The organism is Sorangium sp. So ce1335 (assembly GCF_051521615.1).
Taxonomy (GTDB): domain Bacteria; phylum Myxococcota_A; class Polyangia; order Polyangiales; family Polyangiaceae; genus Sorangium.
The window spans coordinates 12,017,495-12,075,165 of sequence record NZ_CP150363.1 but is presented as its reverse complement, the minus strand read 5'-3'; the positions used below and the strand labels follow the sequence as shown (position 1 = coordinate 12,075,165).

The following is a 57,671-nucleotide window of genomic DNA, read 5'->3' as shown; positions in this document are numbered from 1 at the left end:
CGGCCCGCGACGCTCGATCGAGAGGAAGTTGGAGCACAAGGCTCGATACAGGCTCCCCATGCCGCTTTCGTGCTGGCCAGGCGCGGGCTGGGAGGGGTGATATATACGCGAAAAGGCGCCGCGCGAGCGCTCCCGGGAGGCGCGGGGCCCGCGGTCGCCTGCCGGAGGTGAAGCATGTCGACGCGCGGGAGAGGGATGGTGCTCCTCATTGTCGGGCTCGTCTGCGCGAGCTGTGCCAGGAGCGAGGAAGAGATCCGGGAGGATTTCGAGGTGATCGTCGCCGAGTCGAACGCGTGCAACGACGCCTCCGAGTGCGTCTATGCGTCGCCGGGCTGCCCGCTCGGATGTTTCGTGCCCGTGAACAGCGCCAAGAGAGCGTATGTGGAAGACGAGGCGCGCGAGCTCATCGACGACTACGAGCGCGGGGGCCGGTACTGCGCGTACGAATGCGTCGCGCCAGGCCCGCTCGAGTGCACCGATGGCCGCTGTCAGGAGGGCGCCTCGCCCTGACGTGAGGATCGCCAATCGCCCCGTCGCCACCGGGGCCCCTCCGCCGAGGCCCGGGTGGGCGGACCCGACGTCCAGCGCCGCGACGCCTCAGCCTCGTGGGTCGCGCACGATGCATGCACCAGCGCGATCACGATCGGCGATCCGCGGGACCAAGAACGTGATCCCGCTGATCACGATGCAGTGATCCGAGCGATCGCGACGCGGCGATCTCGGTGATCACGATGGCGTGAAATCCGCACGCCGCTCATCAGCGGCGCCCTGGGGTCCCAAGGTGCCCGCGCAACGCCTCGGTGACGAGCTCGATCGCCGCCCTCACCGGCTCGGCGAGGGGCGCCTCTCTGCGGTATACGATCGAGAGCCGGCTCTTGCCGAGGCTCTCGCCCATGAGCCGCAGGAGAAGGCTCGAGCGAGGCGAGGAGGCAAGGCGAGATGGTGAGCCCCATACCCGCGACGCAGGCGGCCAGAAGGTCGCTCACCTCGCGGTATCGCATGAGCACGCGGGCGCCTTCGCTGTGCTCTTCGATCCACCGGGCCAGAGGGGCGTTGCTGATGCCGGCCTCGAAGCCCAGCAGGTCGTGTGTAGTCGTGCCCCCGGAGGTCGCACGAGCCGGCCGGCGCCGGGCGCCGCGCCAGGTAGGCTTCCGAGGCATACAGCGACCAATCGAGATCGCCGAGCTTCCTGGCGATGAGATCGTCGCCGTCGACCGTGCCCGAACGCAGCGCGACTGGCCAACATTTCCGACAGACAGAGACCATACATCAAACTGCGAACTCTTTGGCATTTCTGATGTGAATGGATAGATATCGTATCGCGATCGGATGGCGACAAGCGCTTGCGGCCCGCGCGGTGGATGAACGGCGGTGGCCATCGCCAAGGGACGGGGTGGCAGCAATTGCGGCGCTCGTTGCGAGGGATTAAGCTTACCGTGGAAGCGCTGGTAAGAGCGAGGCGGGGCGCTCCCGGCAGCCGGCAGCAACATTTCTGCACGGCCCACCGATGGGTTCATCGCGTACCGCGCCCGCGGCGACGAGGACGCCTGGATGCCGTAGTGGCAGTGTCGATAGGAGTGAATCATGAAAGGATTGATTCTGGCTACTCTGTCATTCTCCTGTGCGTTCGCCTCGGCCGCGTGTGATGCCGAGATCCCTGAGGGCGGCGACGGCCGACTCGCCCGCGGCGCAGCCGCCGAGGGCGTGGCTGGGGACACCCGCGTGGCGGTCGTCGAGGCCGCCGGTGGCGCCAGGATGCACTTCTCCGAGCCTACCCCCGGAGAGCTCGTCCTGGAAAGCAGCCCTGAAGGCGACGGTGGCGACCTCCTCGACCCCGTCCAGCTCGACGCTCTCGACGCGACTGCGGTCCATGAGGCCTTCACCGGCGCGACGGCGCCCACGGCGCTCCTGCCTCCGCAGCACCGATTCGCCGCGTTCATGGGTGATGCGGGTGCGGGTGAAGCAGCCGGAACCGACGAGCTCGCAGAACTGGCTCCGACCCTGCTCGCCGCTCCAATGCCCGCCAGGGATTTCAATCGCCGCTACTGCTCCATCATGGTACTCTGCAAGCTGAACGTGAGCAACTTTCACCACAGGAGGTGGGCCAAAGGATTCGAGGGGTACATCCACGTTGTTCGAGGGAGCGTCCAGCTGCGCGTTTCCCGCAAATACGTCTTTCGCGACTGGCAGCTCATCCGGGACCATCCCGTGCTCGAAGGGGAAACCTACCACTTCGGCCCCAAGGACTGGAACATCAAGCGCCCGATCAAGATCGAGGTGAAGAACGCAGACGAGGGGGATCTTTTTCACATCGGTTACCGTTTCATCTAAATAGCCGATCCCGAATCGGCAACGGGCGAGCAGAGCACCGGCCGCAGGCTCGCGGGTGACCCCGGGTACGGGGAGAGGGCCTCCAGGCAATCATCCACCTCCTCGACGAGTTGGTCGATGCTCGCGCCTACTGCCATCCCGGCAACCTGTCCACACAAGGCATTTCCGCAGGCTGGCACGAAGTAGATCGCAACCGACGGTCCCGCACCAGCATCGCCATCCTTCCAGCGACAACCAAGGAAACGGATATGCGATTGAACACCGGCACCGCCTACCTGGGTTGGAGGCACGAGGCTGCACAGATCGTGAAGCTTCAACAGGAGGTTCTTCTCGATCTGCCACGATATCCCAGCATGCGGGTCCAGCGCGAGGCGCGGGGCGGTGCCAGCCTGGATCCAGCCGAGGCTTACACCGGCGCTCAGCTCCGACGCCTCTGCTTGCGTCGAAACGACACCGAGCACGAGAGCGAACATCGCCGCCGATGCGACCCGTCGGCATTCCGTTCTCATCGGTCCCTTACCCCCTTTGCCTCCTGAGCCGCGGGGCGAGCGCCCTCCGGGCGATGCGCCAGCGGCTGGCCGCGGTGAACGGGCTCGTACCGCGCCGCCGGGCGTACGCTGAGAGGCTCTCCGGGGCGCCGACCGCCTGAGGCAAGGCCTGAGCGCCGAGGGAGGGCAGAAGACCTGCCCCGCGAACCTCGACGACCGTCCCGGCGTCGGTGTGCTGTTGACGGTGGGCCGCCGGACGGAGAAGCTCGCACCATGCGTAGCGCGCTGATCGTCGGCGACCTCCAGGTCGGAATCCTCGGCAACTACCCGTTCGCGAAGGTCGTGGTGCCGCCCGTGACCGAGCTGCTGCCGCGAGCGCGCGCTGCCGGGGTGCTTGTCGTGTTCGTGCGTACCGCGTTTCGAGCGAACGGCGCGGACCTGGCGGGTGAGGTCTTCGCGGCCTTCCACCGGGCCGGTGACCTGTTCCACGAGGGGTCGCCGGGTACGGAGGTCGCGCTGGAGGTCACCGCGGACGACATCGTCGTGCTCAAGCGGCGCACGAGCGCGTTCGCAGGAACGGATCTCGATCTGGTGCTCCGCGCCCGCGGCGTGGACTCGCTCGCGCTCACCGGTGTCGCGACGAGCGCCATGGTCGCGGCCACGCTGTACGACGCGTCGGACCGGGGCTACGGGCTGACCGTGCTCCGCGACGGGTGCGCCGACCAGGACCCGGCGGTGCACGAGCTCCTCGTCAGCACCGTCTTTCCCAGCAGGGGAGCGGAGATCCTCACGTGCGCGGAGTGGGCAGCTCGCGGTGCGCGTACGGCTCCCCGTTGAGCGCGCCCTCATCGGCGTGAATGCGCGGCCCGGTGATCAGGCCGAGCCGGTCGGGTTGAACATCGCCCGGCCCCTGGTGTTGCGGTTGTTCATCCAGAACAGGTCGTCGTGCCGCACGACCTCGAACTTCTCGGCGCGCACCTTCGCGGAGTGCTCGATGGGCTCTGCCATCGCGCTCACGGTGCCCGACTTCACCCCTCCGGCCGAGCCCGGCGCGTCGCCGCGCACGGCGGGGATGTAGCTCGCCATCGTGAAGCTCGGGTTGCTGGTGAACCGCACGCTGGACGTCGTCTTCTCGCTCTCCTCGAAATTGCCCACCACCGGGTAGGGCACCGGCACCGTCGCCGCGCCCATGGGCGTGAGGTTCACCGACGGGGCCAAGGACACCACCTTCGGCCTGACCTGCTTGCGCGTGCCCTCCCTGGGTGGCCCGCTGTTGTACCTCAGCGAGTCGCCGCCGGGCACCGGCGTCTGGTTCAACTGCTCGTCGGTGAGGCCGTTGAGGTCCTTGTTCCGGTCCACCGGGAGCCCCAGCGCCCCGAGGTTGTCGCGGAGCAGCCGGTAGAAGAGCGGGTGGTGATTCGCTTCCGTTCCGAGGCCGGGCCACTTCCGGTGGCCGATCTCGTGGACCAGGATGTTCACCGGCGATTTGCCGGCCGGGTTGTTGGACCAAGCCGCTTCGCGGCAGCTCCAGCCACCATGAGACCTTGGGAGCCATGGACCTGGCGGCGGCGCTCGGGCCCCCGAGCGAGCGCGATGCGGACGAGGTGCAGGAGTTCGGCGTGAGGCTCAAGAAGATGCTGCGGGCTCTGCTTCGTTGAGCATTCCGGATACCGAGCCGCGATTTCCTTCCGCGGCTCGGGTCCTTGTCGTCGTTGCAGTTGTCGCGGCAGTGATTGCTGCCGCAGCGCGGCTTTTGCCGGTATTCCCTGCGAAAATAAACGCCCGGCGCAGCGCAGGACTGCCCGCCTGCCGCCTCATTCCCTGCCCACCCTGCCGGTCGCGACGCCCCTGCCCGGGCGCCGCGTTCACCAGGAGGGCAGCGATGGGACAGCTCCGCGATCGAATGGCCGAAGACCTGAAGCTGCGGCGATACAAGCCGTCGACATGCGACAATTACCTCCGCTGCGCACGGGCCTTCGTAGCCTACCACCGCAAGCCGCCGCAGCAGCTGGGTCTCGACGAGGTGCGCGCGTTTTTGCTCTACCTCGCCGAGCAGCGGAAGATCGCGGAGGCGACGCAGCACCAGTACGTGGCGGCGATCAAGTTTCTCTACGCCACCACGCTCGGGCGTCCGGAGGTCGCTGTCGCGATCCCGTGGCCGAAGGTACCCCAGAAGCTGCCGCCGGTCCTCAGCGGCACCGAGGTCGAGGCGCTGCTCAACGCGATCGGCTCGGTCAAGCAGCGCACGATCGTGCTGACGGCGTACGGCGCCGGTCTGCGCATCGATGAGGTCTGCTCGCTGCGGGTCGAGGACATCGACAGCAAGCGCCACCTCATCCACGTCCGCAATGGCAAGCACGGGCGTGATCGGTACGTGATGCTCAGCGCCCCCGTGCTGACCGCGCTGCGCATCTACTGGCGGGCGGAAAGACCCGCTGGACCGGAGCTGTTCCCGGGTCGCCAGCAGGGCTCGGTCATCTCGCACGAGGCGGTGCGCAGCGCGCTGCGCGAGGCGGCGAGGCGCTGCAAGCTGCACAAGCGCGTCACCCCGCACGTGCTGCGGCACAGCTTCGCTACCCACCTGCTCGAGCTCGGCACCGATATCCGCGTCATCCAGGCGCTGCTTGGCCACCGCTCCATCCGCACCACCGTCCGCTACGTCCGCGTCAGCCAGGCTCACATCGGTCGCACCCGCAGCCCGGCCGAAGTGCTCGGCACTCAGGAGGCCAAGAAGAAGCTCGGCTGAGCTCGCGTGCACCCGCATCGCCCGGCGCCGCGGCCCGCGGCCGCGGGTAGGCCTCGGCTCGAGGTCGCGGATATCGTCCGCGCCCACGGCGAGGCCTACCTGCGCGCGCACGCCGTCTCCGCCGCCCAGCGCAAGGTCCTGCGCGACATCGCTGCGTGCAGGACCGCGGTGCTCGGCGGCCATGTCGACGTGTGCACGAGCTGCGGCCACGAGCAGCCCTCGTACAACTCCTGCCGCAACCGCCACTGTCCCAAGTGCCAGAGCCTCAGCCAGGCCCGGTGGATCGCCGAGCGGCAGCAACGCATCCTGCCGACGCATTACTTCCACGTCGTCTTCACGCTCCCGGCCGAGCTGCGCCCGCTGGCGCTCGTCAACCAGCAGACGGTCTTCGATCTGCTCTTCCAGTGCGGCTCGCAGACCCTGCTCGCGCTCGGCCGCGATCCCAAGCGGCTCGGCGCCGACCTCGGTGTCACCGCCGTGCTGCACACCTGGAGCCGCGATCTCAGCTTCCATCCGCACCTGCACTGCATCGTCACCGGCGGCGGGCTTTCGCTCGACGGCTCGCGCTGGATCGAGGGGCGGCGCGGCTACCTCTTCCCTGTGCAGGTCCTCGGCAAGCTCTTCCGCGGCAAGTTGCTCGCCGCGCTTCGGCAGGCCTATGACCAAGGAGAGCTCGACCTGACCGGCGGGGCCGCCGCGCTGGCCAACCCCGCGGCCTTCGCTGCGCTGCTCGACGCGCTCTACCGCAAGCCCTGGGTGGTCTACGCCAAGCCGCCCTTTGCTGGGCCCGAGCAGGTCTTTGCCTACCTCGGTCGCTATACCCACCGTGTCGGGCTGTCCAATCACCGACTGCGGTCGATGGATGAGCGCGGCGTGTGCTTCCGGACCCGCGGAGACAAGACCGTGACGCTCTCCGCCGAGGAGTTTCTGCGTCGCTTCCTGCTGCACGTGCTGCCTCATCGCTTCGTGAAGATCCGACACTTCGGCTTGATGGCAGCGTGTCACGCCACCACCACGCTCGAGGTGGCACGCACGACGATCCTGGCGGCGCGAGACGCAGCGCAGCGCGCTGTCGGGGGAGAGGAGCGCCGGGAAGGCAGCTCTCACGAGCACGAGCCCTCTCCGCGCCACGTCGTCAAGGTCGACTGGTGCACGCTGCTCGCCGCGCTCACGGGGATCGACCTGTCCCTCTGTCCTCGCTGCGGTCAGGCTGCGATGGCTCGCCGTCCGCTGCCGTCGTGCGTCGTCGCCTCTTCCGCTGCTCCTCCGGACACGTCATGAGCATCGATGGCCTGGGCAGGAGCAACGACACCACCTCCGTTGCGCGGCGGTCAGGCATCGATCCGCCTTCTGCGCCGTCCATGGCGGCGGCGTGCGTGCTCCTGGGCCTCCGTCGGCGCCGCGCTCTGCCTCGGCACGTCTGCGCCCGACGTCGTGGCAGCGGGATGCCCCCCGCGTGCGAGCCCCGCCGAGCCCGCCCTCTGCTGCCTTCTCGGGCAGGATCCCCATAGGCCTCGCGACCGCTCCGCCCGGCCGCGAACCGGCCCGGTCCAACCCGACGTTTGCGGGACTGCGCCGGGACCTCGCCGCCGCCGCTGCTCAGGCGCAGTCCCGCAAACGCCTATTCGTTGGGGTTGATGAAGATCGTCCTCCCCCCGTTCTGCGCGAAGCCGTTGAAATAGCTGAAGATCTTGTTGCGATCCGCAACCCGCACATTGTACGCGGCGGCGACCATGTCCGACATCTTCTGCACGTTGCCCTCGGAGAGCTTCGCCGGGTTGTCGGTGACCACGATCGTGCCGCCCCCGCTGGCGCTGCTGAGGAAGTTGGCGCCGCCGGGCGCGTCCTTGATCTGGTCGATCCAGCCCTGCACCGCCGTCGGGTTGAGGCTATCGGGATCCGCGACGAGGTTGTACTGTCCCATCGCCGCCATGGTATCGGCCACGGCGACTCGGCATCAAGCAGGTGCGATGGACTTCCAGAACCTCACGCCCTTCTCCGCGCTGACGTGGTTCACCGAGGAGCTCGATCGGTCCGAGTCGCAGGTCTTCGCGCTCGCCGTCGGCTATCGGCTCGTCGCCTCCGCGGAGGGCGGCGACACCCACCGCGCCGAGCCGCTCGAGGGCGCCGACGCGATGGCGCTCGAGGAGGAGGATCGTTACGCGGGCGCGCCGCTCGCGTCGAGCGTGCGCGCCGAGAGCGATCTCGTGCCGCGAAAGGCGCGCTGCGACGTGATCGTGAACGCCGCCGCGCACGCGCCCGGCGGCGAGCCGGCGGCGCGCTTCACGGCGCGGGTGCGGCTCGAGGGCCCGCGCGGCGAGGCGCTGCTCGACAAGACGATCGGCGTGACGGGGCCGCGGTGGTTCGAGCGCACCGCCGACGGGTGGAGGCTCGGCGATCCCGAGCCGGCGCGCGCGGTGCCGGTGCGCTGGGAGCATGCGTACGGCGGCGCGTCGCGCGTGCCTTCGGCCGGGCTGAACGAGGTCTGCGTCCTGAACCCCCTCGGCTGCGGGTGGATGGATGCGCGGTACCTCGCGGCGCTGGAGCAGGCCGGCGAGCCGCTGCCGGAGCGGCTGCCTGCGCCGCAGATCGAGGATCCGCGCCGCCCCGTGGCCGGGCTCGACGTCGTGCGCCAGCCGCCCGCCGCGAACGCGAGGCAGATGGCGGAGGCCGCGCGCGCTTACGGCGGTGCGCCGGTGGGCCTGGGGGCGATCGGGCGCGCCTGGACGCCGCGGCTGCAGCGCGCGGGCACCTACGACGAGGCGTGGCTGCGCGACGGCTGGCCGCACCTGCCGCTCGATTTCGACTTTGCGCACTGGAACGCGGCGCCGGACGATCAGCAGATCGACGAGCTGCCCCCGGGCGCGCGGCTCACGCTGATCAACCTCGTCGCGCCGGGGCACGCGCCCGGCGGCGAGCTCCGCGTCACCCTCCCCGCCCCGCGCGCGGTGGTGCGCCTCCACGCGATCGACGGCACCGTCGAGACGGCGCCGCTCCGCGTCGAGCTCCTGCTCGTCGACGCGGAGGCGATGCGGCTCGCGTTCGTCTACCGCACGACGATCCCCCGCGCGCACCCGGCGGCGATGGCCCTGCTCGAGCTCGTCTAGCGGCCCGCGCGGGGGATCGCCGATCACGTGCGTCGCCCAGGCGAGCGGGTTGGCCCGTGCGGATTGATTGGGTATATCCACGGACAGCGCAAGGAGGAGATCCATGATTCTTCCCAAGAAACGCGACCCACGGTTCATCACCATCCGCCGCGGAGGGCTCCTGGAGGATGGCACCCATCACGCGCTGGCGATCTGGGCCGCAGATTGCGCGCAGCACGTCCTGGGGCTCTTCGACGAATACAGGCCAGACGATGACCGGCCGCGCCGAGCGCTCGCGCTGGTGCGGGCGTGGACCCGAGGCGAGGCCACGATGAGGGAGTGTCACAATGCGGCGTTCGCTGCCAACGCCGCCGGCCGCGAGGCGCCCCCCGCCGCCCGGTTCGCCGCCCTTTCGGCGGGTCAGGCGGTGGCCGTGGCGCACGTAGCCGCCCATGAGCTGGGGGCCGCGGCGTACGCCATCAGGGCTGCCAGGGAAGCCGCACCATCGGGCCAGGGGGACGCGGCTGCGCGAGCCGAACGCCGATGGCAGTGGGAACAGCTGCCCGATTCGATACGGGACCTCGTCCTCGACGACCAGAAGCTGCGAAACGCGCTCTGCTGGAACGTGTTCGTCGACTGAGCCGACGGCGCTGCCACGGGGGGACGTGACGCTCGAGGTCCGCTCCGTCGGTGGGCCTCTCGCGCTTCGAGCCCGCGCGGCTCCGACAGGGCCGAGCGCGCCACGCAGCGAGGAGGTCGCCATGGAGCTCGACAGGAGACCCGGGACGTGCGCATACTGTAGAATCCACAAACATGCGCAAAATGTCCAGCATCCATGCGGGAGCGGTATCCATGGGCGTATTGCTCTTCGCTCGGATCGCCTCGGCGTGGACGCACAACGAGCACACGCGCATGACCGCGATGGCGCTCCGGGACGAGACCAGGCTGGCCTCGCAAGCCTTCCCCGAGAGCCTGCACGTGCCGCCCCTCGATACGTCGGCGCGGCGAGCGCTCGCCTCGCTCTGGGACGCTGCGCGCAAGGCCGATCCTCTTCGTTCGAAGCGACTCTGCGCGACCATCGACGAGGACGAGCTCAGTTATGGATACGCGCCTACCTGCATCAGCTTCGCTTCGCTGCCGGCGTTCGCCGCCGATCACACCTGCTCTGCGAGCGATCTGGGACAGATGGTCGCGGCGAAGGACAACTGGCCGCAGCGCGTGCTGCGCGTGGCTCAGAAGTTCGACACGAAGGTCCGCGACATCGAAATATCACACGTCGACGACGCCAAGAGGAAGGCCGAGATCGCCAACGCACGCCGCGATCAGGATCTTTACCTGCTGACCGTCGACGATGAATACGTCTCGCGCGCGAAGGACAATCGCTCCCACTTTCAGCTGGCGCGGAGGGCGAACGTCACGAACCTTCGCACCTATCTGGCGCAGGCGCTGGAGGCCGGGAGCCAGATCAACAGCGCCGCGCTCTATGTCGTTTACCACCAGCGTGCGCTCCGCTTCGCCGCCGCGGCAGCCGGCGCCCAGCTGGCGGGCGACCTCGCGTGGTCCGCCGTGCTCAACGAAGCCTACGCGCTCCACTTTCTCCAGGACGCGTTCGCGTCGGGGCACATCGTCGGCGCGTCCGCGCCGAACGAGCCCGATGGACTTCGCCTCGGGACGCACGATTACTACTCCGGGCACGGTTTTCCGATGACGACCTGGACGGGCCGCTCCTACCCCGGGTTCGGAGACGGTTTCGCGACCGAGGACGACTACGTGCACACAGCGACCGCTATTCGCGAGAGCCTGCGGCAGATCGCCAGGGCGGCCGGGGCCCAGGGCCGCTGCTCGGGCGCTGCAGAGAACAGGGCAGGGCTGTGCGCCGACGAGGTCGCGGCGCTGAACGCCGTCGACCTCCACGAGATCAACAGCTGCGCTTCGGAGAACACCGTGCCCGCTGGCGTGGCTCGCCTCGCGGAGCTGCCCCTCGTCCACGAGGTCCTGATCCATACGCCGGTCCCCGCGCCGCGGGAGCCGCCTCCGCCCATGTTCGTCGGAGAGAACGGCGTCTTCGCGCTGGCGAGCGCCGCCGTCACGATCGGCGCACCGATGCATCGCGTCGAGCCTGGGGTCACATCGGCCCGCTTCCTCGCCGAGACCAGCATGACCCTCGGCATGGGCTTCGCGACGGACGGTGTAACGAGCGGCCATCGAGATAGCGCGCTGTTCGGTGGTCTCGTCGGGGCCGCCCAGCTGCGCGGCAGTGGCTCGCGCCTCGGGGTGGGAGTGAAAGTCCGGCTACCTTATGTGCTCTTTCCTGCGGATGTACCGCTCTGGCCGCTGTACGCGCTCGTGAGCCCCTGCGGCTCGTTCAGCGCGTGCTTGGCCAGTTTCGTCGAGCGGGGAACTCGTGCGTCCAGCCTGCTCCCCATCGGGTTCCTCCGCCCAATCGAGGTGCAGTTCAGCGAGCGCACGACGTTCAAATTCGACGTCGGCCGGGAGGCATCGGCGCTGGTGCTCTTCGAGCCGGACACAGGGGACTACGCCGGCTGGGAGGTAGCGGTCCCTTACGCCACGTTTCGGACTCACTGGTTCGATCGCGACATAGCCGGCGACGATCTGCTCGGGATCTCGCTCCGATTCGGGGACGATCGCGCGTATGGTTGGTTCGTAGGCCCGAGCATCACGTACACGCGCATCGGCCGCTGGTATGGACGCTAGGCTCACCAAGGCACTTCGACTCCAGCCGACGCAGCAGGCGTCGGGGTGGAGCCGAGGCCGAAGAGATCGGCGACGGCTTCGCGGTGGTTCTTCTCGGGCCTACCCTTCGATCGGTTCTGCCAATGAGCTCATACAGTCGGACTGCAATCCGCGAGATGAGCTCGTCGAGAACCGGCGTTTGGAAGCCGATGTGCGTGCAGGGCAGGGCCTCGCCGTCTACCCCGCCGCGAGCCGATCCGCGGGCACCCACGCGGCGCGATGGCCGGTCGGGACGCGCTGCGGGATCCGCGGCCGGGCGATGGGGGCGCGGTCGACGTTCGCCGCGTCGAGCACGTACCGCCGGCCGAGCAGGCGCCCGTCCATGCTCGGGAGCTCCGTGAGCACGTCGGGAAGCGCTGCGCCAAGGCCGCTCATCGGCACGCCACCCCGGCGACCGCCGCGCTTCGTACCTCCAGCGTCAACACCGCGTCACCCAGGTGGATCCGTGGTCCCGCGACCATGGATGATTTCGTCGCGGCAGGAAATGCCACGCCTCGGTACACGGTCAACCCGTTCGTAACCGCATCATCACGCGGCGGGAAGGCGAACGGGCTGAACAAGCCCCGATCAAATAATCTGAAGGGCTGGTCCCCGTCGCGCCATCAAGTCCATGAGCTGCCCGGATCCGGGAGGCGAGCCGTCCTGTGTGCTCTGGGCCGATGTGCAAAATGGCTCTACCATGCTGCAACATTCTATCCCCACTGCCGGGCCCCGCGCCCCGCCTGCACCGCCCCCCCCCGGAGCTCGGCGCGGTCGGCGCGCTCCCCGCGGAGGTGGTCGCCGGCTACTACCCCGACTGGACGCCGTCGCCCACGGTCTGCGGGCGACGCGTGTCGCACGAATCGAGAGCTGAGAGCTGCATGTCGCGCCGGCTTGTCCGGTCACCATGAGAGGACGTTATGAGACGATTCCAACTTGCCAACGAGCTTCTGAAACGTCGTGTTCGGTCGTGTCTTGCGATGCTGATTTGCTCCTCCCTGTGCGTCGCGTGCGCGGACGCTTCCGACGAAGGCGAGATCGTGGGAGGCGAGCAGACGGCCGCGCTCGAAGACGGCGACGTGCCTGACCCGAGCCAGGTCTCGATCAAGGCAACTGCCTCCGGCTGCGGAACCATGGATACGCAGGTTGGGGGTATCAACACGGAATACGCACTCACGTTCGATGACGCTCGCGGGGGCCGCGACGACTTCGGCACGTACGACGTCGCTTGTGACGTCGAGATCACCTATACGTTTCCAGCGGGCTACACGTTCGACGCGCCGTCCTTGGATGTGTTTGGTGACGTGTACACCGAAGACGCAGCCGTCGTCACGGTTCAAGCAAGCCAGTCACTGGCCGGCACGGCCAGCGCCTTCAAGACGTTCGAGGACATCGACACGGACGTCGACGGGGTGTTCGAGCTGCTCTCCATCCCTGCCGGGGGACAAGCGGGCAGCGCCCCGTGTGGCGCCACCTCGGCCACGGTCAACGTGCAGCTCCGCGCCACGATCGGTGGCACGGGGAGAGCATCCGTCGAGTTCAACTATATTGATGGGCTGATCCCCTGGCGCCGCTGTCAGTGAACCGACCCAGGGCCTGCCGTCGCGTCAACCGCTCGCGCTGTCTTGCCCCTCGCGAGGCGGCTCTACGACAGCCGGGACCTCGGCGGCCCCGCTCGACTTCCTGACCTCCGCAATCGGCCGCTTGCCCGCGCCCGGCCTCCCTGACCGCGGCTGTGGTGCTAGAACAACGATCGCGTTGAGCGAGCGAGAAATGAACCGCCAAGACGCCAAGGACGCCAAGGACGCCAAGAAGAGGACAATGCCTTGGCGTCCTTGGCGTCTTGGCGGTTCGAAGTTCTCCTCGTTTCAGGCCGATTCAACCCGTTTGTTGCTCTAGGGAGCGCCCGCGTGCGTCAGCGTCTCCCAGCCGATGTGGTTGCCGACCCGGGTGGAAGCGCTGCTCATCGCCCTGACGCGCGTGATGAGCTCCTCGGTCTTCGGCATGCTGATCCCGCGCCGGTTGCGGAATTCGTTGTACCCGATCTCCCAGCCCATGACCGCCGAGCCGCCGCCGGCGGTCTTGGCGAAGCTGCTGCAAGGCCAGTTCCGCGCCGGCATCCAGCCCGTGGGCGTCACCTCCACGCCGACCCGATTGCCCGTGTTGTCGAGGTATTGTAGCACGTAATCGGCGTTCAGCTCGAGCGCCTCCCGCAGGCGGTTCTCGTCGTGAACCGGGTCGTCGCTGTAGGCGCTGCGAGGATCGCCCTGGATGCGAAGGGTCTCTGCCATGTTCGCCAGCGAGCTCACGCCCATCTGCATGTGCCCGAGATCGCGGCAGGTCTCCTGCTCCAGGCCGGCGATGTAGCGCGTCGGGTTGCTCCAGATCCCCGCGAGAGCGCCCTTCGCGTCGTCGGTGTAGCGCGGCCGGCCCTGGTAGGTCGGATAGAGCGGCTGGCGGCCGTCGCTCGGCATGTAGATCATGGCCTTCGTCGAGTGCTCTACCTGGCTCACGACGTACTCGTACTTCTCGCGATCGTTCGTGAAGATCGCGATGCCGAGCGCCGTCTCGTTCATCACGGAGGTCCGGTTCGCGCCGCCCGTCCAGCCGTCTTTCACCAGGTCCCAGTAGACGGTCGTGAAGTGGTTCTCCTGCAGCGTCGTGTCCTCGGCCGTCCAGCCGCTGTACGTGTAGCGCAGGATCTCCGCGGCCCGCAGGAAGTTGGTGCCCGCCCAGCCAGCGGCGAAGTGGCCGTTGGCGTAGACCTGGCCGTTGTCCGGGAAGCGGGGCTGATCGAACAGGATGGCGGTCATCGTGCGCGCCCAGGCGTTGAGGATGCGCCTGGCGTTCTCGGCGTACTGTGCGTCGCCGCTGTAGTACCAGAGCAGCGCCTGCGTATAGGCGGCGTTCGCGTCGTTGACGATCTCGGTGCAGCCCGCTTGCTCGAAGCCCATATCGAGGGCTTTCTGCTTCGAGCCGGGCGTGGAGCACTTGACGACCGGCACCGGGCTGGCGACGTAGCTCAGCTTCGCGTGCCTGGAGCCCCTGGCGAGCTGGTACTCCTTGGTCCAGGGCTGCGCGCCGCTGCCGATCTTCGCCTTGACGAAATCGAGCTGTCCCTTGCTGACAAGGATGCCCGGATGGACGAAGGTGCTGGCGGGGGCCGCGCTGGCGGAGATCTGGAGCTCCGTCACGCTGGCGTAGTCGTTCACGGTATTCCCGTTGACCGTGAGGCGGACGTACCGCGCGTCGACGGGCTGGAGCTCGACAGGCTGGAGCGACGTGTTGGGCAGGCTCTTCCCCGCGAAGAGCGGCGAGAAATTTTGGCCGTCCGTGGACGTCGAGAGCGCGTAATCGTAGATGCGCCCATCGACCCCGCCGTTGTACCAGCCCAGGGAGATGCCGCAGATGCGCTGCTTCGCGCCCAGGTCCGCCGTCACATAGGCACCCTTGCCGCGGCCCGACCAGCGGGTGGCCAGGCTGCCATCGGCGACGTTCGTCGCCGGGTTCTCGGCCTGCGCGACGCTGGCGACGAGGCTCGTCGGCGTGAGGCGAACCGTGCAGCCCGACGCCGCGAGCGGCGATTGCTGCTGGTCGCCGACGTGATCGCCGTCTGTCGCAGCGCCCTCGTCGACGCCCGTGTCGGCGCCCACGACGCAGCCCGCGAGAACAGCCGACAGGGCGACACACAGTGTGGGAACGGCAGCGCGTAATCTCAAGGTGTTCTCCTTCCGGTAGATCATTTCACCCGCGCCAGGGAGGGAGCGTGTGCGATGATGCCACAAAGCAAGATCAAAGCTCTCAAGGAGATGAGATACGGTATTTCCCGGCGTTGTCAACGCCTGTTCCGGGGAGCCGCTTCAGGTCGAGAGCTCGTTGCTTTGCTCGTGTTTCAATTTGCCTCCCTCCTGGAAAAAGGATGTGTGTCAGTGTCATGTCCGCCCACCGAACGGGCGCCAGGGGCAAGGCATGCGGGGAGAGAGAAACCGCGAGGGGCGCAGGGGGCGCAAGGGAGTTTGGTCAGCGTCGCCCCGCTCGCCGCGCTCAACCGAGCGACTGCAAAATCGAGCTGAATCCGTGCTGGCCGACGCGGCTGCCCTGCGGGGACAGCCAGGCTTCGTAGGTGTCGCCGCTCGGCGAACGGAGCTGGACGAACTCGAGGCGCACGAGGGGGTTGAAGGGGTTGCTGGGGGGGGAGCCGATGTCCTGGCTGGGATACGTCGCGTCCTGGTTGAGGGCGCGGGTGCCCTGAGCGAGGGCGGCGTGCTGCTTGAAGTTGCCGCGTTGGCCGAAGTCGCTGTACTCGCGAGAGACGAGGACGCGGCCGCTGCTGGTGAGGCCGACCTGGACGTTGGGAACGTAGGTGGAGACGCCGATCACGGCGGCAGACGCGGCGTTGAGGGCTCCGCCGGCGATGCGGCGGGCCGCGCCGGCGGGCGCCTGGTACTCGACTCCGCTCCAGTTGCCGATGATGCGCTCGTCGGGCTGGAGATCGTAATACGAGGCGTAGTTGTCGCTGAAATGTTGCTCGAGCTGCTCGGGGGTCATGTTGGCGGTCTCGGCCATGACCTTCTTGCGGACGTACATCGAGTACGCAATGCCGGCCGCTATCAACACGAGCGGGAGCAAGTAATACATCTGCATGACCATCTCCTCCTAGAGAACCCACGCTCCACGCGCGAGCCACCGAGGCGATGGTTACGCGGCTGCGCACGCCAGGTCAAGAGGGGCGCGCTTCGCGTGCTCAACCAGCGATGAGACAACCGTCGATACGTAGCGGAAAGACGTATACGGTGGGATGCGCACGCCCCTCCGCAGCGCGGCCCGATCGCAGGGTGACAGGACAGCGCGAGCCGCCGACGCGGCGGCAGGGCCTGGGTCGGTTCATTGACAGCGGCGCCAGGGGATCAGCCCATCAAGATAGTTGAGCTCGACGGACGCTCTTCCCGTGCCGCCGATCGCGGCACGGAGCTGCACATTGACCGTAGCCGAGGTGGCGCCACACGGGGCGCTGCCCGCCTGTCCCCCGGCAGGGATAGAGAGCAGCTCGAACACGCCTTCGACGTCCGTGTCGATGTCCTCGAACGTCCTGGAGACGCTGGCCGTGCCGGCCAGCGATTGGCTCGCTTGAACCGTGACGACAGCCGCGTCTTCGGGATACACGTCACCAAACACATCCAGGGACGGCGCATCGAACGTGTAGCCCGCTGGAGACGTACAGGTGACCTCGACGTCACAGGCGACGTCGTACGTGGCAAAGTCGTCGCGGCCCCGCGAGCGCCATCGAACGTGAGCGCGTATTCCTTGTTGAGGCCCCCGACCTGCGTATTCATGGTTCCGCAGCCGGAGGCGGTCGCCGTGATCGAGACCTGGCTCGGGTCAGGCATAGCGCTGCAGGCGCGGGAGCCCGTCCATCGGGAGATGGGTGCCACCCATCTTTTGGATGGAGGGCACGTCCACCGGAGACGGGTCCCACCCGCCTGCCCGCTTCTGCCACGTCGCCGCGCTCCGGGACGCGCGTGAAGCCCGCCGCCGGACCGCCGGTCCGAAATTTGGCCCGCCTGCACGGGGCGTGCGAACCGGGGGGCTGGAGACCTCTGCAAGGATGACCAGCCCTCGCTCCCACGCCGAGCTCGTCACGCTGCGCAAGCTCGCGCAGGACCTCGCCGCCCAGCGCAAGGAGCGCCTGTCGAGCGTGCACCTCCTCGCGGCCATCGCCCTGCGCGGAGGCCCCGCCGCGGAGCTCCTGCGCGACAGGCGGCTCGACGACGAGGCGCTGCTCAAGGCGACCCGCTCCGTCGACGACGAGGGCCCCGACCCGATCGGCCGGGCCATGGGCGGCGCGCGCGACGTCGCGAAGCGCGCGACGGCGAAGGAGCCCGCCGCCCTCCACCTGCTGCTCGCGCTGCTGTCCGACCGAAGCTCGGCCGCGCACCGGGCGCTCACGCAGTCGGGCGTCGACCTCGCGCGGCTGCGCACCGCGGCGCTCCAGCTCGCGCTCGGCGTCGTGCAGGCGCGGCGCTCGCTGCCGCCGCGCGCGGGCCTCGACGACGGCGCCCCGGAGAAGCCGGCCGCCAAGGCCCCCCCGGCCCGCCGCGCCCGCGGCGAGGCCGCCGAGCCGGCGCGCACGCCCGCGGAGCTGCGGCCCGGAAGGGGCGTCGCCGTGACCGAGCTCAGGCCCGCCAGGGGCGCCGGCCTCGCCGTGAGCGAGCTCAGGCCCGCCAGGGGCGCCGGCCTCGCCGCGCCGGAGCCCAGGCCCGCCAAGGGCGCCGGCCCGGGCGTCACGGTGCCGCTGTTCCCGCCGCCGCGCCCGCGCCCCGCCGCGGCCCCGGCGGGGAGCGACGCGCGAACCGAGGCGCCCTCCTTCGCCGAGCCGACCGCCGCCCTCGCGGCCGCGCCCCGGCGCGCCCCGGCGGCGGACGACGCGGCCGCGCCGCCCCTCACCGCAGCGGGGTGGCCGTCCTCGGCGCCCTCGTCCGCGGCAGGCTCCGTCGCTGCGCGCTTCACCCTCGACCGCTCGCGCTTCCCGGCCCTCACCTCGCTTGGCCACAACCTCTCGCTCGCGGCGGCGCAGGGCGAGCTCGAGCCGATCGTCGGCCGCGAGCGCGAGATCGAGCAGGCGCTCGACGTGCTGGCCAAGCGCCACGCCAACAACCCGTGCCTCCTCGGCCCGGCGGGCGTGGGCAAGACGTCGGTCGCGCGCGGCATCGCGCAGCGGCTGACCTTCGAGGAGCAGGAGCCCCGCATCGTCGTCGAGCTCGTGCCGTCGGAGCTGCTCGCCGGCACGGGCGCGCGCGGCGCGCTCAGCGAGCGCCTCGCCGCGCTGCGGACCGAGCTCCGCGAGGCGGGCGGGCGCGTGATCCTGTTCATCGACGGGATGTCGGAGCTGTTCGGAAGCGGCGCGCTCGACGAGGCGATGGCCGAGCTCAAGCTCGCGCTCGCCCGCGGCGAGATCACGCTGATCGGCACCGCCACGCCCGAGGAGTACAGGAAGAGCATCGAGGTCGACCCGGCGCTCGCGCGGCGCTTCACGGTCGTCGAGATCGACGAGCCCGAGGAGGACGAGGCGTTCCTGCTGCTCCGGAGCGTCGCCGTCGGGCTCGGCGCGCACCACGGGCTCGCGTTCACCGACGAGGCGCTGGCCTCGGCCGTCGCCTGGTCGGTGCGTTACCTGCCCGGGCGCGCGCTGCCCGACAAGGCGCTCTCGATCCTCGACCTCGCGGGCGCGCGCACGCGGCGCCGGGCGCAACAGACGCAACAAACGCGACAGACGCCATCCGCGCAGAAGAGCGCGGCGGGCGCGCGCGCAGCCCTGCCCGAGGCCGCGCGGCAGGTGGGCCCCCCCGAGGTCGCCGAGGTGGTCGCGGAGCTCGCCGACCTGCCTGTCGAGCGGCTCCTCGAGACCGACCGCGAGCGCATGCTCGCGCTGGAGACGCTGCTCGCCGAGCGGGTCGTCGGCCACGGCGAGGCGCTCGGCCGCATCGCCCGCGTCCTCCGCAGGAACGCGGCAGGCCTCCGCGCGCGCCGCCCCATCGGGTCGTTCCTCTTGCTGGGCCCGACCGGCGTCGGCAAGACGGAGACGGCGAAGGCGATCGCCGAGGCGCTGTTCCACTCGCCGGACGCCATGACGCGGCTCGATTTCTCCGAGTACGCCGAGTCGCACGCGGTGGCGCGGCTCGTCGGCGCGCCGCCCGGCTACGTGGGCCACGAGGCGGGCGGCCAGCTCACCGAGGCGGTGCGGCGGCGGCCCTACCAGGTGGTGCTGCTCGACGAGATCGAGAAGGCGCACCGCGACGTGCTCGAGGCGTTCCTGCAGGTCTTCGACGAGGGCCGCCTGACCGACGGCCGCGGGCGGCGCGTGGACTTCACGAACACCGTCCTCGTGATGACCTCGAACCTCGGCGCGGCCGAGGCGGGCGCGCTCAAGGCCGAGCGGTCCGTCGGCTTCGCGCGCGCCTCGCAGGGCGTCTCGACCGAGCGCCTCGCCGACACGATGCTCTCCGCGGCCCGCGCCGCGCTCCCGCCGGAGCTCTACAACCGCATCGACGAGGTCCTCTGCTTCGCGCCGCTCACGCGGGCGGACGTCGCCGAGATCACGCGCCGGCTGCTGGGCGGGCTCGAGCGCGAGCTCGACGCGCGCGGCGTCGTGCTCGAGGTCGAGCCGGAGGCGATCGACGCGCTGCTCGACGCGGGCGGGTTCGACCCCGAGCTCGGCGCCCGGCCGATGAAGCGCACGATCGCGCGCCTCATCGAGGCGCCGCTCGCCGATCTCATCCTCCGCGGCCAGCTCGAGGAGGGGTCCGCTGCGCTCGTGGGCGTCGAGCAGGGGCAGGTCGTCGTCGACGCCATCGCGCGGGCCGGCGAGCGGCGTTATGCCGCGTGCTCCCGCTGATGAGAGGCGTTATGCCGCACGCTCCATGTGGTGGAGCCCGAGGGCCCTCGGGTCGAAGTACGCCTTGAACCGCGTGATGGCGCCGGTGGGGTGCTCGAGGACGCTCACGCCCTCGTACGAGAACACGACCCCGTTCGCCAGCGTCCCGTGGCTCTTCCACTCGAGCACGGAGACCTTGTCGGACTCGACGACGCACCGGAAATCGGACTGCACCTCGCCGAACGTGTGGCGGTAGCTGCGCCAGAAATTGCGGGCGCCGTCCTGGCCGTGGAGCGGCCTGGTGATCGCCGGGTTGCTGAGCTCGGCGTCCGGCCCGAACAGCCGCGCCATGGGCTCGACGTCGCCGCTCTCCTCGATCCTGCGCAGGGCCTCGATGAATTCGCTCGCCTTGGACATGATGCCTCCTGCAGCGCGACCGCTTGCAAGGGGCGGGCCTTGCCCACCACGCCGCCGCCCTGGCTCGTCCTTGAGCCATCGACGGACTCAAGAACCGCACGGATATCCGGATCGCCCGCAGAGCCGATGCACGCAGCCGTTCCGATGCCGGTGGGTGCCGTCCTGGCGCTCCACATGGGCCGTCGAGGCACGCGCGGGGCTCGGCGCGCCCCGCGGGGTCGAGGCGGATGGTACGACTGAGCCTGCTCGACGAACCCGAGGCCACTCTCGGCTCACCCGGCCGGGATGATCAGACGGTAGCCATCCAGCCAGGAGCAGCCGTGATCCGGTCTGGTGACGAGAGCCAGCTCAAGACACCGTGCACGTCGATGACACCGCTTGCCACGTCGTTGACCAGCTTCGCCGCGTCTTCCTGCTCCGCGACGATCCGGAAGCCGTTCGCGTCCAGAACACGTAACAGGGCGCTCCAAGCCACGCGCTTGTTCCCATCGACGAAGCAGTGATTCTTGGCGAGATATACGAGCAGGTAGGCGACCGATACCAGCAGGTCGGGTTCTCCGTCCTCTGCTACGTACATCGAAGCGGTGACCGCGTTTCCGATGCTTCCTTCAACGCATCCAGCCTTGGGTACCATGGATGGATCTCCGCCGTACTGGTCGATAGCGGCGGCGTGCAACTGAAGCACTTCTTCGACCCCCACGAAGGCCCAGTGAAAGTCCTCGTTCATTGAGCGAGGATCCGCATCGTCTCCACCCAGCTCGCGCGCAGGTGGTCTACCGTACTCTCGATCGGTACGCGGGGTGGCGGGGTCGCCGCATCCAGGATCCAGACCAGTGACGGCTTCTGCCCGTCGAGCACAGCGGCGACCACGTCCTTGTGGCGCAGTGGAAGCGCGCGCTCCACCTGGTCGGATGAGGCTGCACACCGCACAGTGCGGCTGCTCGTCTTGATGGCCACGTAGCTCGACCCAGGGTCGAAGCCGACGCTGGTGATGCGGCCACGCAGCCTGAGCAGCCGAGATCCCTGGACAGGAGTGGACGGCAGCGCGAGCTCGCCAAACTGCACGTCGGCGAGCAGCCGACCGTCAGAATAAGCGCTGTAGCGCTGGACGCGCACCCCGGCCGGCAGCGACCGGAGGTACTTCCGCGCGGATCCGTTCACTGGCTTGCCCTGGCGCTCGGCATCCAGGTCTTGAACCAAACGCAACACAGCCTGTTCACCGAGCACATCGAAGCTAGGTATGCGTAGCTGGGGGCCGGGCCGGGCCGTGCAGACAAAGGTAGGAGCTGCGGAGCCTTTCTCCAGCGAAGCGAGCTCGAGGTCCAGTAGCCTGGCGTCCGAGGCTAGCCTCCCCCCTCGGGTGCCGTAGTCCGCATCGTCCAGCGCGGAGGCAAGGATGCCCGACGCGGTCCGTTGCAGCGCGGACAGCAGGAGCTTGAGCGACTCCCCGAACGACGAGAGGCTGAGGCGGTGCTGCGCCAGCCCAGGCTCGTCCCCTTCAAAGGTGACCTTCAGCTCGACGCCCATGGGGTCTACGCTGGTCGAGCGTGCTTCCGGCGTCAAGCCGGGCGCCCGGTCACCGTCGGCTCACCGTGGCGACGTACCTGCCGTCCGTTGGCTGAGCCTGCACGCCACCACCCGTGCCTCGCTCACCCCTTCGGCGTCGCGCTGCGCGCGACGTGAGGTGCGCCGAAGCCGTCGAGCAGCCCGTCCAGCACCGTATCGGGCACCCAGTTCGCCCAGTCCACCGCGATGACATCATCTTCACGCCGGGGCGACCCATGGATGGCCGCGCTGGACACGACCAGGATCGCCTTGGGCCAGCCCGTGAGATCCTTGTCGTACTCCGCGCGGTACAGCAGCGCCTCGTGGTAGCCCCGCTCCAGGTAGTCGCGCTTGTCGGAGAGCTTCACCTCGATCACCACGGCGCGGATGCGCTTCGCGTCGCGGACGAGCTCGATCGTGAGGTCGGGCCGAAACCGGCCGTCGTTGTCGAAGTAGTGACGCATCCCCCGATCGCGCGGCCCCAGATCGTCGAAGCAGACCTGGTTGTAAAGCACCCGGAGATGAGCGCCTCCCGCCGCGAAGTCGAAGACCTCCGCGCGGCGGGGTTCGATCAAGGCGCGATGCAGCTCCGCGGTCACGCCGCGTGCCCTCAGCGCGTCCTCGATCTGCCGGCCGAGGCGGATCAAGACCGCGAGCTCGAAGCGCGTCGCGGCGTCCATGGGCGCGAGCGCCCCCTCAGCAACGAGGCGCGCGATGGCGACCGCATCGTTCGTGTCCATGCGCTTCATCGCCTCGTGCAGGCAGAGCGCGCGTCGGTAGGCCGGGTGGCGCGCTGCGCGCGCGGCCTGCTCGTGAACCGCCAGGACAGGAGCCCTGGGCACGTCGTGCAGCCGCGTGGAGGTCAGCGCATGTCGAATGGTTTCAGCGTCCTCGGCGAAACCTTTGGCCCAGCTCTTCTTGGTGCCCTTCGCGATCACGCCGCTCTGCTCCAGCCGCGCGAGGAGCGCCGCGAGCCGTTCCGCTGTCGCGACCAGCAGCACGTTCTCGGGCAGGTCGAAGCGGCGCTCAGGCACACGCGACGTCACGCTGTCCGGGGCTCCGGAGGCTCGGGCCCGCAGCGTGCCTGGCACGTCGAGGCGGCCGCGGATGTGGCCCCTGGCCTCGATGCGCTGGATCTGCGTCCGCGACGCCAGTTCGCGCGCGATGAGCGTGAGCTCCCTGGTGAACGCGCGCACCTCGTCAGCCAGGGGCGAGAGCGCGCTCGCGGCGAGGAGCAGGTCGAGCAGGTCCACGCGATGCCCCAGCCTCGAGAGGAAACGCTCGGCTGCCTCGCGCGAGAGCGCCTGGCGCGCCGAGGCCGGGAGAAGGTAACCCGGGAAGTGCTTTCGGAGCTCGTCCTCCCACGAGCTCATGTCTCGGGCAGCATCACGGCTGGAAACAGGTCGCGGTACCGCGCACGCAGGTCTGCGAGAGCCTCATCTCCGGCCCACCCCGCGAGCGCGCCGCGGAACAGACCGAACACCTTGGCCGCGGGATCCGCGTCGAGCCCTTCGAGCTGCGGCAGCATGAAGAGCGCTATCGCCTCGGCGAGCCCATCTCCCTCGGCCAGTCTTCGCCGCTGATAGCGCACCATGTCGAGCGCGATGGCCGGTCCGACGGGCCGGTGCGCGAGCAGGCCCGAGGCGCGGAAGAGGCGCTTCATGCGCGCGAGCGCCTCGGCTCCCAGAGGCGGGGCCGCGTCGTCGGGCGTCGTCGCGTGGAGCTCGATGACGCTCGCGTAGGTCGCGTCGTCGGGCGGCCCGATGTAAGCCACCGCGAAGCGACGCTGGACCGCATAGGACAGGCGGAAGAGGGAGGTCTTGTCCCACGTGTTCATGGTGGCGATCACCCGGAAGGGCGCGGTGACACGGTAGGTGTCCCCTTCACGCGGACCGATGGAGACGGCCGTGCCATCCGGCAGCGTGTAGCTCGTGTCCGTGAATCCGCCTGCGAGCACGGTCATGAGCTCGCCGAAGCATCGATCGACGTCGGCGCGGTTCACCTCATCGAGGAGCAGCCATTTCTGCTCGTTGAGCGCGCGCGGGAAGACCCCCGGCCGGAAGGCGAAGCCACCGCCTTGCTCCATGGCATAACCGCCGATGGTGTCGAAGGTACTCCAGTCCGCGGAGGCCGTGGCCACGAACAGGCCGTTGCAGTAGCCCGCGTCCCGCGCGCCGTCCGCCAGCGCCTCGGCGAGCTCCGTCTTCCCCGTCCCCGGCGGTCCGACGAGGAGCAGGTGCTTGCCCGACGACAGCGCGGCGCAGAGCTGAGCGAGCAGCGCGCCAGAGACCTTCAGCCCGCGCTCGTCCATGGATCGCTGGACGTGCTCGGGCTTCAGATCCAGGCGCGCATCACGCCGGGGCGCAGGACTCCCCGGAGCCGCCGAGGGTGGCTCGGAGCCCCCTTGCTCGCCCGCCTCCGCTCCGCCCGTCTGGGCCTCGTCGGCGCCGTCCATGTCGAGGAGTCCGAGGGGTTCGACCACCACATCCACCGGCAAATCGAGGAGCGTCGCCTGGTCAGGATCGAGGTACGGCTGCCCGTCGATGGCGTCGCGCTGATTCTTCACCCAGAAGGGGAGCTTCAGCAGCGCGAGCGAGGCGAGCCTGCGGAGCGCGACGTCGGGCGAGGGCAGCACCCGCCCTTCGGGGAGCGCGACCTGGAACGCGTCGGTGTTCGAGTCGGACGCGAGCGGCAGACCGGACCGCTGGACGAGCCGCTTGACGGCGGTGATGCGTCGGGCGCGACGCAGCTTCTCCTCCGGATCGTCCGGGATGCGCGTGGACAGGCTGAACCACGCCTCGAACGACACCATGGCAACGGAGCTCTCTCGCAGCCAGGCCGCGATGTTGATCCACACGAGCTGCTGCGGGACGGATCGGGCCGAGAGAAGGAGCGAGACGAGGTCACGGTACTTTCCTCCCGCGCGCTGGGCCGACGCGACGATCTGGGTCTTCCCCCCCCGCCAGGAGCAGTCGAAGAGCACGGGCTGCGGCCAGGGGCCGTCCTGCTTCTCGTCGAGGCCCCATGTGCCGACGGGCCAGGGCACAGCGGGTAGCCGATGTGGCTCCAGCTTGATGACGGTACCGTCGATCGAGAACTCGAACGGCCGGCACGCATCGAGGATGGATCGAGCAACCTTCAGCGCGATGTGGTTCGCGTCCGATCGGACATCGAACTCTTCTACATAGGGGGGAAGGGTCGTCATGGTCCCCGACGTCGGCGGGACCTCAGGTTAGCCGACCCCGGCGAGCCGCGGAGCCAGGAACAGTGACGGCGGCCGCAGCACGACGCCGCCGCGGCCCTCGTGGGGCTCGTCCACAATCCGAGGCGGCTCGCGGTCCGCCGCCCTACGGCGGCCCCGCCTCGATCGCCCGCCGGTAGCGCTCGCGCCGGTGGGGCTCGCGCAGGATCTCGTAGGCCTCGTCGAGCACCTCGATGACGAGCCGCACGTCGTCGAGCAGGTCCACGGTGGCGGCGGTGAGCAGGGTCGACGGCTCGAACGCCTTGCGGAGCGCGAGGTACGCGCGGCGGATCTCGTAGTTCGTCGCGTCGCGCGGGATGCCGAGGATCGAGAAGTAGTCGCCGTCCTCCACGAGCGCGAGCCGCGCCCGGACGCGCTGCCGGATCGCCTCCTCGTCGAGCGGGTCGTCGACCGGCGGCGGCGGCGCCTCGGTGACCGACGGCGGGATGAGGACGTCGAGCACCTCGAGGCAGACGAGCGCGTAGATGACGCTGGCGCTCTCGGGCTCGGCCGAGCCCACGAGCTCGCCGACCGCGCGGCCGCGCGCCGTGCGCACGAGCTCCTCCTCCTCGCGCCGGAGCGCGCACTCGCCGAGCAGGTTGCGCCGCACGCCGTCGTCGAGGCGCGCGCCGGGGCCGCCGAGGCGGCGCATGGCGACCTCGGGGGCGATCACGCGGCGGATCGTCTCCACGAAGACCTCGGCGCCCGTCGCCCCGCCGAAGACGTTCGGCTCGGCCTTGAGGCGGCCCGGCGGCTCGGGCTCCAGATCGCACGTCCCGGCCTCGACGAGCACGACGTGCCCGATGACCCACTCGGCGTGCGCGCGCAGCACCGGCCAGAGGTCGTCCTGGCCGAGGTGGCCGTGCGCGATGAGCGCCGCGCCGGCGTGCCGGCCCGAGGCGGGGAGCTTGCCCGCGAGCCGCACCGCGACGTCGCGCTCGAGGTCGCCGCGCCCGACGAGGAACGCGAGGAGCGTCTCCTCCGGGAGGCTCGATCCCGCCGTGACGATGTCGCCGTCGTGCAGGACGATGCGCCGCGCGCCCTCCTCGGTCGCGATCGCGAGCGCGCCGGAGGCGCGGCTGCCCACCGCGCGGGCGAGCGCGCGCGGCGCGTCGCCCGGGCCGAGCACCGTCGTCGAGGAGGCCTCGTCGGAGGCCGGCGGCTCGTCGTCCGGCTGCGGCGGCGCGGCGCGACCGAACGCGCCCGTGCTGACCGTGGCGGGCCCGGACGGCACGGGCCCCATCGGCGCGGGCGGCGACGGCGCGGGCGCCAGCGGCACGGGCGGCGACGGCGACGGTGCGGGCGACGGCGCAGCGGGCGCGCGCCCGGCCGCGCCGGAGAGGGCCACGGACGGCGGGGCAGGCACGGGCATGCGGCCGAACGCGCTCGACGCGGCGGGCGGCGTCGGCGGGAGGAGCCCGCGCCCGAGCGTGGCCGCGCTGACCGTCGCCGGAGCAGGAGGCACCGGGACGCGCGCCGACGCGGTGGAGCGGACCGGCAGGGGCGCTGGAGGCACCGGCTCCAGCTCGGCCCCGTCGCCCGGCGGCAGCAGCGCGGTCCGCACCTCGACCGAGGGAGGCGACACGAACGCGAAGCCCGGCGGGGGCGGCGGGGGCGGCGGGGGCGGCGCCGGCGGTGAAATGCCGGCCGTTCGCGCGTCTCTCGGGTCGCGCGCGTCCCTCGGGTCGCGCGCGTCTCTCGGGTCGCGCGCGCCGCGCGACCGGGTCGGCGGCGGCTCGGCGTGACGCTGGTGGAACGACGGCTCCACCCGGCCCGACGGGGCGCGCGCCCAGTCGAGCTCCTCGCGCGCGTGGCCCGGCAGCGCGCGGTCCCACGCGGGCTCGTCGCGCGGCGCCGGCGACGGCGCGGGCGACCTGTCCCACGCGGCCTCGACGCGCGGCGGAGGCGAACCGAACGGGTACGGCCGGCCCGCGTCGCGCGGCGTCGGCGGCGCGAGGTCGCGCGCGCCGCCCCGGCGCGCCGGCGCGGCGTGATCGCGCTCGTCCCTGACGGGCAGGTGCGCCTCGCGGCCGCTCGAGTACGCCGCGAGCTCGGGCCCGGTGCGCTTCGTCGCGAACCCCGCGTCGCGCGACGGCTCGGCGTGGTGATCGTCCTCGTGCTCCTCGCCCGGCTCGGCGAGCTCCCCGATCGGGTCGCCGGGCCCGGTGGTCTCCCCGCGCGTCCACGCCTGCTGCGGAGCGGCCGCGGCGCCGTGCGGGCCGTCGCTCGTCCGCGGCTGCGACGCCGAGCCGGCGGCGAGCTGCGCGTGGCCCGCGCTCGCGCCGGTCCGCGGCCCCTCCTCGTCCGGATCGAGCGGCTCGTCGAGCGCGGACAGCAGCTCCGGCGACAGCATCAGGTCGACGTCCTCCTCGGCCGCCGGGATGCTCGACGGGTGCGCCTTGGCCGTGACCCGCTGCTCGGCCGCGACGAGGATCTCCTCGAGCTCCGGGCTGATCCGCGCGGGCAGGAGCCGCGGCCCGATCGTGTCGCCGTCCTCCTCCGGCGGCGGCAGCACCGAGCCGACGTCGAGCGGGTCGAGCTCGCTGGCGAAGTCCGGGTTCGACGGGACGTCGTTGTCGATCGGGGCAGGATAACCCGCCTGCAGGCGCGCGGCGGCGGCGTGCTCCTCGCGGAAGCGCCCCGGCTCCGCGACGGCGCTCACGTGCGCGGCGAGCTCGGCGATGTCCACGGGGCGCTCGAAGACCTGCCCGAAGAGCTGCGGATCGAGGTCCGCCGAGCGCAGCGGATCGCCGACGAGCAGCACCGACGCGGCGACGCCGCCAGGGCGCTGGTAGAGGCGCTCGAGCGCCTCGATCGCGCCGGGCTGGTCGATGTCGACGATGACGACGCGCGGGGCGTCGGTCTCGAGGCGCGCCTCGATGTCGGCGATCGGCGCCGCGATCACCTCGAAGCCCCGGCCCCGCAGCGCCGCGCCGATCGCCGCCCCTTCCGCCGAGGCGTCGGCGAGCAGAACGGCGTCGGCGCGCAGGCGAGCCTGCACGGCTTCGTGGTCGTCGCGAAGCTCGGACACGGCAGTCATCTCGTGGCGGCGTCCCAGCGGAGCACCCAGAACCCCCGCATTGCCTGGACTCTCAACGGTCGCAGGCGGGCTGTCAAACGCGATCGCGGACCCGCGATGTTCCCGCCGCGCGCCGCGTGCGCCCGCCTCCGGCAGGCCTCTCGCGCGCCGCGTGCGCCCGGTCGCGATCCTGCTCGGCGCGCAGCGTGGTAGACCTCGGCACATGCTGCTCGGCGCTTCCCCGAACGAGATCGCCCTCACGGCCTTCCTGCTGATCGTGGTGCTGCTCGCCGCGAAGATCGGCCGCATCGGCGAGGCCATCGGCGGGCTGTTCGAGCGGAACGCGCCCGCGTCGGACGGAGGCGCGCCCGAGGACGGCGCGGACACGAAGGAAGAGCGCCAGGAAGGCTGATCACGCGCCCCCGCGGCGCGCCGCCCCGCGCTTGCGTTCTGTTTTTTTGGAATTCATAGTCTTTTCATGGCTGTGAACGAGCCGGCTCCTCCGCGGGCGCGGCGGCGCGCGGAGATCGCGGCGCGGATCCCGCGCGGGTACCGCCCGGCGCTCCACCTTGCGGCCCCCACGGCGGTCGGCCTCGCGGTGCTGGCGGCGGCGGTGGGCCTCGTCGACGCCGTCGAGGCGGTCGAGCTCCTCGCGGTCCCGGCGACGCTGCTGCTCGCCTTCGCCTTCGAGTGGTGGGCGCACCGGTCCGTGCTGCACCGGCGGGCGCCGCTGCTCGGCGTGCTGTGCGAGCGGCACGAGCGCGAGCACCACCTCGCCTTCACGGCGGACGACATGGCGCTCCGGAGCGCCCGCGAGCTCTGGCTCGTGCTGATGCCGCCCTGCTCGGCGCTGCTCGTCCTCGGCCTGCTGCTGCCGCTCGCCGGGGCGGCGGGCCTCGTGTTCTCGCGGGACGCGGCGCTGCTCGGGCTCGCGACGGCGATGGGGTTCTTCGTCAGCTACGAGTGGCTGCACCTCGCGTATCACCTGCCGGAGGACAGCGCGGTGTACAGGATCCCGGGGCTCGCGCGGCTGCGCGAGCACCACCGCAGGCACCATGACCCGCGGCTCATGAAGCGCTGGAACTTCAACGTGACCGTGCCCCTGTTCGACGTCCTCCGCCGGACGCGCTGGTCGCCGCGGCCGCGAAGCGGCGCCTGACCGCCGCGCGGCGGAGCGCGACCGCCGCGCGGCGGAGCGCGACCGCCGCGGAGCCGCGCGTGACCGCCGCGGAGCAGCGCGCGACCGCCGCGCGATGGAGCCCGGGGCGCCCGCCGCGGCCCTGTGCTAACGGTCGCGCGTGCAGACGCGGACGAGAGACGGGCTCATCCTCCTGCTCGTCGGCGTCCTGCTCGGCGGCGGGCTCGCCTGGCTCCTCGGCCGGCGGCAGGAGACGCCGCCCGCCGCGCCCCGCGCGCTCGACGCCGTGCCCGCGGGCGCGCTGCTCGTCGCGACGCTCGATCTCCCGGCGCTGCGCGGCTCGCCCGCGTTCGCCTCGTTCCTGCGCGAGGAGCGCGAGATCCCGGGGCTCGGCAAGGTGCGCGACGTGTGCGGCTTCGACCCGGTGGCCGCGCTGACCGAGGTCGCGATCGCCGTCCCGGCGGCGGGCGAGGGCGGCGACTTCGGGCTGGCCGCGGCCGGCGCCGTGCAGGACGAGGCGCTGCTCGCGTGCGCCTCGAAGGTCATCGAGGCCCGCGGCGGGCAGCCGGTCGTCTCGACGGTCGGCGGCTTCCGCGCGGTGCGGGACTCGAGCGCCGAGGGCAGCGGCGAGATCGCCGTGCGCCCCGGCGGGCCGATCCTGCTCGGCGGCGGGGCGTACCTGCGCGCGATGATCGACGCGGCCGAGGGGCGCACCCCGGCGGTCGGCGCGAGCGGCGAGCACGACGACATCGCCCGCGCGGTGGGCGAGGGCGCGGCGCGCGTCACCGTGGTGCTCACGCCCGAGCAGCGCGCCGAGCTCGGGCGCGAGCTCGCGCTGAGCGGCGCCGGCAGGTCGCCCGCCGCGGCCATCCGCGCCGGCGGCGTCGGCCTCGCGCTCGGCCCCGAGATCGCGGTCCACGCCGTCGTCCTGTGCGACGCGGAGGCCCCCTGCGCCGAGCTCGGCGCGGCGATGCGCGCCGCCCGCGACGCGCGCGCGGACGACCTCGCCACGCGGCTCATCGGCCTCGGGTCCGTGCTCGAGCGCATCGCGATCGCCGCCGACGGCAATTCGCTCCACGCGCGCGTGAAGCTGTCGGCCGAGGAGGCCGGCGCCCTCGTCGAGCGGCTCGCCTCGCTGCGCGGCCTCCGTCAGCCCGCGGCGCGGCCGGCGCCCGCGCCGCGGCTGCCGCGCGAGAGCGACGGGAGCGGCGGGAGCGACGCGCCTCGCGGCGACGCCGCGGCGCCGCCTCGCGGTGACGCCACAGCGCCGCGCCGTGACGCAGCGCCGGCGCGCCGCGACGCCGGCGCGCCGCCGCCGGATGCGGTCATCACGCCCCGGGAGCGCGCGAAGCCGGACGCAGGCGCGCCGTAGCGCCGCGAGCGCGGGCCGGTCGCGCCCGGCGCTGCTGCGCCCGCGCGCCCCGGCGCAGGCGCGCCGCGCGGCCCCGCCGCGCTGCGGCGAGGCGATTCCGTGTCCCGCCTGACGCGCGCGGCCTCTCCCGCGGGCAAACCAGCGCATCCGCGACGGGAGGGGCCGAACGCGCGCCGCGCGCTGCCCCGAACTCCTGTACGCTGATCGAAGCCTTCCGACGGGACCGGCGCTCGGCCCTTCCCGCCGCGGGGGCGCTGGGTGGGGGCATATCGCATGCAGCTTGTCGGGATCTCCGCCGCCGTGATCGCCGGGACGCTCATGGCGATCGTCCTCTGGACGCTCCACAGGCGGCTCCGCGCCCGCGAGCGCGACCTCGAGCGGACGGCGCAGGAGCTCGCGGTGAGCCGCGCCGCGGAGCAGCGGCTGTGCGAGGAGCTCGTCGAGGCGCGACGGGCCGAGGAAGAGGCGCGCCGGGCGAAGGCGGAGGCCGAGGCGGCGAGCCGGGCGAAGAGCGCGTTCCTCGCCAACATGAGCCACGAGCTCAGGACGCCGCTCAACTCGGTCCTCGGCTTCGCGCAGCTCATGGAGCGCGACCGCTCGCTCGGCGACCGCCACCGCGAGAACCTCGCGGTCATCTGCAAGAGCGGCGAGCACCTGCTCGGCCTCGTCAACGACATCCTCGAGATGGCCAAGATCGAGGCCGGCCGCATGACGCTCACCGAGGTCGACTTCGACCTCCACGAGATGCTCTCGGGCCTGTCGGAGATGTTCGCCGTCGAGGCGCAGAAGCGGGGGCTCACGCTCGCGGTGGAGCGGGAGCCGGACGTGCCGCAGCACGTCCACGGCGACGAGGGGAAGCTGCGGCAGGTGCTGATCAACCTGCTCGGCAACGCGCTCAAGTTCACGCCGCGGGGGTCGGTGACGCTGCGCGCGTGGGCGCGGCGCGCGACAGGAGCGCACGACGGCGCGACGGCGGCGCGGGCGCGGCTGTCGTTCGAGGTGACGGACACCGGCCGGGGCATGGCCGAGGACGAGCTCGCGGAGCTGTTCGAGGCGTTCGCGCAGACCGCGACCGGGCGGCGGTCGCGCGAGGGCACGGGCCTCGGCCTGCACATCAGCCGGCGCATCGTGCGGATGATGGGGGGCGACATCCACGTGGAGAGCCAGCCCGGCCGCGGGACGACGCTCCGCTTCGACGTGCGCCTGTCGCTCTCCGACCCGGCGGGCGCGCGCCCGAGCGCGGCGCCGCGGTCGCTGCGCGTCGTGGGCCTCGCGCCGGGCCAGCCGAGGTACCGCGTGCTCGTCGTCGACGACCGGTGGGACGTGCGCCACTTCCTCGTCAAGCTGCTCGACTCCGTGGGCGTCGAGGTGCGCACCGCGACGAACGGGCTCGGCGCCGTGGCGCAGTGGGAGACGTGGGCGCCCCACCTCGTCCTGCTCGATCTGCGCATGCCGCTGCTCGACGGCTACGAGGCGGCGGGCCGCATCAAATCGAGCCCGCGGGGGCGCGAGACGGTCGTCGTCGCGATGACGGCGAGCGCGTTCGAGCAGAACCGCGCGCTGGCGCTGGAGGCCGGCTGCGACGACTTCGTGAGCAAGCCGCTCCGCGACGCGGACATCTTCGGCCTGCTGACGAAGCACCTCGGGGCGCGCTTCGACAGGGAGGCCCGCCCGGCGGAGCGGCGGTCGGCGCCGGCGGCGCGGGGCGTCGACCTCGCGCGGGCGGCGGCCGAGCTGCCCGCGTCGCTGCGCAAGGACCTCCGGCGGGCGGCGACGCGGCTCGACGCGAAGGCGGTGCAGGCGGCGATCGAGCGGTTCAGGCCGGAGGACGCGGAGCTCGCGGGGGCGGTCGCCGAGCTCGCGCGGGGGTATCGCTTCGACAGCATCTTGGCGCTATCGAGCGCAGACGAGGAGGAGCCGTCATGACGGACACCGACGCAAAGCGAGCGCCGCGCGCGCCGAACGCGGGGGCGCGGCCGGAGCGCCCGCGGGACGAGCCCGCGAACATCCTGATCGTCGACGACATGCCGGCGAACCTGTCGCTGCTCACCTCGATGCTGACCGCGCAGGGCTACGAGGTCCGGGCGGCGATCAGCGGCGCGATGGCGCTGATGTCGGCGGCGGCGGTGCCGCCGGACCTCATCCTGCTCGACGTGAACATGCCCCAGATGGACGGCTACGAGGTGTGCCGCCGGCTGAAGGCGGACCCCCGGACGGCGGACGTGCCGGTCATCTTCCTGAGCGCGATGACGGGCATCGGCGACAAGGTGGCGGCGTTCGAGGCGGGCGGCGTCGATTACGTGACGAAGCCGTTCGAGCTGCGCGAGGTGCTGGCGCGGGTCGGGACGCAGCTGCTCCTGCACCGGCAGCGCCGGGAGCTCGAGCGGCAGCGCGAGGAGCTCGAGGAGCGCTACGCGCAGGTCCGCCAGATGCAAGCGGCGCTGCGCGGGTACCTGTCCGACCGGGCGTGGGAGAGCATCGAGGAGAGCGTGTCGTCGAACCGGCCGAGCCCGCCGGCGCGCGAGGTGCTGACGGTGCTGGTGAGCGACATCGAGGATTTCGTGCGGCTCTCGGAGCACGAGGACCCGGGGCCGCTGCTCGCGGATCTCAGCCTGTACATGGCCACGGTGGCGCAGGTCGTCCACGACCAGAAGGGCGAGGTCGACAAGTACCTGGGCGACGGCATGCTCGCGTTCTTCCGGAGCGCGCCGGACGCGCTCGCGGCGGCGCAGCGGATCCAGCGCGCCATCGCGGACTTCAACGAACAGCAGCGCGCGCACGGGCGGCCCGCCTTCCCGACGCGGCTCGGGCTCGCGACAGGGCCCGTCCTCCTGGCGAGCATCGGGTCGAGCGGCAGGCGGGAGTTCACGATCATGGGCGATCGCGTGAACACGGCGTTTCGGATCCAGGCGCAGGCCAGGGCCGGTGGGCTGCTGATGGATGAGGCGACGTTCACCGCGGCCGGCAGCCCTGAAGGCGCGGCGGCCGCGGTGGTGCGGATCCGGGGCAAGCAGGGAGAGGAGAGGCTCTATGCGATGTCGCCCGGACCGGCCGAGGGCGGCGCGGAGCGCGGCCGGGCCGGAGAGACCTGAGGCAGAGAGGCGCGCTCCCGGCAGCGCGGGAGACGGCTCTTCGGGGCGTTCTCCTGGTGAGGTCGATTGCACCGCACCCCGCCGGCGCCAAGGGGTCTCGAGGCCGTGGATGCGGTGATCCGGTCAAGCCATTCGTTCTTGAACCGCGCCATGCCCTCGTGCATAGTCGCCGCGGAGGATAGAACGAACATGAAGCTTCGATATTGCATTAGCTTGATGGGTCTGCTCGCGACCACTGGAGTGGGCGCGGCCGCGTGCTCGGATGACGACGGCGGCGGCACGACGGCGACGTCGACGAGCGGCAGCGGCGGCGGCGCGACCACCGGCGGCGGCGGCGGCGCGACCACCGGCACCGGCGGCGGCGCGACGAGCGGCACCGGCGGCGGCGCGACCACCGGCACCGGCGGCGCGGGCGGCGGCGACACGGCGTGTGCCGATGGCGCGCTGATCTGCGACGACTTCGAGTCGTACGAGGGCCAGGGCGCACCGGGCGACAAGTGGAAGGTCTACACGGCGAAGGATGGCTCCGCCGTCACCGTCGACACGACGAGGGCTTTCAGCGGCACCAAGTCCGTCAAGGTGACCACGCCCGCGAGCTCGGGAGACGACTACAAGTCCGCCATGATCCAGTTCCAGGATCCGGCTGCCCTGCCGGTCGAGGGCAACGTCGTCCACGGACGCATGATGTTCTTCCTCGAGTCCGCGCCTGACACGGACGTGCACTGGACCATCATCGACGGCGCGGGCACCGTTCCGGGCAAGGATTTCCAGGGGATGCCCTACACGGCCGTCTATCGCTACGGCGGCCAGCACCCGATCGCGAGCGGCAGCCAGCTCATGGCGAACTACGATACGCCCGGGCAGTGGACCACGCCGCCGACCGGGCCGACGACGGACTGCTGGCACCACGCGGAGGGCAAGGTGGTCCCGGTCGGCGAGTGGACGTGCGTCGAGTTCAGCTTCGACGGGCCGAACAACGAGATGCGCTTCTGGCTGAACAACGAGGAGATCACCGAGCTCAAGATGTCCGGGACCGGCCAGGGCTGCGCCAACAACATGGAGAACTTCGAGTGGACCGCGCCGGAGTTCACGAGCATCGGCTTCGGCTGGGAGTCGTACCAGCCGGACCAGCCCCGCAACATGTGGATCGATGACGTGGTGATCAGCACCGCGCCGATCGGCTGCCCGCAGCAGTAGTGAGCCTGCAGCGAGGCGCGGGGGCAGACTCCGCGCCTCGCTCGCCCAGCGGCGAGATCGGACCGCTCACGGCGGCGCTGCGCGCCGGGTCGGGCGGCCTGGGGCTGACAAAAGTCGGGTTCGCCCCGGATTGATCGCTCGCCGGGACCGCTCTACGAGACGGCGGAGGTCCAACGCCTCACGAACCTGGAGGTCTCCGCTGTGATGAAATCGGCCCATCCTTTCTCGCTGCTCGCCTCGTTCGCCCTGGTCGTCGCCGCCTGCGGCGGCTCCCCCGAGCCGGCGCCTGCGGTCCCGGACGTCCCTGCCGAGCCCCAGCCGGCGCCGGAGACGCCCGCCGCCCCCGCGCCGACGGCGCCGGAAGCCGCGGCCAGCCCCGAGGGCGGCAGCGCGGCGCCCGCGGCGCCGGCCGCGGCGCCCGTGACGGTCGAGGTGCCCATCGAGGCGCGGACAAAGTCGAAGCTCAAGGGCTCGGCGACCTTCGCCGAGGTCGAGGGCGGCGTGAAGGTCACCATCAACGTCTCGGGCGCCCCCAAGGGCAAGATCGCCGTGCACGTGCACGAGACGGGCGACTGCAGCGCGCCGGACGCGAAGAGCGCGGGCGCGCACTACAACCCCGACCACCACCCGCACGGCCTGCCCAACGGCGCGGCCCGGCACCTCGGCGATCTCGGCAACATCGAGGTCAAGGCCGACGGCACCGGCACCCACGAGATCGTCGCCCCGGGCGCGAACCTGAAGCAGGGCGATCCGAAATCCTTCCTCGGCCGCGCCATCATCGTCCACGAGAAGGAGGACGACGGCAGCCAGCCCTCCGGCAACGCCGGAGGGCGCATCGGTTGCGGCGTCATCGCGCCGAGCAAGTGACCCCCGCCGCTCCGCGCTCATGACACGTTGAATTCGTCTCGCACGCGCCTCCGTGCCTTCCGGGGAACGAGGGAGTCACCCGCTCCCGAGGCGCGAGCGTCAGCCCCCTCGCAACACCGAGTTGCCCTCTCCGCAGCGCGGGAGTCGCACGCTCCCGCAGCGCGGGAGTCGCACGCTCCCGCAGCGCGGGAGTCGCACGCGCCCACTGCGCGGGAGTGGCACGCGCCCACTGCGCGGGAGTCGCCTCTCCTCCCGGCTATCGCGGAGCAGCGCTGATCGAGATCGCCTGTCGCCGCGCGGAGGGGCCGGGGGCCGGGACGCTCCTGCTCGCGGGGAGCCTCGGCGCGGCCGCAGCGCGCGCAGGGGGGCCGTGCTCCGCGCGAGGGGCCTGCTCTCGAGCCCCTCCGCGTTGGACGTCCGCCAGCGGCCTCGACGACTGCGACGCGGTCGGCGCCGCGAGGGCCGGCGTGGCCTGACCGGCGGAATCGACGCTGCCCGCCGCGGCCTGGGGCGCGTCCGCCGGGGCTGGCCCGGGTGCGCGGGCTCCAGACCATCGCTCCGAGGACTCCGCCCGTCCTTGCTCCGCCTGCTCCGGTGGGTCCGATAGCTCCGCCCGCTGCGCTCCGCTCACGAGCACCACGGCCACGAGCGCCGCCGTCAGCGCCGCCGCCCCGAAGCCCGCCCTCGAAGGCGAGACCAGCCGCCGGAGCCGCGAGGCCAGGGCGCTGCGCGGGCGCCAGTCGACGAGCTCCATCTCCTCGAGGGCCGCCTCGGCGGGTCGCCTGCCCTCGACCAGGGCAGCCTCGCCGGGGGCCACGGAGCCGGCCGCCGCTCCCGCGCCCGACCTGTCCGCAACCACGGCGGCCTCGCGCGGCGCCACGGGGCTGGCCGCCGCCGCGCCTCCGGCCCTGTCCGACGCGGCCGCAGCCTCGCTTCGCGCCACGGGGCTGGCCGCCGCCGCGCCCCCTGCCCTGTCCGACGCGGCCGCAGCCTCGCTTCGCGCCACGGGGCTGGCCGCCGCCGCGCCCCCTGCCCTGTCCGGCACGGCGGCGGGCTCGCGCGGCGCTCCTGCGACGGTCTCCGCCCGCGGAAGCGAGGGCGGCGCGACGGCCGGGAGCGGCTCCTCCCGGTGCAGCGGGATCGCGACGCCCCCGGTCGACGGGCCGGAGCTGGACGCCGGCGGGATCGAGCCATGATCCGACGCGCTCGCGCCGTCCACGCTCACGCGCGCGCTGGCCGGCGCGTCGTACGGCCCCTCGCGAAGCACGCGCTGGATGCGCTCGACCAGCGGCTGGGCAGCCGGCGGCGCGAACGGGCGGAGCGCCAGCACGAGCTCCGCCACGTCGGGCCAGCGCCGGTCGCGGTCCCGCTCGAGGCACCGCAGGATGATCGGATCGATCGCCGGCGTGAGCCCGCGGCGGACCTCCGACGGCGGCGGCGGCACGAACTTGCCCCCGAGCACGAGCGAGACGGTCTCGACCGAGCGCGCGTGCATCGGATACCGGCCCGTGAGCAGGACGTACAGCAGCGAGCCGATCGCCCAGATGTCCGCGCGCGCGTCGACGTCGCGCTGCCCGCGCATCTGCTCGGGCGGCATGTAGTGCGGCGTCCCGAGCATCTGGCCCGTGCTCGTCTGCATCTCCCCGAACCCCAGCGACGCCGCGCCCTGGACCGACACCTTGGAGACGCCGAAATCGAGCACCTTGATGCACGGCGAGCCGTCGCGCGCGCGCGTCAGGAAGAGGTTCGCCGGCTTGACGTCGCGGTGCACGAGGCCGAGCGCGTGGGCCTCCGCGAGCGCGTCGCAGGCCTGGATCACGTAGAGCGTCGCCTCCTCGACGGGCAGCGGGCCCCGCTTCTTGCGGACGACCCGGAGATCGCGGCCGGCGAGGAACTGCATCACCATGAAGGGCAGGCGCTCGAACCGCCCGACCTCGTGCACCTTGACCGCGTGCTCGCTCCGGAGCCGCGCCGCGATGCGCGCCTCCCGGAGGAAACGCGCGCACATCTCCGGATCGGCGGCCGTCGACGGCAGGAGCAGCTTGATGGCCCGCAGCTCGGCGAGCTCCACGTGCGTCGCGGCGACCACCGCGCCCATCGCGCCCTTCGCGAGCAACCGGTCGACGCGGTACTTGCCCGCGATCAGGGTTCCGACCTCCAGCCCTTGGATCTCTTCCAGGCCGCGCATGTTCGAGACCTCCGGCCGAGAGCGCCGCGTTCGCCAGCATACCGTAGGCAACCCGCGCGCGCGGCGCCGCAGGAGGTGCGCTCGTCGAATCCAGCGGCGTCGAAGAGCGACATGGCGTGCGGCATCGCGCCCGCGCGCCGACGCGCCGTGGGCGATCCGCTGCTCCGTCAGGGCCTCTTGATCACCACCGTCCGCCGCACGCCGCCCGACTCGACCGCGAGCTCGACCGTGGCGCTCTTCCGCGTGTTCTCCACCCAATAACGCAACGCGTCGAAGTTGGCGAGCGGCCGGCCGTCGACGGCGACCACCACGTCGCCGACGCGCACGCCCGCGGACGCGGCGGGGCCGCCCTCGTCCAGGGCGACGACGACGGCGTCCCCGCTCGTCTTCAGCTCGCCCTCGAGCAGCGGGAAGATCGGCGCGGCGGTCAGCCCGAGCGCGCTCACCGTCCTGCGGTAGCTCTGCACGGCCGCCTCGAAGCTCTCCTTGCGCATGCGGTAGCGCGCGATCGCCACCACGGCGCCGTCGCGCTCCCGGAAGCGCGCGTCGACGCGCTCGGGGGTGGCGAACGCGCCGACCTGCTTCAGGTAGCGGTTCGCCTCGGCCTCCGCCGTGCCGGCGCGCCGCTCGCCGCCGCCGTGCGCCTGGAGGAAGGCGTACGCCTCCGACCCCGCGAGCGCCGGCACCACGTTGCGCGCGAGCCGGGAGATGGCGTCGGCGCGCGCGGCCGACAGCGCCTGCTCGCGGCTGTCGCCGGTGCCCTCGCCGACGACGAAGATCGCGTCGCCCTCGGCGGAGAACGGGCGCTGCATCCAGGAGGGCACATCCTCGGCCGGCGACGCCGCGCGCCGCTCCGCGCTGGCCGCCCCCGCGCCCGCCGGCGCCGCGGCCGACGCCGCGCCCGCCGCCGGCGCCGCGCTCGCCGCCGCCCCCGCGCCCGCCGGGGCCCGCGGGCGACCCCAGCCCCGGATCGCGAAGACGACGCTCAGGAGCAGCAGCGACGCCGACACGGCGACCGCCGCGAACGCCCAGCGCGCGCCGGGGCCGCCCGCCGCGGCCGGGCCACGGGCCCGCGAGCGCGTCGACGGCGCCCCCCGCGTCGACGACGCCCCCGGCGACGACGACGCCCCGGGCGACGATGACGCCCCCCGCGACGACGAAGCGCCCGGCGACGACGAGGCCGCCGGCGACGACGACGCCCCCCGCGACGACGACGCCCCCGCCTCCGCGGCGGCGCGCCTCGCCGCCGCGGGCTCCCCGGCCGGGGCGCGCGGCGGCTCCGGCGCGGCGGCGAGCCGCTTCAGCACCGGCAGGAGCGACGCGAACGAGAGTGGCGCGTTGCACCGCTTGCACGGCATGTACGGCTCGCGGTCCTCGAGCGCGGCGTGCGCGGCCTCCTTCACGTCGAGCAGCGTCTGCCTCGGGGCGTTGCACCGCCCGCAGACGCCGTCCACGAGCGCCGTGACCGCCGCCGCCCGCAGCGGGGGCCGCGCCGAGGCGAGGTGGTCGAGCAGCGCCACAGGACAGCCCTCGATCTGGATCGACGTCACCTCGTCGCCCAGCGCGCGGAGCGACAGCTCGAGCGCCCTCACCCCCTCGGGCGTCGCCCCCGCCGCGCCCGCGAGATCGAGCACCAGATCCCCCTCGATCCCGTCGAGCGCGCGCTTCCACCGGACCTGCGCGTCGAGCTTGCAGCGCACGCGGATGCGCGTCCCGCGCTCGTCGACCGTCTTCTCGATCGCCTCGTGCGCGCCGGCGTCGAGCCGCGCGATGTCGTCGAGCGCCACCCGCACGTCGTGCGGGAGCTGGATGCCCGCGTGGCCCGCCGCGAACGCGAAGTAGCTCTCGGCGTCGTCGTCGAACACCGCCGCCCCGCCGCAGCGCGGGCAGGGGCTCGCGGGCGGCTCGTGCGTCCTGACCACGTGCGCGTCCCTGTCGCAGTCGAACAGCCGGTCGAACGCGTGGCCGCAGCGCTCGCACCGGTACGGGCCGTAGAAGGACACGACCCGCCCGTCGCCGAAGAACCGGCGGATCATGCTGACCTGGTTCACGATCGGCTCGGTGCAGCGGCCGATGTAGATCTCGGGCGCGTTCAGCGAGACCTCGGCCAGCATCGCCATCCACTCGCGCACGCCGAACGACGTGACCCGCTGCACCCCGCCGAGATCGAAGAGCACGCGGCCGGTGATGCCGCGCGCGACGGCGAGCCCCTGGAGCTCCTCGGTCATCCGCCCCGACATCGAGACGATCAGCAGGTTGCCCAGCCTGCGCCGCGTGATCGTGAGCGCCCGGGGCGCGTGCCCGTGCGCGCCCTCGGGCTCCACCTCGACGAGGGTGTCCGCCGACGAGAGCGACGGGTCCCGCCGGGAGCGCGGCGGCGGCGGGTCGGTGTCGTGCGCCGCCTCGAGCCGCGACGCCGAGAAGAGCGGCGCCGACAGCTTCGTCGCCGCCCCGCCGGGGCGCTCGACGCTGCGCGGCGACGCGGCGGCGGCGTCGAGATCGCCCGCGAAGGAGTCGTCGTTCTGCATCGACGCCTGCTTCTCGACGATGTGCGACAGGAGCTCCGCCTCCGACGCGAGCGCGCCCCGCCAGGCCTCCACCCGCTGGCCGAACAGCTCCGACATGAACGACGACAGCGCGAGCGCCGAGGTCGCGAGCCGCTCCTCGCGCGCGAACGCCTCGAGGTCGATCTGGAGATCCCGGGCCGTCGGGTACCGCCTCTCCCGGTCGCGCTCGAGGCACCGGAGCACGATGCGCTCGAGCTCCGGCGGGTAGTCGTCGCACACCTGGCTCGGCGGCATCACCGGGTCCTCGACGATGGCCCGCATCAGCTCGAACTCGGTGGCGCCGCGCCGGAACAGCCGGCTGCCCGTCGACATCTCGTAGAGCAGGATGCCCACCGAGTAGATGTCGCTCCGGCGATCGAGCTTCTCGCTCGTGCACTGCTCGGGCGACATGTACGGGACCTTGCCCTTGAGCGCGCCGTCGCGCGTCTCGTTGATCCGGTTCGCCGCCTTCGCGATGCCGAAGTCGAGGATCTTCACGGCGCCGTCGTAGGTGACGAACACGTTGTGCGGCGAGACGTCGCGGTGGATGATGTCGAGCGGCTTGCCGTCGAAGCCGACCTTCTCGTGCGCGTAGTGGAGCCCGGCCGCGACCCCGGCCGCGATCGTGATCGCGTGCTCGATCGGCATCCGGCGGTTCGCCGTCCGGAGCGACTTCTTGATCGTCCGGAGGTCCTCGCCGTGGAGGTACTCCATGGCGATCACGGGGACGCCGTCGACCTCCTCGATGTCGTACATCTGGACCAGGTTGGGGTGGTCCAGGGTCGCGGCGATGCGCGCCTCGTCGAGGAACATCCGCACGAACTCGGGGCTGTCGGCGAGGTGCGGGAGGATCTGCTTGACCACGCAGATCTTCCGCACGCCCGAGATGCCCGCGACGGAGGCGACCCAGATCTCGGCCATGCCGCCCATGCCGATCTTCTTGAGCAGGCGGTACCTGCCGACCGTCGTGGGGCGGCGCGACGCGGCGCTCATGGGGCCGGCGGCGTGACGCTCGCTCATGCGCCCGCCTCCGCCGTGCGGGCCGGCAGCGTCACTCGTCCGGGAGCGCGGCAGGCGATCATGGTGCTCATCGAGGGTCGGCGACCTGGGACTTCGCGAAGCTGACGCTGCGGCGCTCACCGCGCGACTCGATCTGGAGCGATACCGTACCACCGGCGCGGGTGCGCGCCCACGCGTCCGCCGCGGCCTTCGCGAACGCCTCCACGGACTGGACGGGGCGATCGCCCACCGCGAGGACGACGTCCCCCGCGGCGACGCCCGGGCCCTCGCCCTGCCGGGGGCGCTCCACCGCGACGACGACGAGGTCGCCGGAGGTGCGGACGCTCGCCGCGAGCTGGGGGAAGAGGCGCGCGACGGTGAGCCCCTGGAACGTGGCCGTCCGGCGGTAGCTCTCCGCGGCCGCCTCGAAGCTCTGCCGGGGAAGCTTGTAGCGCGCGAAGGCGACAGCGCCGCCGGCCTCCTGACGCACGACGGCGTCGACGCGCTCGGGCGTCGCGAACGCTCCGACCTGGGCGAGGTAGCGCGCGGCGATGCGCTCGACGACCTCCGCGCGCTCGGCCGGCCGCGCGTCGGCCGGCGGCTGCACCGCGAGGAGCTCGGCGACGGGGGAGCTCGCGAGCTCGCCGGCGAGGCCCGACGCGAGGCGCTCGATCGCGCTGCTGCGCGCCGCGGCGAGCGCGTCCGCGTCGGTGGCCGCGGGGCCGCCGCGGCCGACGGCGAGGACGCTGTCGCCCTCGAGGACGAACGGCCGCTCCACCCACGGGGGCGGGAGGTCGTCGATCGACGACCAGCCGGAGGACGCCCGGCCGCTCGCCGACGGCGCCGGCGCGCGCGCGCCCACTGCGGGCACGGACGAGGCCGGCGCGGCGGCGCCCGCCGAGGGCGCGGCGCCGGCGGACGCGGCGGCGCTCGCGGCGGCGCCGGCGGGCGGCGCGGAGGGGCTGCGGCCGCTGCGCCAGGCGGCGAAGCCGACGGCGACGAGCGCGACGACCGCGAGCAGCGCGAGGAACGCCGCGCTCGAGCCCGCGCGCGCGCGCGCGTCGACGGGCTGCGGCGACGGCGCGGCCGCCGCGGCGGCCGGCGGCTGCGGCGGGCTCGCCTGCGGGGCGGCGGGCGGCGGGGCCGATTCGGGCGGCGTGGCCGACGCGGGCGGCGGGGCCGAGGGCGGGCGCGCCGCGTGGGCGCCGAGCAGGTAGAGCAGCGAGCGGGACCCGTCGAAGGCGAGCGGCGCGTTGCAGCGCTTGCAGGTGACGCTCGGGTCCTCGCCGCGGCGGAGCCGATCGGCTTGCCGGTCGACCTCGACGAGCGCCGTCCGGACCGCGCCGCACGACGCGCAGCGGCCCTCGACGACGGCGGACTCGACGCGCGCGCCCTGCGGCCAGGTGGGGCTCGCCATCCGCTCGGCCAGCAGCCGCGGACAGCCCTCGATGCGGACGGCCTCGACCGAGCCCTCGAGCTTGCGCAGCGCCGCCTCGAAGCGCGCCGCGCCGTCGGCGGTGACGCCGGCGACGCCGCTCAGGTCGAAGACGACCTGGCCCTCGAGGCCGTCGATGATGCGGCTCCAGCGGAGCGAGGCCGTCATCTTGCTGCCCACCTTGAGCCGCGTGACGCGCCCCTCGACCGTTTTCTCCACGGCCTCGCCGCCCACCGGCTCGTCGCCCTTCTCGAGCTCGATGAGGATCGCGCGCACCTCCGGCGGGATCGCGCCGGCGCCGTGCTGGGCGACGAACCCGAAGTAGGTGGCCGCGTCGTCGTCGAAGGCGCCGGCGCCGCCGCAGCGGGGGCACACGGCCTCGGGCGGCTTGCCCTCGGCGAGCGCGGCCGCGTCGTGGGCGCAGTCGACGAGCCGCTCGAACTGGGCGCCGCACGCCTCGCAGCAGTAGGGCGCGTAGAACGAGACGACCTGCCCGCCGCCGGCGAACCGCCGGATCATGCTGATCTGGTTGATGACCGGCTCGGAGCAGCGCGCGAGGTAGAGGGCGCGTAGACGGGGCTGGGCCGCCTGGATCATCTGGAGCCACTCGCGGACGCCGAACGACGTGATGCGCTCGACGCCGGCGAGGTCGAGCAGGACCTTGCCGTCGAGCTCCCTTGCGAGCGCCGCGCCCTTGAACGCCTCGGTCATGCGCCCGGCGAGCCGGACGACGAGGATGTCGCCGACCTTGCGCCTGTCGAACACGAGGCTGTCGTGGCGGCTGACGGCGCCTGCGGGCGGCACGCTCCGCGTCGGCGCGGTGCGCTGCGACAGGAAGGGCGACGGCCGGTCGCCGGCGGGCGACAGCCGGTCGCCGGAGGGCGACGACGACCGGTCCACCGCGGTGGGCAGGCGCCCCGACGAGACCGGCGCCGCGGCGGGCTCGGCGAACAGCGGGCGCGACGCCCGGTGGCCGTTCGCGGCCGGCGGCACCCGGATGGTGGGCCGCACCTCGTCGCCGTCGTGCGCGGTGCGCGGCGTCGGCGCGGCGCGCTCGCTGCCGCTGCGCCTCGGCAGCGGCGTGAGCGACTCGGAGAGGACGGTGAGGGTCATCGTCTGGTTGTGCAGGTCGCAGTGGCCCGTCGCGTAGGGCGAGATCTCGCCGTACGAGTAGAACCCCGTCACGCGCGTGCCCTTCGGCAGCACGTCCAGCACCGCCTCCACCTCCTCCTCTGTCCGGTCCCCCAGCACGATCCGCCGGCCCACGCAGCTGATCGCGATCGCCAGCGCGCCGTCGCCCGCCGCGCGCCCCGCCTCGCTCGCCGACCTGGCCGCCTGCTCCGCGCCCCCGATCAGCCGCTCGAAGTCCGCCTTCATCAGCTGCACCAGGTGCCCCTCGGGCACGTCCCCCGCGAACGTCAGCGACTGCGCCTCGTGGTCGACGGCCAGCACCGTGCGCACCAGCGACTTCTCGTCGCGCGCCGACGCCCGCAGCGCCAGCGGGAACAGCAGCGCCGACGCAGGCAGCTCCGCCGCCTTGTCCCCGAGGTACTCCTTGTACAGCGACAGCGCCGGGCGCCCGTCCACCTCGTACAGCACGTTGCCCACCGAGCGCGTGATCACCCGCTCCGGACCGAACTTGTCCCAGCCTCCCTTCGACCCGTGCTGGATCACCACGTGCTCGCCGTACAGCCCCACGGCCGCCACCACCCCGCTGCGCACCGTGTCCCCGAGGCACACCCACGTCCGCTGGAACCGCGTCCCGTCCCCCGAGAGGCCCCCGGCCACCACCACCGACTCGGGCAGCACCGCGTTCAGCCCGCGCACCAGCTGGCTGCCGTTCACGCCGAGCCCCTCCGACAGCACCAGCACCCCGCGCAGCCCCGGCCGCTCCAGCTTGCGCGCGAGCGCCTGGCCCGCGGCGAACGAGTCCGACGCGCTCGACACCTCCACCTGCGCCGTCGCCAGCGTCGTGCGCTCGAACCGCGCAACGGCCACCGACAGCGTCCCGTCGCACACCGACGTGCCCGCGATCTCCCCGGCGCTCGAGCAGCCCACCATGTGCGACCTCGGGTACGCGCGCCGCAGCTCCCGGATCGCCCCGGGGTCGTCGAGGAACTCCGGCGCGCCGAACGCGAGCACGAGCGTCCGGTCGCTGTCGAGCGCGGGCAGCGCGCGCACCGACCACCTGCCCGTCTCGCGCGAGAACGAGAACGTCTCGAGCCGCATCCCGAGCGCCGCGCTCGACGCCGGCGACGCGGACGACAGGGAGTCGAACGTGGCGTCGGACGCGATCTCGAGCTCCTCGAACTCCGCCATGCCGCCCGCCGGCTGCGCGACGACGCGCGCGGCCACGGCCGGCGCCCGCGGCGCGGCGCGCGGCTTGCGCTCGCGCGGGCCCTCGCCCCGCGCGAGCAGCGAGAGCGACTCGGAGAGGACGGTGAGGGTCATCGTCTGGTTGTGCAGGTCGCAGTGGCCCGTCGCGTAGGGCGAGATCTCGCCGTACGAGTAGAACCCCGTCACGCGCGTGCCCTTCGGCAGCACGTCCAGCACCGCCTCCACCTCCTCCTCCGTCCGGTCCCCCAGCACGATCCGCCGGCCCACGCAGCTGATCGCGATCGCCAGCGCGCCGTCGCCCGCCGCGCGCCCCGCCTCGCTCGCCGACCTGGCCGCCTGCTCCGCGCCCCCGATCAGCCGCTCGAAGTCCGCCTTCATCAGCTGCACCAGGTGCCCCTCGGGCACGTCCCCCGCGAACGTCAGCGACTGCGCCTCGTGGTCGACGGCCAGCACCGTGCGCACCAGCGACTTCTCGTCGCGCGCCGACGCCCGCAGCGCCAGCGGGAACAGCAGCGCCGACGCAGGCAGCTCCGCCGCCTTGTCCCCGAGGTACTCCTTGTACAGCGACAGCGCCGGGCGCCCGTCCACCTCGTACAGCACGTTGCCCACCGAGCGCGTGATCACCCGCTCCGGACCGAACTTGTCCCAGCCTCCCTTCGACCCGTGCTGGATCACCACGTGCTCGCCGTACAGCCCCACGGCCGCCACCACCCCGCTGCGCACCGTGTCCCCGAGGCACACCCACGTCCGCTGGAACCGCGTCCCGTCCCCCGAGAGGCCCCCGGCCACCACCACCGACTCGGGCAGCACCGCGTTCAGCCCGCGCACCAGCTGGCTGCCGTTCACGCCGAGCCCCTCCGACAGCACCAGCACCCCGCGCAGCCCCGGCCGCTCCAGCTTGCGCGCGAGCGCCTGGCCCGCGGCGAACGAGTCCGACGCGCTCGACACCTCCACCTGCGCCGTCGCCAGCGTCGTGCGCTCGAACCGCGCAACGGCCACCGACAGCGTCCCGTCGCACACCGACGTGCCCGCGATCTCCCCGGCGCTCGAGCAGCCCACCATGTGCGACCTCGGGTACGCTCGCCGCAGCTCCCGGATCGCCCCGGGGTCGTCCAGGAACTCCGGCGCGCCGAACGCGAGCACGAGCGTCCGGTCGCTGTCGAGCACGGGCAGCACCCGCACGGACCACTTCCTGGTCTCCCGGTCGTAGTGGAACGTCTCGAGGATCATGGGGGCTCGTCGCCCCCAGGCTACAGCACGCGGGCGACGACGAGGGTCATGTCGTCGTCGAGGGATCGCTCGCCGCGGAACCGGGACACCGCCGCGACGATCGCGTCCCGCGCCTCCTCGGGCGCGTAGCTGGACACGCTCTGGAAGAGCGCCCGCAGCCGCCGCTCGCTGAACTGCTCGCTCGCCGCGTTCTCACATTCGGTGACGCCGTCGGTGAACCAGAGGAGGGCGTCGCCGCCCTCCAGGGCGACGGTGCTCGACGTGTACTCGGCCGAGCTCGCCGACCCGAGCGGCGCGCCCTGCGAGGTGAGCTGGCGGACGGCGTTGTTCCTGACGAGGTACGGGAACGGGTGGCCGGCGTTCGCGACGGTGAGCGAGCGCGCCTCCGGGTCGAAGACGCACACGGCGCACGTCATCAGGTACTTCTGCTGCCCGGCCTCGAGGATCGAGCAGTTCATGACGCGCAGGAGCTGCGCGGCGCTCAGCTCCTCGCCCCCGAACGTGCGCGCGATGTCGCAGGCGGCCTTCGCCGCCCCCGTGATGATCGCGGAGGAGATGCCGTGCCCCGTCACGTCGCCGATGACGGTGAGCAGCCGGCCGTCCGGCAGGTCGTGGAAGGTCCACCAGTCGCCGCCGCACTCCGCCGCGGGCTGGAAGTGGCCGGCGAGCCGCAGCGAGCGGCGCTCGATGACGTCGGCGCTCGGCACGAGCATCTGCTGGACGGCGCGCGCGACCTCGAGCTGCTTCTTCAGCGAGGCGCGCTCCGCCGTGTCGTAGAGGAGCTGCACGAGCCGGTCGCCCAGCCCGACGAGCTGGACGCGGACCTCGTTGATGGCGTCGTCCGAGCCGCTCGCGCCGGCGGCGCCCTGGGCCGCGCTGCCCAGCGAGAGGAGCTCGGCGAGCTTGGCGGCGAAGCGCCGCTTGGCCGTCGAGATCGTCGAGGTGACCTCGGACGGCATCGACGGCTCGACCTGGGAGCTCGCGGCGTCGTGGAAGAGGGTGAGCGCGTCGCCGATCGCCACGACGACGCTGCGCAGGCGGTCGCGCTCGGCGAGGAGCTGGCGGTGGAGCGCGCCCATCTCGTTGGTGGAGAGGTCGAGCGAGCGGGTGAGGAGGCTCCTGTCGTCGGCGACGTGGCGGTAGTGCTCGCTGATCCGCGCGACGACCTTGTGCCACGTCTCCCGGTCGGGCGGCTCGCTGAGGTCCTCCAGCCCGAGGCGCCGGAGCTGCCGCGCGAGGAGCGGATCGATCTCGGTCACGGCGACCTCCCCGGCCGGAACGCGCCGCGGGGCCGCGCGCCGCCTCGCGGCCCTGCGTCACGGCGCGCCGCCAGGCGCCCGGCCGTCACCACGCGCCCCGCTCCAGCGTCTCCATCGCGGGCGTGGAGCGCTCGAAGTAGTGGATCGACGCGGGCAGCGAGCGGAACTCGCGCGGGTTCACGTCGAGGTCCCAGAACGACGTGACCGTGGTCGAGGCGGCGGGCGAGACGTCGACGACGAGCACCGCGCCGGCCGCGTAGATCTTGAGCATGCCGAGGCCGGCGCCGCCGCGCGAGGTGTCGAGCACGGGGGTGCGGGCCGAGTCCGCGCCGCGGGCGCTCAGGCCGCGCGTGATGCCCTCGAAGACGTGGCGCCGCCGGAGGGTGCCGAACGGGTCGTGGGCCTGGAGCGCGATGTGCGCGCCGTCGGCGCCGAGCCGCAGCGTGGGGATCTCGCTCTCCTCGAGCACGATGTCGCACCGCCTGTCGTGCGTGTAGCGCGGGCGCCCGCGGGCATCGACGGGCGCGACGTACATGGCGTTCATGAGCAGCTCGTGCGCGAGCGCGGCGAGCCGCTCGGCGACGCGCGCGGGGGCGCCGGCGCGCTCGGCCCAGTGCGCGACCTCGGCGACGGTGCGGTCGCGGTCCTCGCTCGTGCGGGGGCGCCACTTCACGATGGTCGCGCCCCACGAGAGCAGGTCGGAGAGGCGCGGCGCTGGCGCGAGCGGCTTGAGGATGCGCCGGACGGCGAGCGCGATCTCCCACGGGCGCGGCATCGAGGCGAAGCTCGGCCAGCCGACGATGCTGGACAGCCGCGGCTCCTCGAGGGCGGCCTGGAGGACGGCGTCGGTGTTGCCCGAGGTCCACACGAGCAGGTGCATGCTCGGGTAGCGCTCGGCGGCCCACTCGAGCGCGAGCTCGAGGTCGGCGGCGTCGCAGCCGAGCAGGAGCGGCCTGTCGGAGAGCCGCGCGCGCAGCTCGGCCGGGTCGCTCGCCACCGGGACGTCCTGCATGCCGGCGGCGGCCGACATGACGCGGGCGATGCGCTGGCCGACGACGCGGTTCCGCTCGAGCACGGCGATCGTCGCTTTGGGGGCTGAATCGCTCAAGGGGTCACCGCGGGAGGGCCGCCCCGCGAGGGCGCGGGGCGCAGAGGATTACACCACGGTTCGCGGGCGGGAGGCGGGGGGAAGGCGGCGCGCGGCGGCGGCGCAGGGGCGCACGACATGTCGGAGCACGCCCTGCATGGCGCTCCGGGCGAGCGTCCGAGAGACGCCCGGGTCGTCACGGCGCCTTCGCCGGGCCCTTGCAGCGCCGCCGGCAGTCCTCCTCGCTCTGGATGCAGCGCTTGCGGCACGTGTCGGTCGCGCACTCGCTCGAGCATCGCTGCTTCGCGTCCTCGCAGCGCTTCCCGCACGGGACGGCATCGCTTGTGCAGACCCCGTAAGTACAGACCTCGCCGGCCGCGCAGGCGCGCCCGCAGCGGCCGCAATGCTGGGGCGAGCTCCAGGTGTCCACCTCACACCCGTTCGCCGCGTCGCCATCGCAGTCGCCGAAGCCGGGCGAACACAAGAAGCCACAGGTGCCGTCGGTACACGTCGGGTCCGCGTTCGGCGCGGCGGGGCACACTTTCCTGCAGGCGCCGCAGTGGCGAGGGTCCCGCATGATGTTCGTGGTGCAGCTGCCTCTCTCGCACGAGCGGTAGCCCTCGTAGCAGCGCTCGCACCGGCCCCGGACGCAGTAATGGCTAAAGATCGACACCAAGCAGCTCGCCCCGCACTGCCCGCAGTGCCTCTGATCGCGCTGCAGGTCCACGCAGACCCCTCCGCAACGGACGTGATCGGGGCTGTCGCAAGGCGGCTCCGCCGGCTCGTCCTCGCGGGAGCTCGCCGTACCGGAGGAGCGGCACACGCCGTCCTCGCACGCCGCGCCGCCCTCGCACACCACGCCGCAGGCGCCGCAGTTCTGCGCGTCGGTCAGGAGGTCCGTGCAGCCCCGCTCGCTGCATTCCACGGCGCCGTCCGCGCAGGCGCACTCCCCGCCCTCGCAGACCTGGTCGTCCCGGCATTGCCGGTCGCAGGCGCCGCAGTGGTCCGGATGGCTGGCCGTGTCGGTGCACTCGCCCCCGCAGCGCTGCGCTGGCGGCGCGCAGGGGAGCGCGGCGTCGTCCGGCGGCGGAGCCCACCGCGGCAGGCTCGGGTCCGCGAGGCGGTCGATGATCTCGCCCGGCGCGCCGGGCATCACGCCCCCCGAGTGCCGCGCGACGGCGAGGTCGCGCTCGCGCGCCGCCCGGGCCAGGGTCGTCCGCCGCTCCGGCGTGTCGTTCACGATGCGCCGCCTCCCGTCCTGGGAGACGTGGATGACGCGCCCCGCGGCGTCGAAGTACGGCAGCCTGCCCCAGCTCTGTCCGTCGAACAGCGCGCGCGCGCCGCGCGGCGTGAGGGAGCCCGCGTCGAGCGTGAACACGGTCCCCTCGGTTATCTCCCTGGCCAACGCCGCCATCACCATCCCATCCTCCTCGGTCGCCTCGCCCGATGTCGCCGGCGCGCCGCGGCGGCTCACGTAAGTCACGTAGACGGACAGCTCCTCCGAGGGCAGCTCGGTCAGGGCGCCGGCGCGCACCTCGGCGGGGGTGAGCGCGTCGAGCCGCCGGGCGGTCAGCGTGCGAACGATCGGCCCGTCGGAGAGCCGGAACACGGCGACGGCGCCCTCGGCCGACGCGACGCCCCGCGCGCCGCCCGCAGCCCGGCCGGCCTGCACCGCCAGCCCGTACGCGGCGTCCGCGCCGGCGTGGATGTCGTGGAACGCGTCGAACGCGCAGAGCGCCGTCCGCACGTCGGCGCGCGTCCACAGGTAGGTCGCGCTCCCGTCGAGGCGCGGCGGCGCCGGGTCGAGCACGCCCATCACGTCGAGGGTCGCCGCCACGAGCGCGGAGGAGGCGACGACGAGGGCGACCGCCCTCGGGGCCGGGAGCGGCAGCCTCCGCCGCTCCGAGGCGGGGAGCTCCTCGCGCATCGGCGTCCGCAGCTCCGAGCGGAGCCGGGCGAGGATCGCCCGCTGCTCGGGCGGGACGTCCGCCCCGCGCTCGCGCGCGAGCTCCTGCTCCACGCGGGCCTCGAGCTCGGCGCGAAGCGGCGACGCCGCCAGCGCGGCCAGGTCGAGGCGGACGGCGTCGAGGTCGTCCCCGAGGCGCAGCCGCTGGAGCGTCACGTCGATCCGCCAGCGGTGGTAGGCCGCCGAGCGCTCGTCCGACGGCTGCTTCCGGTCGAGCTCCGACAGCAGGAACCGCCGCACCTCCGACTCGATGAGGCGCCCGGGATCCCGCGCGCGGAACCAGGCGAGCGCTTCCCGGACAGCGCCTTCGTGCGCGTCCGCGCCGTCGCGGATCAGCCGCTCGGCCCCGAGGACGAGCTCCTCCGGGGCGTGCGGCAGGAATCGGCGCCGCAGCAGCTCGGCGAGCTCGAACGAAGGGGCCGGGGCGAAGAGGAGCATCGCATGGAGGCGGCGCACGTCGTCCGGATCGAGCGGGGCGCCCTGGCCCGGCTCGGGGCGGGGCGGGCGCCGCCAGCCGTGGCGCAGCGCGCGCAGGTGCTCGGCCGCCGCGCGCGCGCCGCCGCGGTTCATCGGGAACGCGGCGATCGGCGCGCTCTCGTCGAGCAGGCCGTCCGGCCAGAGATCCGGGTCCTCGACCGGGTTCAGGAGGACGCGGAGCGGCCAGGCGCCGAGCGCCTCCTCGACGCGGGCTCGCTGCGCGCGGCTCACCTCGCAGAGGCCCTCGCCGGTCCCGAGCACGAGCAGCGGGAGCCCCCCCGCCCGCGGTGCCAGCGAGGCGAGCGGCACGAACGGCGCGGAAGGGTCGGCCGCGACGCGCGATGGGTCCCGGTCGAAGACGTGGCGCTCCAGCGCGAAGCCGTGGCGCGCGAGCCGGTCGACAAGCGCGTCCATCTTGGCGCGCCAGGGCAGGCTCTGGTAGCCGATGTCCTGGAGCAGCAGGGCGCGGCGGCGCCTCGGGCGCGGCCTGTAGGCGAGCACGGGGCGCATCCCCGCGCGCGCGGTGCGGTCGACGGTGCGCGCCTCGTCGAGGCGGCCGCGCGCGGCCACCACGTCGAGCGCGCCGCCGAGCGCGGCGACGATGTCGTCGCCCGCCGGGCGCGCGCGCGCCGGCGCCTCGTAGCGGCGGGGCCCGGACAGCGCCGCGGACCGCCCCCGGAACAGCCGCCGCGTCGCCTCGATCAGCCGCTGCCGGTAGCGCGACCAGCCGAGGCCGGCGAGCGTCAGCGCGGCGGCCGCGCCGAGGGCCAGCGACGGCAGGGGCCAGCGCCGGACCGCGACGGCGTCGCGCGGCGGGCAGCCCATCGGCCGATCGAGGGCGCCCGCCGCGGCGACGCTCGCCGGCCCAGGGGGGTCCACCGCGACGTTGCCCTGGGTCATCGTCACGTTCCCGGCGCCCTGGACCTCCAGCTCGGGCGCGTGGAGCCAGGTGCTCCTCAGCGCCACCAGCCAGAGCGCGGCGAGGAGCGCGATCGCTGCGAGCGCGGCGGCGGCGGACGACCGCCGCCTCGACACGTCGGCCGGGGGCTGCTGCTCCACGGGCGACCGGTGCTTGGCGGGCGCCTTCCGTGAGATCGTCACCCCCGGCGCCCGCGCCTCGGCGAACGGCCCCTGCGCCGCCCGGATCGACACCTTGGGCGCGTCGGCGTCTGGATCGAACGCGGCCTCCTTGATGACCTCCGGCGCGGCCGCGACGTCCATCTCGCCGGGGCCGCGCTCTGCCGGGGCCGCCGCGGGGGGCTCGGCCGGGTAGAGCCGGTCGAAGGTCTCCTCGACGAGCGCGGCCTCGGCGGCGCTCCTGGCGAGCAGGCTCGCGACCGCGGCGCGGAGCTCGTCGCGCGAGGTGCCGTCGTAGCGCGACAGGAGGCGCGCGAACGCGAGCCGCTCGCCGACACCGAGCTCCATGCCCGCGTCGCGCAGCGCGTCGAGCAGCTCCTCGAAGGGCAGCCCGGAGCCCTCCCGCGAAACGGGCAGCCCGGGGCTCATCGCCGCAGCGTCGCGCCGGCCGGGGAGCCGTCCGGTCCGGGGGCCGAGGCCCTCCGCTGCTGGAGCGCCGCGGCCTGGTGGAGGCGCAGCACGTCGGCGTCGAGCTTCACGAGCGCGCCGGGGCTCAGCCGCGCGAACGGCGCGGTCTCGACCTCGTGGACGCCGATGCCTGCCCTGAGCAGCACGCGGATCCAGACCAGGAGCTCCCCGGTCGCGGGCGGCTTCTCGAGATCCATCGCGCGGAGCTCCTCGAAGCGGGCGATGGCGGCGTCGATGAGCCGGTCCTCCAGCGCAGCCGGGTCGAAGCGGGCCCGCACGATGCGCCGGAGCTGCGCCCGGTCGGGGAACGCGATGCGGTGGAAGACGCACCGCCGGAGAAATGCGTCCGGCAGCGGCCGCTCGCTGTTGCTCGTGATCACCACGACGGGGCGGCAGTCGGCGACGAACGTCGCGCCGATCTCCGGCACCTCGAACCGCACCTCGTCGTCGAGGACGGTGAGCAGGTCGTTGGCGAAATCCCGCGGCGCCTTGTCGATCTCGTCGATCAGGACCACGCGGGGCCTGCTCGACCGGATCGCCTCCCCGAGCGCCTCGTAGCGCACGTAGTTCGAGGGGTCCTTCGCCCGGGGATCCTGCACCTGGGCGTCGTAGAAGCGCCGCATGCTGTCGAACCGGTACAGGCATTCGCTCGCCTGGTGCTCGCTCCTCGTCCAGAACTTGAGCGGCGGGCCGTACCCGAGCTGCCGCGCGATCGAGTCCGCCAGTGTCGTCTTGCCCGTGCCGGGCTCGCCGGTCACGAGGAGCGGCTGCTCGGCGGCGAGGGCCGTGTTGACGGCCGCCGCGAGCTCGGGGCTCGCGATGTACGCCTCGTCCCCGTCCGCCCGGTACCGTGCGAACTGGTAGTCGTCGATCATCTCAGCGCCTCATTCATTTCGTGATCTCCTCGAGCCTCGAGAACAGATCGGCGGTGCTCAGGTCGAGGAACTCCTCGACCTCGGCGAGCTTGAGCTGGAGGAGCGCGGGATCGGATCCGTAGAGATCGTCGAGGAGCGACTTGACGTGATCACTGTCGATACGCGAGAGCGTCTCGGCGTGCACCTCGAGGCTGGGGCGGCGGACCCCCGCGAGCGCCTCCACGAAGCGCTCGACGCGCCGGCGGCCCGAGAACGGACAGACGCGGTCGAGGAAGCCGGCGCGGAAGGTGACGGGCTGGAGGGCGATGAGGCTGTGCCTGGGCGGCCCGTGCTCCTCGACGCGCGCGATCAGGTCGGGCAGCGCCTTTGTGTAGAACTCCCTGAGCCAGGCGCCCTGCTGCGCGATCCGGACGCGCGGGAAGAGCAGGATCAGGTTGCTGCACTCGAGGCGCCGGGAGATCGCGGCGGCCACCGTGCCGTCGCGCTCGCGGAGGTAGTCCCTGAGCTTGGCGGCGACGTCGTGGGGCGCCATCTGGTAGATGTCGTGGCGGACCTCCACGGGGTCGGCGTCGAGCTCGGATCTCCCGAACACCGCCACACGCTTGAGGAAATACGCGTGCCCTTCGCGCATGTCGCCCGACAGGACGAAGACGTGCGCGCGGGGCGCCTCGCCGCAGGCGCGCTTCAGGCGAGCCCATTGCGCCTCGCGGTCGCACATGAGGTAGGCGGAGGTCGAGCGCAGCCACCGCTTCTCGTTCGGCCGCGCGCGGAGCTCGCGGGACGCAGCGGCCTGATCGCGCGCGCTGCCGCGCCACCGGGACGGGGCGCCGCGCCGGGCGGCGCTCGGCGGCTCGTCCGCGTCGGAGGGCCGCTCGCCGGAGGGCCGGGTGGCTCGCTCGCCGGAGGGCCGGGAGGGCCGCTCGCCGGAGGGCTCCGCGCGAGGCGGCGATGGCGCGGGGGCGGAGACGACGGCGGCGCTGTCGCGTGGGGCCCGCTCGTCCAGCGCATGGAGGAGCGCAGTGACGGCCCCGACCTCGTCCTCCGCGCCGGGGTCGAAGTAGAGGAGCTGCAGCCCCGCGCGCTGAAGCTCGCTGCGCTGGTAGCTGGACATGGTCCGCGGGACGACCGCGAAGCGCGCCGGCGCGCCCGCTCCGGCGCGGGCGCGGAGCCGCTCGAGGACGCCGTCATGGTCGGTCGCGAGATCGCACCCGACGACCAGCACCGGGAAGCTGGAGAGGAGCGCGGCGACGGCCTCCTGGACCAGCGCGTCGTGGAGGAGCCGCTCGCGGTGCTCGCGCGTGACGACCCAGGTGCTCTGCACGGCGAGCGTGCCGTGGAGCTTGAAGAGGTAGCGGCTCCGCGAGGCCATGTCGCCGGTGGGCTGATAGTAGACGTCCCAATGGCCCCGGAACGCGCGCTCGAACAGCTTGTTCAGGTTGGTCGAGAGCACCGCCCGGAGCCGCGGCGACAGCGCCGCGATCGCGCGCGCGATCCCGGGCACGGGCGCGCTGTCGTCGGACCACCGGACGGAGATCTCCCGCGCGAACTCGACCGGTCCGAGCGCGATCTGCAGCGCCGAGAAGGCGTCGAACAGGCGGCGCTGCTCGATGAGCTGATCGATCTCCGCGATGAGCTCCGGCTCGGCGCCCCGCCCCCTGGCGCGCTGCGACATCGCGGCCGCGAGCGCGCCGGGCGCGGGTAACCCTGCCGCGGCGGTGACGCCCGAGCCGGCGAAGATCACAAGGCTCCTCGCCTCGTACGCCTCGCGGATGACCTCGATCAGCGGGTCGGACGCATCCACAGCAGCGAGGCTAACACCGGGCGCGATCGACGTGATCGCGGCCGTACGGGGCGGGCAATGCTCGTCCTCGGCCCCTTCCGTCTTCAGCGTCACGAGGAAGATACGCCGTCCCGGTCTTCAGGGCGCTACCGCGGCGCGACCGCCCCCGGCTGTTGCTCGCCGTAGGACGGGATCCTGGAGGCACGTTCCATGGGTCGAGCACGCCGGCGCACATCAACGCGCCGATCGCAGACTCACCGGGTGGTCGTGCGCGGGCCGAGGCGGGCCACGACGGCAGGCCGCCGGAGCGCAAGCCCCGGGAGCGGCGGACCAGGGACGAACCTGGGCGACACCTTATCAATCAACGAGCTGGCAGCTTCGCAGAAGGGCAGCGACGATGCCCCACACGATGCCAAGGACGACCAGGAACTCGACGACCCGACCGAAGACGTCGATCGGCTTTGGTGCCTTGACCTCTCGCTCGATGTCGCTCGCCTTCACCCAGGCGGAACGCCGCGCGGCCGCCCCGGACGCCGGTCTCCCCGCTTCCTGTTCGCGATCACCGCTCATGACCGGTTCTGTAGCACGCTGCGTCCCCCACGCGCGCGGTGTTGCCGGAGCCACGCCGGAGGTTGGCCGGGCCTTGCTCCGGGGTTGACCACGCAGGCGTCGCCATGGCCGTTCCAGCATGGACCAGGCCGACGAGGCCACCAGCGGCCTGTCGGCGCGCCCTCGCCGCTCTGGCCTGTCTGGGGGTGCCCGCTCGACTGCTCGTGCTGCTGGCAACGCGCGGACGCTGTATCAACAGCTCGAGAAGGACGGCTCGATGAGGGTCCCGTCCCGGCGCCCCCGTGCGGGGCGGGCGGGACGCCGTGAGCCCATCCAGGTGAGGTCGCTCGTCCATGCCGGAGATGGGTGGCAACCATCTTTCGGTGGACGTGCCTCCATCAAAAGATGGGTGGCAACCATCTCCGCGATGGACGTGCCTCCATCAAAAGATGGGTGGCAACCATCTTTCGGTGGACGTGCCTCCATCAAAAGACGGGTGGCAACCATCTCCGCGATGGACGTGCCTCCATCAAAAGATGGGTGGCAACCATCTTTCGGTGGACGTGCCTCCATCAAAAGACGGGTGGCAACCATCTCCGCGATGGAGACGCCACCCTCCGGCCCGGCGATCCCCTGGCCAGCCCACCTCGCCGGGGGAAAAGCGACCGCGATAGCTCGTCGGCCAGGGGCGTCCCTGGTCGGGCGGGAGGTTTTCCCTGGCCGCCCGGCCCTCGAAGCCGCTGCTCGCCGCGCGGCGCGGGGACGCTGCCGGCCTCGCCTGAGCCCTCGTTCAGACATCGGCCCTCCCCGCGCCGCACGGCGAACAGCGGCTCCGAGGGCCGACCCTCTTCCGGAACCAGGGAAGTCCTTGGGCTTCTTCCCTGGTTGAGCGGAGCTAGCGGCGGAAAGTAGAACGATTTCAGCGGGTTCCTGCTCGTCGTCGGTCGGGCCCACTTCCGGTGTGGCCCAGCGCGGGCCCAACCGAACGCCTTCGGGCACCCCTGCGTCCGCCGTGGCCGAAGCCACAACGTTGCCCCGGGTCAGCGCCAGGGCGAGCGGCGCCGAGGCGAGGGAGACCTCGTCGCTCGTCGAGCGCGCATCCGGCTCCTCCGACGCGGGACCGTCTCCTGCTACCGAGCCGCCCTTGTCGGCCAGCTCGGGGAGCGCCTCGTCCAGGGGGGCGAAGTCGCCCAGGGCGAGCTCCGCGACCTTGCGGGCGGCGCGCTTGTAGTTGTGGATCTGGTCGCTCGAGCTGTGGCCGGTCCGATCGGAGATCCACGTCTCCGTGCGGCCGGTCGCGAGCTTGACCGTGATGAAGGTCGCACGCGTATCGTGCAAGCGGATGTTCAGCCTTGCCTCCGTGGTCTCGAACAGCTCAGGCCGATCGATTCCGGCGCGGCGAAGGTGATCTCTGAAGTTCTTCGCCCCGTTGTGCCCCGGCAAGGCGTTGCCCCACTTGCCGACGAAGACGCGTACCTTGTCCGGGCAGATCTCGCGCCATTTCCGGAGCGCGCGCACCACGTCCGGCGAGAGCGCCCACGCGCGGGGATCGTCCGTCTTGTTCTCGTCAAGAACTACGGCTCCCCGGTCGAGGTCCAGATCCGACCATTCGAGTCTGCCGGCCTCATCAGCTCGCATGCCTTCCCGGTCCAGGAAGCCGTAGTAGATGCGGAAGCACAGGGGGATCGCCTTGCACCGCATCAGGCGATGGTCCTCGTCGGGGTAGAGATACCCCTTTGCCTTCTCATCATCGGC

40 protein-coding genes (1 of these 40 cut by a window edge) are annotated in these 57,671 nt (G+C 72.5%); 17 read left to right on the top strand and 23 right to left on the bottom strand.

Annotation, left to right across the window (positions count from 1 at the left end; genetic code table 11):
• Positions 1-195 precede the first annotated feature (195 nt).
• On the top strand, positions 196-510 hold the full coding sequence (locus WMF24_RS45015) for a hypothetical protein (RefSeq protein WP_437733646.1): 315 nt from the start codon (positions 196-198) through the stop codon (positions 508-510).
• A 1,074-nt stretch (positions 511-1,584) separates the two neighbouring features.
• Positions 1,585-2,331, top strand: coding sequence for a hypothetical protein (locus WMF24_RS45010; protein ID WP_437733645.1), 747 nt, complete (start codon positions 1,585-1,587; stop codon positions 2,329-2,331).
• Here the strand turns inward: WMF24_RS45010 and WMF24_RS45005 are convergent.
• On the bottom strand, positions 2,328-2,840 hold the full coding sequence (locus tag WMF24_RS45005; RefSeq protein WP_437733644.1) for a hypothetical protein: 513 nt from the start codon (positions 2,838-2,840) through the stop codon (positions 2,328-2,330). The two genes, WMF24_RS45010 and WMF24_RS45005, sit on opposite strands and share 4 nt — an antisense overlap.
• 252 nt (positions 2,841-3,092) lie before the next feature.
• Here WMF24_RS45005 and WMF24_RS45000 point away from each other — a divergent pair, with 252 nt between their 5' ends.
• Positions 3,093-3,656: a cysteine hydrolase family protein gene (locus WMF24_RS45000; RefSeq protein ID WP_437733643.1), complete on the top strand. Its 564-nt coding sequence runs from the start codon at positions 3,093-3,095 to the stop codon at positions 3,654-3,656.
• Positions 3,657-3,692: 36 nt separating this feature from the next.
• Here the strand turns inward: WMF24_RS45000 and WMF24_RS44995 are convergent, their stop codons facing one another.
• On the bottom strand, positions 3,693-4,298 hold the full coding sequence (locus tag WMF24_RS44995; protein ID WP_437733642.1) for a DUF4150 domain-containing protein: 606 nt from the start codon (positions 4,296-4,298) through the stop codon (positions 3,693-3,695).
• A gap of 403 nt (positions 4,299-4,701) precedes the next feature.
• Between WMF24_RS44995 and WMF24_RS44990 the strand changes: the two genes are divergently transcribed.
• Entirely contained in the window at positions 4,702-5,565 is an 864-nt protein-coding gene (locus WMF24_RS44990; protein ID WP_437730089.1) for a tyrosine-type recombinase/integrase, read from the top strand.
• 6 nt (positions 5,566-5,571) lie between these two features.
• Positions 5,572-6,846: an IS91 family transposase gene (locus WMF24_RS44985; protein ID WP_437729911.1), complete on the top strand. Its 1,275-nt coding sequence runs from the start codon at positions 5,572-5,574 to the stop codon at positions 6,844-6,846.
• Positions 6,847-7,186: 340 nt separating this feature from the next.
• Here WMF24_RS44985 and WMF24_RS44980 read toward each other — a convergent pair whose 3' ends face one another.
• Complete coding sequence (locus WMF24_RS44980; RefSeq protein WP_437733641.1) at positions 7,187-7,510, bottom strand: hypothetical protein; 324 nt, start codon at positions 7,508-7,510, stop codon at positions 7,187-7,189.
• Between the two features lie 25 nt (positions 7,511-7,535).
• On the opposite strand from WMF24_RS44980, the gene WMF24_RS44975 reads away from it, so the two are divergent.
• The 3 genes from WMF24_RS44975 to WMF24_RS44965 all read left to right on the top strand — a co-directional run bounded on the left by WMF24_RS44975 (position 7,536) and on the right by WMF24_RS44965 (position 11,366).
• Entirely contained in the window at positions 7,536-8,672 is a 1,137-nt protein-coding gene (locus tag WMF24_RS44975; RefSeq protein ID WP_437733640.1) for a DUF2169 family type VI secretion system accessory protein, read from the top strand.
• 103 nt (positions 8,673-8,775) lie between these two features.
• Positions 8,776-9,291, top strand: a complete 516-nt coding sequence (locus tag WMF24_RS44970) for a putative immunity protein (protein ID WP_437733639.1) — start codon at positions 8,776-8,778, stop codon at positions 9,289-9,291.
• A gap of 173 nt (positions 9,292-9,464) precedes the next feature.
• Complete coding sequence (locus WMF24_RS44965; protein ID WP_437733638.1) at positions 9,465-11,366, top strand: hypothetical protein; 1,902 nt, start codon at positions 9,465-9,467, stop codon at positions 11,364-11,366.
• Positions 11,367-11,582: 216 nt separating this feature from the next.
• On the opposite strand, the gene WMF24_RS44960 is transcribed toward WMF24_RS44965, so the two are convergent.
• On the bottom strand, positions 11,583-11,780 hold the full coding sequence (locus WMF24_RS44960) for a hypothetical protein (protein ID WP_437733637.1): 198 nt from the start codon (positions 11,778-11,780) through the stop codon (positions 11,583-11,585).
• Positions 11,781-12,304: 524 nt separating this feature from the next.
• On the opposite strand from WMF24_RS44960, the gene WMF24_RS44955 reads away from it, so the two are divergent.
• A complete protein-coding gene (locus WMF24_RS44955; protein WP_437733636.1) occupies positions 12,305-12,967 on the top strand; it encodes a DUF4360 domain-containing protein in 663 nt (220 codons plus the stop codon).
• A gap of 312 nt (positions 12,968-13,279) precedes the next feature.
• Here the strand turns inward: WMF24_RS44955 and WMF24_RS44950 are convergent, their stop codons facing one another.
• The 3 genes from WMF24_RS44950 to WMF24_RS44940 form a co-directional block, all read right to left on the bottom strand.
• On the bottom strand, positions 13,280-15,103 hold the full coding sequence (locus tag WMF24_RS44950) for a discoidin domain-containing protein (protein WP_437733635.1): 1,824 nt from the start codon (positions 15,101-15,103) through the stop codon (positions 13,280-13,282).
• Positions 15,104-15,428: 325 nt separating this feature from the next.
• Positions 15,429-16,028, bottom strand: coding sequence for a hypothetical protein (locus WMF24_RS44945; protein WP_437733634.1), 600 nt, complete (start codon positions 16,026-16,028; stop codon positions 15,429-15,431).
• 240 nt (positions 16,029-16,268) lie between these two features.
• A complete protein-coding gene (locus WMF24_RS44940; protein ID WP_437738934.1) occupies positions 16,269-16,685 on the bottom strand; it encodes a DUF4360 domain-containing protein in 417 nt (138 codons plus the stop codon).
• Positions 16,686-16,989: 304 nt separating this feature from the next.
• Between WMF24_RS44940 and WMF24_RS44935 the strand changes: the two genes are divergently transcribed.
• A complete protein-coding gene (locus WMF24_RS44935) occupies positions 16,990-19,776 on the top strand; it encodes an AAA family ATPase (protein ID WP_437733633.1) in 2,787 nt (928 codons plus the stop codon).
• A gap of 9 nt (positions 19,777-19,785) precedes the next feature.
• Here WMF24_RS44935 and WMF24_RS44930 read toward each other — a convergent pair whose 3' ends face one another.
• The 6 genes from WMF24_RS44930 to WMF24_RS44905 form a co-directional block, all read right to left on the bottom strand.
• Entirely contained in the window at positions 19,786-20,172 is a 387-nt protein-coding gene (locus tag WMF24_RS44930; RefSeq protein WP_437733632.1) for a nuclear transport factor 2 family protein, read from the bottom strand.
• Between the two features lie 289 nt (positions 20,173-20,461).
• On the bottom strand, positions 20,462-20,899 hold the full coding sequence (locus WMF24_RS44925) for a type II toxin-antitoxin system death-on-curing family toxin (RefSeq protein WP_437733631.1): 438 nt from the start codon (positions 20,897-20,899) through the stop codon (positions 20,462-20,464).
• Positions 20,896-21,699: a hypothetical protein gene (locus WMF24_RS44920; RefSeq protein ID WP_437733630.1), complete on the bottom strand. Its 804-nt coding sequence runs from the start codon at positions 21,697-21,699 to the stop codon at positions 20,896-20,898. The genes WMF24_RS44925 and WMF24_RS44920 overlap by 4 nt, the downstream gene beginning before the upstream one ends.
• Positions 21,700-21,821: 122 nt before the next feature.
• Complete coding sequence (locus tag WMF24_RS44915; protein ID WP_437733629.1) at positions 21,822-23,090, bottom strand: hypothetical protein; 1,269 nt, start codon at positions 23,088-23,090, stop codon at positions 21,822-21,824.
• Positions 23,087-24,922 carry an AAA family ATPase gene (locus WMF24_RS44910; protein WP_437733628.1) on the bottom strand — a complete coding sequence of 612 codons (1,836 nt, stop codon included), beginning with the start codon at positions 24,920-24,922 and terminating at the stop codon, positions 23,087-23,089. The genes WMF24_RS44915 and WMF24_RS44910 overlap by 4 nt, the downstream gene beginning before the upstream one ends.
• Before the next feature lie 142 nt (positions 24,923-25,064).
• A complete protein-coding gene (locus tag WMF24_RS44905) occupies positions 25,065-27,989 on the bottom strand; it encodes a DUF4388 domain-containing protein (protein WP_437733627.1) in 2,925 nt (974 codons plus the stop codon).
• Positions 27,990-28,200: 211 nt separating this feature from the next.
• On the opposite strand from WMF24_RS44905, the gene WMF24_RS44900 reads away from it, so the two are divergent.
• The 7 genes from WMF24_RS44900 (at position 28,201) to WMF24_RS44870 (ending at position 35,643) form a co-directional block, all read left to right on the top strand.
• Entirely contained in the window at positions 28,201-28,389 is a 189-nt protein-coding gene (locus tag WMF24_RS44900) for a hypothetical protein (protein WP_437733626.1), read from the top strand.
• Positions 28,390-28,455: 66 nt separating this feature from the next.
• A complete protein-coding gene (locus WMF24_RS44895) occupies positions 28,456-29,136 on the top strand; it encodes a sterol desaturase family protein (protein WP_437733625.1) in 681 nt (226 codons plus the stop codon).
• Positions 29,137-29,275: 139 nt separating this feature from the next.
• Positions 29,276-30,487: a hypothetical protein gene (locus WMF24_RS44890; RefSeq protein ID WP_437733624.1), complete on the top strand. Its 1,212-nt coding sequence runs from the start codon at positions 29,276-29,278 to the stop codon at positions 30,485-30,487.
• Between the two features lie 273 nt (positions 30,488-30,760).
• The gene (locus tag WMF24_RS44885) at positions 30,761-32,413 is read left to right on the top strand and encodes an ATP-binding protein (RefSeq protein ID WP_437733623.1); all 1,653 of its coding nucleotides are present in this window, start codon (positions 30,761-30,763) and stop codon (positions 32,411-32,413) included.
• Entirely contained in the window at positions 32,410-33,579 is a 1,170-nt protein-coding gene (locus WMF24_RS44880) for a response regulator (protein WP_437733622.1), read from the top strand. The genes WMF24_RS44885 and WMF24_RS44880 overlap by 4 nt, the downstream gene beginning before the upstream one ends.
• Positions 33,580-33,795: 216 nt before the next feature.
• A complete protein-coding gene (locus tag WMF24_RS44875) occupies positions 33,796-34,776 on the top strand; it encodes a hypothetical protein (protein WP_437738933.1) in 981 nt (326 codons plus the stop codon).
• Between the two features lie 204 nt (positions 34,777-34,980).
• Positions 34,981-35,643 (top strand): superoxide dismutase family protein, encoded by a 663-nt coding sequence (locus WMF24_RS44870; RefSeq protein ID WP_437733621.1) that lies wholly within the window; start codon positions 34,981-34,983, stop codon positions 35,641-35,643.
• Between the two features lie 256 nt (positions 35,644-35,899).
• Here the strand turns inward: WMF24_RS44870 and WMF24_RS44865 are convergent, their stop codons facing one another.
• The 10 genes from WMF24_RS44865 to WMF24_RS44820 all read right to left on the bottom strand — a co-directional run.
• Positions 35,900-37,831 carry a protein kinase domain-containing protein gene (locus WMF24_RS44865; RefSeq protein ID WP_437733620.1) on the bottom strand — a complete coding sequence of 644 codons (1,932 nt, stop codon included), beginning with the start codon at positions 37,829-37,831 and terminating at the stop codon, positions 35,900-35,902.
• A gap of 167 nt (positions 37,832-37,998) precedes the next feature.
• Positions 37,999-41,397: a protein kinase domain-containing protein gene (locus WMF24_RS44860; RefSeq protein WP_437733619.1), complete on the bottom strand. Its 3,399-nt coding sequence runs from the start codon at positions 41,395-41,397 to the stop codon at positions 37,999-38,001.
• A gap of 67 nt (positions 41,398-41,464) precedes the next feature.
• On the bottom strand, positions 41,465-46,378 hold the full coding sequence (locus WMF24_RS44855) for an FIST N-terminal domain-containing protein (protein ID WP_437733618.1): 4,914 nt from the start codon (positions 46,376-46,378) through the stop codon (positions 41,465-41,467).
• 20 nt (positions 46,379-46,398) lie between these two features.
• Positions 46,399-47,637 (bottom strand): PP2C family protein-serine/threonine phosphatase, encoded by a 1,239-nt coding sequence (locus WMF24_RS44850; protein WP_437733617.1) that lies wholly within the window; start codon positions 47,635-47,637, stop codon positions 46,399-46,401.
• Positions 47,638-47,722: 85 nt separating this feature from the next.
• Positions 47,723-48,745 carry a hypothetical protein gene (locus tag WMF24_RS44845; RefSeq protein ID WP_437733616.1) on the bottom strand — a complete coding sequence of 341 codons (1,023 nt, stop codon included), beginning with the start codon at positions 48,743-48,745 and terminating at the stop codon, positions 47,723-47,725.
• A gap of 175 nt (positions 48,746-48,920) precedes the next feature.
• A complete protein-coding gene (locus WMF24_RS44840; protein ID WP_437733615.1) occupies positions 48,921-52,673 on the bottom strand; it encodes a hypothetical protein in 3,753 nt (1,250 codons plus the stop codon).
• Entirely contained in the window at positions 52,670-53,587 is a 918-nt protein-coding gene (locus WMF24_RS44835) for an AAA family ATPase (RefSeq protein ID WP_437733614.1), read from the bottom strand. The genes WMF24_RS44840 and WMF24_RS44835 overlap by 4 nt, the downstream gene beginning before the upstream one ends.
• Positions 53,588-53,600: 13 nt before the next feature.
• Positions 53,601-55,481, bottom strand: a complete 1,881-nt coding sequence (locus tag WMF24_RS44830; RefSeq protein WP_437733613.1) for an SIR2 family protein — start codon at positions 55,479-55,481, stop codon at positions 53,601-53,603.
• Positions 55,482-55,724: 243 nt separating this feature from the next.
• Positions 55,725-55,937, bottom strand: coding sequence for a hypothetical protein (locus tag WMF24_RS44825; protein ID WP_437733612.1), 213 nt, complete (start codon positions 55,935-55,937; stop codon positions 55,725-55,727).
• A gap of 231 nt (positions 55,938-56,168) precedes the next feature.
• Positions 56,169-57,671, bottom strand: the 3' portion of a protein-coding gene (locus WMF24_RS44820) for a tyrosine-type recombinase/integrase (protein ID WP_437733611.1). 654 nt of this gene lie beyond the right edge of the window; 1,503 of the gene's 2,157 nt are visible here — the last part of the coding sequence; its start codon lies off the right edge, out of view; the stop codon is at positions 56,169-56,171.

Coding starts and splice junctions, on each gene's coding strand:
- WMF24_RS45015 (WP_437733646.1), top strand. CDS start 196: ATGGTGCTCCTCATTGTCGGGCTCGTCTGCGCGAGCTGTGCCAGGAGC.
- WMF24_RS45010 (WP_437733645.1), top strand. CDS start 1,585: ATGAAAGGATTGATTCTGGCTACTCTGTCATTCTCCTGTGCGTTCGCC.
- WMF24_RS45005 (WP_437733644.1), bottom strand. CDS start 2,840: ATGAGAACGGAATGCCGACGGGTCGCATCGGCGGCGATGTTCGCTCTC.
- WMF24_RS45000 (WP_437733643.1), top strand. CDS start 3,093: ATGCGTAGCGCGCTGATCGTCGGCGACCTCCAGGTCGGAATCCTCGGC.
- WMF24_RS44990 (WP_437730089.1), top strand. CDS start 4,702: ATGGGACAGCTCCGCGATCGAATGGCCGAAGACCTGAAGCTGCGGCGA.
- WMF24_RS44975 (WP_437733640.1), top strand. CDS start 7,536: ATGGACTTCCAGAACCTCACGCCCTTCTCCGCGCTGACGTGGTTCACC.
- WMF24_RS44970 (WP_437733639.1), top strand. CDS start 8,776: ATGATTCTTCCCAAGAAACGCGACCCACGGTTCATCACCATCCGCCGC.
- WMF24_RS44965 (WP_437733638.1), top strand. CDS start 9,465: ATGCGCAAAATGTCCAGCATCCATGCGGGAGCGGTATCCATGGGCGTA.
- WMF24_RS44960 (WP_437733637.1), bottom strand. CDS start 11,780: ATGAGCGGCCTTGGCGCAGCGCTTCCCGACGTGCTCACGGAGCTCCCG.
- WMF24_RS44955 (WP_437733636.1), top strand. CDS start 12,305: ATGAGACGATTCCAACTTGCCAACGAGCTTCTGAAACGTCGTGTTCGG.
- WMF24_RS44945 (WP_437733634.1), bottom strand. CDS start 16,028: ATGCAGATGTATTACTTGCTCCCGCTCGTGTTGATAGCGGCCGGCATT.
- WMF24_RS44935 (WP_437733633.1), top strand. CDS start 16,990: ATGACCAGCCCTCGCTCCCACGCCGAGCTCGTCACGCTGCGCAAGCTC.
- WMF24_RS44930 (WP_437733632.1), bottom strand. CDS start 20,172: ATGTCCAAGGCGAGCGAATTCATCGAGGCCCTGCGCAGGATCGAGGAG.
- WMF24_RS44925 (WP_437733631.1), bottom strand. CDS start 20,899: ATGAACGAGGACTTTCACTGGGCCTTCGTGGGGGTCGAAGAAGTGCTT.
- WMF24_RS44920 (WP_437733630.1), bottom strand. CDS start 21,699: ATGGGCGTCGAGCTGAAGGTCACCTTTGAAGGGGACGAGCCTGGGCTG.
- WMF24_RS44915 (WP_437733629.1), bottom strand. CDS start 23,090: ATGAGCTCGTGGGAGGACGAGCTCCGAAAGCACTTCCCGGGTTACCTT.
- WMF24_RS44910 (WP_437733628.1), bottom strand. CDS start 24,922: ATGACGACCCTTCCCCCCTATGTAGAAGAGTTCGATGTCCGATCGGAC.
- WMF24_RS44900 (WP_437733626.1), top strand. CDS start 28,201: ATGCTGCTCGGCGCTTCCCCGAACGAGATCGCCCTCACGGCCTTCCTG.
- WMF24_RS44895 (WP_437733625.1), top strand. CDS start 28,456: ATGGCTGTGAACGAGCCGGCTCCTCCGCGGGCGCGGCGGCGCGCGGAG.
- WMF24_RS44885 (WP_437733623.1), top strand. CDS start 30,761: ATGCAGCTTGTCGGGATCTCCGCCGCCGTGATCGCCGGGACGCTCATG.
- WMF24_RS44880 (WP_437733622.1), top strand. CDS start 32,410: ATGACGGACACCGACGCAAAGCGAGCGCCGCGCGCGCCGAACGCGGGG.
- WMF24_RS44875 (WP_437738933.1), top strand. CDS start 33,796: ATGGGTCTGCTCGCGACCACTGGAGTGGGCGCGGCCGCGTGCTCGGAT.
- WMF24_RS44870 (WP_437733621.1), top strand. CDS start 34,981: ATGAAATCGGCCCATCCTTTCTCGCTGCTCGCCTCGTTCGCCCTGGTC.
- WMF24_RS44865 (WP_437733620.1), bottom strand. CDS start 37,831: ATGCGCGGCCTGGAAGAGATCCAAGGGCTGGAGGTCGGAACCCTGATC.
- WMF24_RS44860 (WP_437733619.1), bottom strand. CDS start 41,397: ATGAGCGAGCGTCACGCCGCCGGCCCCATGAGCGCCGCGTCGCGCCGC.
- WMF24_RS44855 (WP_437733618.1), bottom strand. CDS start 46,378: ATGATCCTCGAGACGTTCCACTACGACCGGGAGACCAGGAAGTGGTCC.
- WMF24_RS44840 (WP_437733615.1), bottom strand. CDS start 52,673: ATGAGCCCCGGGCTGCCCGTTTCGCGGGAGGGCTCCGGGCTGCCCTTC.
- WMF24_RS44835 (WP_437733614.1), bottom strand. CDS start 53,587: ATGATCGACGACTACCAGTTCGCACGGTACCGGGCGGACGGGGACGAG.
- WMF24_RS44825 (WP_437733612.1), bottom strand. CDS start 55,937: ATGAGCGGTGATCGCGAACAGGAAGCGGGGAGACCGGCGTCCGGGGCG.